The 57,671-nt window shown below is 56.3% G+C and carries 42 protein-coding genes and 2 pseudogenes (1 of these 44 running past the window's edge); 17 read left to right on the top strand and 27 right to left on the bottom strand.

The annotated features are described in order from the left end of the window. From DA915_RS27250 to DA915_RS27195, 12 genes and pseudogenes are all read right to left on the bottom strand, one after another. Positions 1-228, bottom strand: a pseudogene (locus tag DA915_RS27250) (conjugal transfer protein TrbE) (it extends 2,243 nt beyond the left edge of the window). 11 nt (positions 229-239) lie between these two features. After that, on the bottom strand, positions 240-539 hold the full coding sequence (locus tag DA915_RS27245) for a conjugal transfer protein TrbD (RefSeq protein WP_107677871.1): 300 nt from the start codon (positions 537-539) through the stop codon (positions 240-242). Further along, positions 532-939, bottom strand: coding sequence for a conjugal transfer pilin TrbC (trbC, locus tag DA915_RS27240; protein ID WP_107677870.1), 408 nt, complete (start codon positions 937-939; stop codon positions 532-534). Before trbC ends, DA915_RS27245 begins: the two co-directional genes overlap by 8 nt. Next, complete coding sequence (gene trbB / locus DA915_RS27235) at positions 929-1,900, bottom strand: P-type conjugative transfer ATPase TrbB (protein ID WP_107677869.1); 972 nt, start codon at positions 1,898-1,900, stop codon at positions 929-931. The genes trbC and trbB overlap by 11 nt, the downstream gene beginning before the upstream one ends. Then, positions 1,897-2,535: an acyl-homoserine-lactone synthase TraI gene (gene traI, locus DA915_RS27230; protein WP_107677868.1), complete on the bottom strand. Its 639-nt coding sequence runs from the start codon at positions 2,533-2,535 to the stop codon at positions 1,897-1,899. Before traI ends, trbB begins: the two co-directional genes overlap by 4 nt. Positions 2,536-2,693: 158 nt before the next feature. Next, on the bottom strand, positions 2,694-3,617 hold the full coding sequence (ctlX, locus tag DA915_RS27225; protein WP_107677867.1) for a citrulline utilization hydrolase CtlX: 924 nt from the start codon (positions 3,615-3,617) through the stop codon (positions 2,694-2,696). A 4-nt stretch (positions 3,618-3,621) separates the two neighbouring features. Then, positions 3,622-4,917, bottom strand: coding sequence for a peptidase T (gene pepT, locus DA915_RS27220; protein ID WP_107677866.1), 1,296 nt, complete (start codon positions 4,915-4,917; stop codon positions 3,622-3,624). 114 nt (positions 4,918-5,031) lie between these two features. Continuing rightward, positions 5,032-6,264, bottom strand: a complete 1,233-nt coding sequence (locus DA915_RS27215) for a CapA family protein (RefSeq protein WP_107677865.1) — start codon at positions 6,262-6,264, stop codon at positions 5,032-5,034. Between the two features lie 111 nt (positions 6,265-6,375). Beyond that, entirely contained in the window at positions 6,376-8,091 is a 1,716-nt protein-coding gene (locus DA915_RS27210) for an ABC transporter ATP-binding protein (RefSeq protein ID WP_107677864.1), read from the bottom strand. Further along, positions 8,088-8,987 carry an ABC transporter permease gene (locus DA915_RS27205; protein ID WP_107677863.1) on the bottom strand — a complete coding sequence of 300 codons (900 nt, stop codon included), beginning with the start codon at positions 8,985-8,987 and terminating at the stop codon, positions 8,088-8,090. Before DA915_RS27205 ends, DA915_RS27210 begins: the two co-directional genes overlap by 4 nt. Positions 8,988-9,000: 13 nt before the next feature. Further along, the gene (locus DA915_RS27200; RefSeq protein ID WP_107677862.1) at positions 9,001-9,978 is read right to left on the bottom strand and encodes an ABC transporter permease; all 978 of its coding nucleotides are present in this window, start codon (positions 9,976-9,978) and stop codon (positions 9,001-9,003) included. A 4-nt stretch (positions 9,979-9,982) separates the two neighbouring features. Further along, the gene (locus DA915_RS27195; RefSeq protein WP_371412729.1) at positions 9,983-11,587 is read right to left on the bottom strand and encodes an ABC transporter substrate-binding protein; all 1,605 of its coding nucleotides are present in this window, start codon (positions 11,585-11,587) and stop codon (positions 9,983-9,985) included. Between the two features lie 496 nt (positions 11,588-12,083). Here DA915_RS27195 and DA915_RS27190 point away from each other — a divergent pair, with 496 nt between their 5' ends. Both DA915_RS27190 and DA915_RS27185 read left to right on the top strand, forming a co-directional pair. Then, entirely contained in the window at positions 12,084-12,281 is a 198-nt protein-coding gene (locus DA915_RS27190; protein ID WP_107677861.1) for a helix-turn-helix transcriptional regulator, read from the top strand. A 381-nt stretch (positions 12,282-12,662) separates the two neighbouring features. Next, the gene (locus DA915_RS27185) at positions 12,663-13,280 is read left to right on the top strand and encodes a hypothetical protein (protein ID WP_107677860.1); all 618 of its coding nucleotides are present in this window, start codon (positions 12,663-12,665) and stop codon (positions 13,278-13,280) included. Between the two features lie 310 nt (positions 13,281-13,590). On the opposite strand, the gene DA915_RS27180 is transcribed toward DA915_RS27185, so the two are convergent. The 4 genes from DA915_RS27180 to DA915_RS27160 all read right to left on the bottom strand — a co-directional run bounded on the left by DA915_RS27180 (position 13,591) and on the right by DA915_RS27160 (position 17,362). Then, positions 13,591-14,100 carry a GNAT family N-acetyltransferase gene (locus tag DA915_RS27180; RefSeq protein ID WP_107677859.1) on the bottom strand — a complete coding sequence of 170 codons (510 nt, stop codon included), beginning with the start codon at positions 14,098-14,100 and terminating at the stop codon, positions 13,591-13,593. A gap of 24 nt (positions 14,101-14,124) precedes the next feature. After that, entirely contained in the window at positions 14,125-15,519 is a 1,395-nt protein-coding gene (locus DA915_RS27175; protein WP_244600796.1) for a hypothetical protein, read from the bottom strand. Positions 15,520-15,541: 22 nt separating this feature from the next. Next, entirely contained in the window at positions 15,542-16,597 is a 1,056-nt protein-coding gene (locus tag DA915_RS27170; protein ID WP_107677858.1) for a class I SAM-dependent methyltransferase, read from the bottom strand. Between the two features lie 216 nt (positions 16,598-16,813). Further along, complete coding sequence (locus DA915_RS27160) at positions 16,814-17,362, bottom strand: acyl-homoserine-lactone synthase (RefSeq protein ID WP_107677857.1); 549 nt, start codon at positions 17,360-17,362, stop codon at positions 16,814-16,816. Between the two features lie 376 nt (positions 17,363-17,738). On the opposite strand from DA915_RS27160, the gene repA reads away from it, so the two are divergent. From repA to DA915_RS27120, 7 genes are all read left to right on the top strand, one after another. Continuing rightward, positions 17,739-18,929, top strand: a complete 1,191-nt coding sequence (repA, locus tag DA915_RS27155) for a plasmid partitioning protein RepA (RefSeq protein WP_107677856.1) — start codon at positions 17,739-17,741, stop codon at positions 18,927-18,929. Between the two features lie 84 nt (positions 18,930-19,013). Beyond that, complete coding sequence (gene repB / locus DA915_RS27150; RefSeq protein WP_107677855.1) at positions 19,014-20,009, top strand: plasmid partitioning protein RepB; 996 nt, start codon at positions 19,014-19,016, stop codon at positions 20,007-20,009. 156 nt (positions 20,010-20,165) lie between these two features. Beyond that, positions 20,166-21,410, top strand: a complete 1,245-nt coding sequence (gene repC / locus DA915_RS27145; RefSeq protein ID WP_107677854.1) for a plasmid replication protein RepC — start codon at positions 20,166-20,168, stop codon at positions 21,408-21,410. Positions 21,411-21,761: 351 nt separating this feature from the next. Next, complete coding sequence (locus DA915_RS29415; protein WP_256387739.1) at positions 21,762-21,890, top strand: hypothetical protein; 129 nt, start codon at positions 21,762-21,764, stop codon at positions 21,888-21,890. Between the two features lie 388 nt (positions 21,891-22,278). Beyond that, positions 22,279-22,527: a hypothetical protein gene (locus DA915_RS28755; RefSeq protein WP_153064603.1), complete on the top strand. Its 249-nt coding sequence runs from the start codon at positions 22,279-22,281 to the stop codon at positions 22,525-22,527. Between the two features lie 351 nt (positions 22,528-22,878). Continuing rightward, positions 22,879-23,826 (top strand): NADP-dependent oxidoreductase, encoded by a 948-nt coding sequence (locus tag DA915_RS27125; RefSeq protein ID WP_244600797.1) that lies wholly within the window; start codon positions 22,879-22,881, stop codon positions 23,824-23,826. A gap of 218 nt (positions 23,827-24,044) precedes the next feature. Beyond that, positions 24,045-24,638: a recombinase family protein gene (locus DA915_RS27120; RefSeq protein WP_107677851.1), complete on the top strand. Its 594-nt coding sequence runs from the start codon at positions 24,045-24,047 to the stop codon at positions 24,636-24,638. Between the two features lie 750 nt (positions 24,639-25,388). On the opposite strand, the gene DA915_RS27115 is transcribed toward DA915_RS27120, so the two are convergent. From DA915_RS27115 to DA915_RS27090, 6 genes are all read right to left on the bottom strand, one after another. After that, positions 25,389-26,426: a hypothetical protein gene (locus tag DA915_RS27115; protein WP_107677850.1), complete on the bottom strand. Its 1,038-nt coding sequence runs from the start codon at positions 26,424-26,426 to the stop codon at positions 25,389-25,391. A 50-nt stretch (positions 26,427-26,476) separates the two neighbouring features. Beyond that, positions 26,477-27,625 (bottom strand): site-specific integrase, encoded by a 1,149-nt coding sequence (locus tag DA915_RS27110; RefSeq protein ID WP_192886674.1) that lies wholly within the window; start codon positions 27,623-27,625, stop codon positions 26,477-26,479. Between the two features lie 569 nt (positions 27,626-28,194). Continuing rightward, complete coding sequence (locus tag DA915_RS27105; RefSeq protein ID WP_107677849.1) at positions 28,195-28,944, bottom strand: hypothetical protein; 750 nt, start codon at positions 28,942-28,944, stop codon at positions 28,195-28,197. Positions 28,945-29,256: 312 nt separating this feature from the next. Next, the gene (locus tag DA915_RS27100) at positions 29,257-30,039 is read right to left on the bottom strand and encodes a PP2C family serine/threonine-protein phosphatase (RefSeq protein WP_107677848.1); all 783 of its coding nucleotides are present in this window, start codon (positions 30,037-30,039) and stop codon (positions 29,257-29,259) included. After that, a complete protein-coding gene (locus DA915_RS27095) occupies positions 30,029-31,501 on the bottom strand; it encodes a hypothetical protein (RefSeq protein WP_107677847.1) in 1,473 nt (490 codons plus the stop codon). The genes DA915_RS27100 and DA915_RS27095 overlap by 11 nt, the downstream gene beginning before the upstream one ends. Beyond that, entirely contained in the window at positions 31,498-34,950 is a 3,453-nt protein-coding gene (locus tag DA915_RS27090; RefSeq protein WP_107677846.1) for a serine/threonine-protein kinase, read from the bottom strand. Before DA915_RS27090 ends, DA915_RS27095 begins: the two co-directional genes overlap by 4 nt. Positions 34,951-35,274: 324 nt before the next feature. Here DA915_RS27090 and DA915_RS29355 point away from each other — a divergent pair. Beyond that, a pseudogene (locus tag DA915_RS29355) lies at positions 35,275-35,518 on the top strand (IS630 family transposase); the annotation flags it as partial. A gap of 141 nt (positions 35,519-35,659) precedes the next feature. On the opposite strand, the gene DA915_RS27085 reads toward DA915_RS29355, so the two are convergent. Further along, complete coding sequence (locus DA915_RS27085) at positions 35,660-39,721, bottom strand: NACHT domain-containing NTPase (RefSeq protein WP_153064602.1); 4,062 nt, start codon at positions 39,719-39,721, stop codon at positions 35,660-35,662. A gap of 40 nt (positions 39,722-39,761) precedes the next feature. Here DA915_RS27085 and DA915_RS27080 point away from each other — a divergent pair, with 40 nt between their 5' ends. Genes DA915_RS27080 through DA915_RS27070 form a run of 3 tightly spaced genes read left to right on the top strand, consistent with a single transcriptional unit; the run spans position 39,762 to position 42,314 of the window. Further along, positions 39,762-40,142 carry a DUF2513 domain-containing protein gene (locus DA915_RS27080; protein ID WP_107677844.1) on the top strand — a complete coding sequence of 127 codons (381 nt, stop codon included), beginning with the start codon at positions 39,762-39,764 and terminating at the stop codon, positions 40,140-40,142. A gap of 46 nt (positions 40,143-40,188) precedes the next feature. Then, positions 40,189-41,427, top strand: coding sequence for a hypothetical protein (locus DA915_RS27075; RefSeq protein WP_107677843.1), 1,239 nt, complete (start codon positions 40,189-40,191; stop codon positions 41,425-41,427). A 2-nt stretch (positions 41,428-41,429) separates the two neighbouring features. Then, positions 41,430-42,314, top strand: coding sequence for a hypothetical protein (locus DA915_RS27070; RefSeq protein WP_107677842.1), 885 nt, complete (start codon positions 41,430-41,432; stop codon positions 42,312-42,314). A 98-nt stretch (positions 42,315-42,412) separates the two neighbouring features. On the opposite strand, the gene DA915_RS27065 is transcribed toward DA915_RS27070, so the two are convergent. Then, positions 42,413-42,982 (bottom strand): hypothetical protein, encoded by a 570-nt coding sequence (locus DA915_RS27065; RefSeq protein WP_107677841.1) that lies wholly within the window; start codon positions 42,980-42,982, stop codon positions 42,413-42,415. A gap of 572 nt (positions 42,983-43,554) precedes the next feature. On the opposite strand from DA915_RS27065, the gene DA915_RS27060 reads away from it, so the two are divergent. After that, positions 43,555-44,775, top strand: a complete 1,221-nt coding sequence (locus DA915_RS27060) for a hypothetical protein (RefSeq protein ID WP_153064601.1) — start codon at positions 43,555-43,557, stop codon at positions 44,773-44,775. A 28-nt stretch (positions 44,776-44,803) separates the two neighbouring features. Here the strand turns inward: DA915_RS27060 and DA915_RS27055 are convergent, their stop codons facing one another. Then, positions 44,804-48,244 carry an AAA domain-containing protein gene (locus tag DA915_RS27055; protein ID WP_244600795.1) on the bottom strand — a complete coding sequence of 1,147 codons (3,441 nt, stop codon included), beginning with the start codon at positions 48,242-48,244 and terminating at the stop codon, positions 44,804-44,806. A gap of 423 nt (positions 48,245-48,667) precedes the next feature. Here DA915_RS27055 and DA915_RS27050 point away from each other — a divergent pair, with 423 nt between their 5' ends. From DA915_RS27050 to DA915_RS27040, 3 genes are read left to right on the top strand one after another with little or no spacing between them, the layout of a single operon-like run. Next, the gene (locus DA915_RS27050; RefSeq protein ID WP_153064600.1) at positions 48,668-52,255 is read left to right on the top strand and encodes an ankyrin repeat domain-containing protein; all 3,588 of its coding nucleotides are present in this window, start codon (positions 48,668-48,670) and stop codon (positions 52,253-52,255) included. Beyond that, a complete protein-coding gene (locus DA915_RS27045; protein ID WP_107677838.1) occupies positions 52,252-53,688 on the top strand; it encodes a hypothetical protein in 1,437 nt (478 codons plus the stop codon). The genes DA915_RS27050 and DA915_RS27045 overlap by 4 nt, the downstream gene beginning before the upstream one ends. Positions 53,689-53,700: 12 nt before the next feature. Then, entirely contained in the window at positions 53,701-55,341 is a 1,641-nt protein-coding gene (locus DA915_RS27040; RefSeq protein ID WP_107677837.1) for a pre-toxin TG domain-containing protein, read from the top strand. A 285-nt stretch (positions 55,342-55,626) separates the two neighbouring features. On the opposite strand, the gene DA915_RS27035 is transcribed toward DA915_RS27040, so the two are convergent. After that, complete coding sequence (locus tag DA915_RS27035; RefSeq protein ID WP_107677836.1) at positions 55,627-57,096, bottom strand: HlyD family type I secretion periplasmic adaptor subunit; 1,470 nt, start codon at positions 57,094-57,096, stop codon at positions 55,627-55,629. Further along, on the bottom strand, positions 57,093-57,671 hold a 579-nt coding region (locus DA915_RS27030), incomplete at its 5' end, for an ABC transporter ATP-binding protein (protein ID WP_153064599.1). The genes DA915_RS27030 and DA915_RS27035, both read right to left, overlap by 4 nt.

Raw genomic sequence — 57,671 nt, 5'->3', positions numbered from 1 at the left:
CTGGATCATCCAGCCGGACCCGAGGCGCGACAGGATGGCATTGATCTGCCGCGACACCTCGTTTCGCTCGGCGTCGGTCGAACTTTCACTGTCCGGTCCGGCAAAATACCAGCCGGCCATCAGCGAGCCGTCCTTCAGGAGAATGACACCCTTATCGACCAGCCCGGCATAGGGAACGAGATCGGCAAAGGACGGCCCGGAATGGCGGAAGGATTTGAGGGTAACCATGTCGTAGTCCCTCAGTACCTGCGCCACGGCGAGGACGTCGCGCGGTAGAAGGTCTTGTAGGAGATATGTCGGATATAGACCCGGCGCATCAGCGGATCGGCCTTGGCCATCATGCGAAGGGCCGCGACCGTGAACAGCCAGACCGCGACGCCGAACAGCGCTGCGTACCAGGTCAGGACCACGAAGATCAGGATGACGGCGGCAAGCGCAGTTAGCAGGACAAGCTCGCGATCGGCGCCCATCAACAGGTTAGGACGTGACAGTGCCCGATGCACCCGCGACCGGATGAGGTTGGAGCCAGCTTCAGCCACGACCCTCCTCCCCTGCCATGGACAGCATCGTCACTGGCACAGAGACGAACGGAGCAACAATCGCCTCGCCATGCTCGCCAATCGAGGCGCCGGTTGCGCCGAACAAAGCGACGATCTGGGTGGCACCGAGCAGAACGCCGCCGACCAGGGCGACATAGCAAAGGCGCCGGGCAAAATCGTTTAGTTCACCGCCGAAGATCAGCATGGCGCCGGCGATCGCGACTGCGGCAAGCGCGATGAACCCGGCGACAGGTCCAGTGATCGACTGCTGGATCTGCTGCAGTGGCGATTCCCACGGAAGCCCGCCTCCGCCTGAGCCCGCGAATGCGGGCTCCGAAATGCTGACGGAGACAGCAGCAAATGTAATCGCTGCGAGAATGGGATTGGTCTTACGCCACATGGCTGTCCTCGTCGATCTGGGCATAATGTTCGGTCTGGTAGTGGTTGTTGCGGTATCCCTCGATGTGGATTACCTCGCGGACCCGCCTCCCCTTCCCCGTCCGCTCGATGGAGACGACGAGATCAACAGCCTCACCGATCACTTCCTGCATGGGTTGCTGGCTCGCTTCTGCCGTCAGTTGCTCAAGCCGACGCAGCGCTGACATAGCGGTGTTGGAGTGGATCGTGGTTACCCCGCCAGGATGGCCGGTATTCCAGGCCTTCAGGAGGGTGAGAGCTGCACCGTCGCGGACTTCGCCAACGATGATGCGGTCGGGCCGCAGTCGCATGGTGCTTTTCAGCAGGCGAGCCATATCGATCGTATCGCTGGTATGCAGGCAGACGGCGTTTTCGGCCGCGCACTGGATTTCGGCAGTATCCTCAAGGATCACCATGCGATCGTCGGGTGCGGCCGAGACGATCTCGGCGATGATTGCGTTCGCGAGAGTGGTCTTGCCGGAGCCAGTACCCCCGGAAATGACGATGTTCATACGGGCGTCGATCGCGCTGCGGATGGCTGATGCCTGTGCCTCGGTCATCACTTTCGAGGTCACATAGTCGTCGAGCGGGATGAGACGCGAGGCGCGGCGACGGATCGTGAAGGCAGGCCCTGAGACGATTGGTGGAAGCAGTCCTTCAAATCGATGGCCACCGATCGGTAGTTCGCCGGAGATGATCGGGCGTTCGCCGTCGGCCTCCGACTGTAGCGCGTGTGCGACGCTGCCGATGACCACTTCCGCCGCCGCAGGCGTCATGACCCCCGCCTCCGCGACACCGTGACCCAGACGCTCGATGAACAGTCGGCCGTCTGGGTTGAGCATGATCTCGACGACGGTGGAATCGTTGAGCGCGACGCACAATTGATCGCCAAGCGCGTCCTGGATTTTACGGACGAGCCGTCCGTGGGAGCGAAGCTGGGTCACGCTGCGCTCATCTCGCAGTGGTCATCACTGGACGACAAAGCGGACCGATAGTTCGATGGGCGAACCCGCTCGAAGCTCTTCTGATCCGCAGTGAGTGCGCCGGCTATAGCGACCGTATTGCCGATAGCCACGGGGTCACCCAACCGCGCCATCGGCCAGCCTGCCCGGTACAGAATACGCTCGAAACGCAGATCTGTGGCGGTGACGATCTCGTCATAGTCATTTGCCATCGACCATTCGATTATCCCGGCGAACATGGTGAGTGTCGCAAGGTGAAGCTGGCCCCCTCCCTTGCCCGCGGCCAAAGTTGTATCGACGCAAAACCTCGAACTTTCGACCATGCGGGACGATGCCAGCAGTAAACCGTTTTTGAGAAGCTGTGGGAAAGTTCTCTCCAGCATGGTCGGCCCCTGTGCAGCCAGAAGCCGCGCGCACCCGATCACGCGTCCACTGTCGGTTACCGCGAGGACGTAGGTGGGGTCGAATTGATCGTACTCGTCAAATTCGCCCGATTTGGTGACTGTGACATCCCATCCAAGGCGACCTCGGAAGACTGTCTCGCGAAGCCGATGCATCTGCGCCAGTTCATCTTTGTGAAAGGCGTATTGATCAGGGGGAACGGTCAGGATCCGCATTTCTTTCTCCGCTTGATTTCACCTTGCGAAGAAAGAGCATCTCGAAAGCGACGTGGCTATCTGCAGATCTGCAGTGGTCAGTGTCAGCAATGCCGCTTTCACTTTCCTTCCTGTGCGTCAAACGCATCGGGCAACGAGGTAGCTTTGGCTTGCAACCCCTAACTTGTGCGGGAAAACAGGTGAATGCCGGCCAGCGTGCAGCGCACGGAACCTCCGGCCATCTCGATTGATGGTATATCGAGGGGAACAATTCTCGCACGCTCTTCGATCGTCTCTCGCTGGGAGGTGTCCAGCGATGCCAGAGCAGTTGTGGACATGGCCAGAATCCGGTCGTTACGCCCTTCGAGTTCCAGGGCGTTTCCCGCAAACCTTTCAATCTGGTCATCACGTAGTTCAATGATCGCCCTGCCCGAACCGTTCAAACGAGCCAGAATCTCTTTCCGTCGCGAGATGTCGCGTATCATGCCGGCGCCGATCAAGGCGAAATCGGTTCCAATGCACATCAGTACATTGGTATGATAGACGGCCACCCCTTTCGCGTCGTACGCGTCGAAGACCATGGGCTCGAAGCCGAACTGCGTGGCAAAGCGTTCGAGCGCGACGGGATTTGTCCGGTCCGAACGAACCGCATACGCGACCTTATCAATGTGGTCGAGAACCATGGCGCCCGTGCCCTCGAGAAACAGTCCGTCGGGTTCCAGTCCAGAATAGTCGATGACCTGTTGCACGCGGTATTCGGATTTCAGCATTTCGATAATATCGAAACGCCGCTCCTGTCTGCGGTTGCTTGCCCGCATTGGATAGATGGCGACATGCCCGCCAGCATGTGTTGAGAACCAGTTGTTGGGAAAGACTGAATCCGGTGTGGTGGTACCCTTATCTTCAAACATGTGGACGACTACGCCGTGATGGCGGAGGGTTTCGGCAGCACTCGTGATTTCGGCATAAGCCTTTTCCGCGATGTCCGGCTGATCAATGCCCGTTGTCTGAAAGCTGTTGTCGCCCGCTGTCTGCTTGTTCACTGTGAAATTATGAGGCCGGATCATGACGACAGCGGCTGGTGCTTGCGCGGAATATGGCATGAGTTCAATCCGCTCCCTGTAAGTTGCCGGGTTCGCGTTGGAGGCCGAAATCCCTCTGCCCTGCCAGCTTGCAGATGGTCAGCGCTGTCTTGTAGGATTTCAAAAATGCCGGGATAGGAAGGAATTCGAAGCGCGAATGGAAGTTATGAGCGCCCGTGAAGAAATTCGGCGTCGGGATGCCGCGAGCGGACAGTGCTGCTCCGTCCGTCCCGCCCCGCATGGGGACAATTTTCCTTTCTATCCCAAGCTCATCAAGGGCGTTGAATAAAAGGTTAGCTGCACGCGGATCGGCAGCAAGATGATCGCCGATATTATCATATGTGTCGGAAACGGAGCTTCGAACCAATCCGGTGGGATATTGCGCGGCAACAAGTGTTGCCACTTCGCCAATTCGCTTCTTGCGCTCTTCAAAGGCGCCCCGGTCGAAGTCGCGGATCATCACTTTCAGCCGCGCCTCGCTGTCGCTGGCGCTGAGATCCTTGAACCAGAAATACCCTTCCCTGCCCGCGGTGTGTTCAGGCGTATCCTTCCGATCGAAATGCGAAATGAAATCAAACGCCATCAAAAGGGGATTTACGAGGACGCAATTGGCTGACATCGGATGAGCGCTGACGCCCGTGAAAATAATCTCGCCAGATGCCGCGTTGAAGTTTTCCACCACCACCTCGCCCTGCTCGCAGCAATCGATCGTGTAGGCGAAATCGCAGGCAAAACGGGCGAGATCGAGTGCCTTTGCTCCCCGCAAGCCGATTTCCTCGTCCGGCACGAAGGCAACCACAATATCACCGAAAGGAGCATCGTCCTTGAATCGCGCGAGCAGGGTCATGATCACCGTGATCGCCGCCTTGTTGTCGGCGCCAAGCACGCTTGTACCGTCACCGAAGATGATGTCTTCGCCCCTCCAGGGTTGTATTTCCGGATGATCAGCTACCCGCAGCCAGATGTTTTGATCCTCATTAAGGCATAAATCGCCTCCGTCGAAACGCTTGATCTGCGGGTTGATGCGCGGCGATAGCCCGACATCGACCGTGTCGAGATGTGCGATGAAGCCAATGCGCGGCGCATCCGGATTTGAGCCGCGCCTTACCGCCGTCACGATTGCATTATCGTCAACAAGCACGTCTTCTAGACCGAGCTCCTGAAGTTCCTGTGCCAGCAGTAAGGCGAGTTCCAGTTGTCCCGACGTTGAGGGCAGTTCGGCTGCTTCTGCATTGCTTTGGCTTTCGATGCCGACATACCGGAAAAACCGCTCGAGAAGCTCGTCCCGTATCCTGGCTTCGGCGCCTGCCGTGGTGTCCATATTCTGTTCTCCGCTCGTAATCTCTGAAAGGCCGCAGTTTGAAGATCTCATTCCGCCACTCCACGAGGGCCGGCAAGGCATCTCGCGCGGTAGCGTGTCTCAGGTGATAATGGCTCAGAGCCGTAAAATGCCAACGTCGTCCCGGACTTCGATCATCGTTCCAAGCGCGGCAGACTGTGCCTGAAACCGTGTGAGGATGCGGTCCGCTCTCTCCTTGGTCGCAAGATGGGGGGCAAGACGTTCCTCCAGCCGCGAATGGCTCAGACCCTCCTCGCCGCCGATGACAACCGGATGGAAATCGATCCCTGTGAGGCGACTGTCAGTGTCGAAGTTGCAAACGCCGATCACACTCTCCCAAACCTCCGGTGCATGCCAGGTCGATTTTGACGGAACGTGGAATATGAAGTTTCCCAGACTGTAGAAGATCGGTCGCCCATTATAAATCTCCAGTGGCTGAAGGACAGGCGCGCCGTGGCTCAGGAACATAGCGGCGCCCGCGTCGATGCAACTGCGGGCGACGGAGCCAACCCAGTCGGGGACCGTGTACCAGTCGGACGCCCAGTGATGATGATGCAGATACGCTACGACCAGGTACCCCTCATTCGCAGCTGATGCGATTTCCCGGAGGTTTCGCTCCATGTCGGATTGGTCGATACGCACATTCCGACCAAAACGTCCCGCCCGCTTGAAAATTGTCCGACCAAGCGCCAGTTCGTCAACAGGATCGACGAAGGGCGGATCATTCGGTTGACTGTCATTTGAAAGGTCAATCGCCGTATATCCGACCTTGTCCCGGATCGCGCTGAGCTCTTCAAAGGCATGATCGTCGACTTCAATGAGCTGCGAAAGTTTGAGCCGGTTGATGCCGGGGCGCGCGGGCCGATGTTCATCACCGTCAGTTGCATACATGAGATCAGGCCCAGGTCCGCCATCCATCGCAACCATCGCCACACGCGTTTTGGCGATCACTCCCCTCCCTGCCTGGGCCGCCTGCCGGTGATCCCGTCCGATCCCTGCATGCAGCATCCGGCGCCGCTCCACTTCGTCCAGGGTTGCCAGAACCCCGGGCGGTCCCAGGTCGAATGCATGGTTGTTGGAGAGCGCCAGAGCGCGAAAACCCGTCTCTACCAGAGCATCAAGCACGATCGGCTGGCTGCATCCGAAAAAGGAACCCTTCAGCGGCCAGCCGCCATGATCTCCCAGAATTGTGCTCTCGAAATTTGTAAAGGAAAGATCTGCTTTTCGAAGGAGGTTCCGGACGGCCTTGAATTCCGCGGCATCGATATTCCGGATGTCGTGCTTGATGAGAGACTGGCCAGTGACGGCCACATTAAATCGTCCTGTCATATGTTTTTGCCTGTGCTGACCGCCGAAGGGCGGCATGTTGATGGACAAGCGCGACAAGGGCGCTTGCTGAGCCTAGCGTCTGGAGACCTGCGGGATGTTCCGCTGAGGTCCTCAGGTCGTGAACTTTTCTGGGCGGGCGTCGATCAGACTTCGCGTGTAAGGATTGCGCGATGTCGAGAACACTTCGTCGCAAGGGCCGCTGTCCTCGATTTTGCCGTCCCTCAAAATGAACACGGACCGGCAGAGCTGTTGTACAACCGCCAGATCATGCGAGATAAACAGCATCGAAAGGTTCTGGCTCTTGACGGTTTCTGTGAGCAATTCGATGATCTGGGCCTGTACGGAGACATCAAGTGCCGAGGTCGGTTCGTCGGCGACGATGATGTGCGGACGTGCGAGAAGCGCCCTTGCGATGCAGACGCGCTGTTTTTGCCCACCGGAGAGTTGGTGCGGATACCGCGCAAGCAGGCCCGACGGAAGCCCGAGCCGTTCCATCATCGCGTCGAGCGAGTGCTTTCCGTTGTCGTCTTTTGCGCTCGCCCCAAAACGGAGGCTTTCGCGCAGGGTTTCCCCTAAGCGCATTGTCGGGTTCAACGAGACGGCCGGATCCTGAAAAATCATCTGCACCTGCCCGAGCAGACCGCTGCGGTGTCCCGGTCGCGTCACGTCGTAAGGGCGGCCTTCAAGCATCATGGTTCCCGCCGATGCCGTTTCCAGCCCCGCAACGATCCGGCCGAACGTCGTTTTTCCGCTGCCACTTTCCCCGATTATGCCGGTGATCTCACCACGTCGCAGCGTGAGGCTGATATCGCTCAAGGCATGGCGGGAGGACCCGCGCGCTTTCCCGATCAACGAAGACAGCCCGCTTGCGAAGAAGGTCTTTCCAATGCCTTCGACGACAAGAGATGGTTTGGAGGGTTCTTCTGGAACGGGGTCCATGTTGTCCCGCCGTTCTCCCTGGAAGCTTGTCGCGTCACTCTGCCGGGTGTTCAGACGTAACCGGGGAACCGCCGCCAGAAGATCGCGTGTGTAGTCCTCGGCGGGATTGTTGATCAAAGCGGTGGTGTCGTTTTCCTCGACAACCTTTCCCTTCCGCATCACCAGGACCCGATCAGTCACTTCAGCGACGACGCCCATGTCATGGGTGACAAGGACGACTGAAACGCCCGTCTCATCGACGAGGGTGCGCAACAGTGCCAGGATTTGTTTCTGGACAGTCGCATCCAGCGCAGAGGTTGGTTCGTCAGCAATGATGACGTCAGGTGATCCGGCCAGCGCCATGGCAATCACCGCCCGCTGTCGCTGTCCACCGGAAAACTGGTGCGGGAAGTGACCGTAGCGGCGCTCGGGACCGGGAATTCCAACCCGCCCGAGGAGCTCGAGCGAACGCGCTCGCGCGTCACCAACGGACAAGTTCCCGTTATGGGCCCGGACCGTCTCCGCAATCTGGGCGCCAACACTCATGAGTGGGTCGAGGGAGGCGGTGTGATCCTGGAACACTGCCGAAATCCGCCGGCGCCTTCCCAACGCGTTTGGTTTCTCGAAAGGAGCGACAGGGGATCCTTCAATGGCGATCACTCCTGATGCCTGCTCGATGTCCGGCGGAAGCAGGCCCAGTATGGCGTTTCCAACCGTTGATTTTCCGGCACCCGACTCCCCGATAATTCCCAGAATCTCACCGCGTGCAAGTGTAAAGCTGACGTCACTCAGGATTGTCGAGTACCCGGTGGACGACCAATGGCGGAGGCAAAGATTGGTGATTTCCAGAAGAGGCACGGCTTTGTTGTTCGTCGCAGGTTTCGTGGATGCTGTCGCCAGGCTGTTCATCGTGGCTTGCTCCTGGGGTCGAGGCGCAGGCGAATGCCCTCGCCGGTAAAGTTGATCGCGGCGATCAGGCAGAACAGGGCGAGGCCCGGAAACAGGCTGATCCAATGCTGGCCGGTCAAGAGATACTGAAATCCGTTTGCGACCATCGATCCAAGCGACGGTTTGTCGAGTGGAACGCCAAGGCCGAGGAACGATAATGTAGCCTCAAGTGCCACAGCATGGCCCACTTCAATCGGGATCAGACTGATGGCCGGGGCAATGCTGTTTGGCAGCAGGTGTCGGAATAGTACCCTTCGGGCAGGCAGCCGCATCAGGCGTGCTGCGTCCATGTATGGCTTTCGCGTTTCACTAAGGGCGACGCCTCTCACCAGTCGAGCATAGCTGGCCCATTGTGCGATCACGAGCGCAAGAATGATCCGGTCAACCCCCGGTCCAAGCGTGACGATCGCAATCAGCGCAACGAGGATTGTCGGAAGGCTGAGCTGCAGGTCGACCAGGCGCATGATCACGGCGTCAACCCAGCGTCCGAAATAGGCGGCGCTGACTCCGGCAGTCAGGCCAATCAGGGCAGCGAGGCCGGAGCTGGTAAGCGATACAATGAGACTGATGCGTAAACCATGGAGAATGGTGCTGAAGATATCCCGCCCGAGCCCATCCGTGCCGAGGAGGTACATATAACCTCCACTGCCCACGGTGCCCGGAGGCGATGACGCCTCCCACCCGAAAATCTGGAGAGGATCATAGGGGTTTTGCGATGCAATCAGAGGTGCCGCGAGAGCGGCCGCAATGAGGGTACAAAGGACAATCGTCGAAAGGCTGGCCGACGTATTCGAAAACGATCGTCGTTCCGACGTCCCAGGCCTCGTCCTGAGCGCCCGAAGAATAAGCGGTTTCATGATATTCCCCTTCTTATGACGACAGCCGCACGCGTGGGTCGATGATTGCGTAATAGAGATCGACGAGTGCGTTCAGCACCACAAAACTTACGGCGGTAAAAGTCAGGCTCGCCATCACGACAGGCCGGTCGAGCAATTGGATGGAATCGATAAGGAGCTTGCCGATCCCCGGCCAGGCAAAGATCGATTCAACCACCACGGCGAATGCGAGCATTCCGCCGAATTGCAGGCCAATCACGGTGACAAGTGGCACGCTGATGTTCGGCAATGTGTGAGCAAACAGGATCCGCCTCGGAGAGAGGCCTCGTGCCCTGCAAAACCGCGTGAACTCCTGCTGTTCGACCTCGATCGTGCCTGATCTCGTCAGTCGGGCAATCAGTGCGATGTTCGGAATGGCAAGCGCCAGCATCGGGAGGATCATGTGCCACAATCCGTCTACGGTCAGAAAACTCCATTCACTTCCGGCGAAAATTGCCGTTGCACCCCTTCCGCCCGACGGGAACCAGCCCGTCAGAACCGCACCCGTCAGGATCAGCATCATGCTAAGCCAGAACGAGGGGATGCTGAGAGCAAACACGCTGCCGTTGAGGACTGTGCGGTCGAGCGCCGTTCCTTTTCTCCGACCTGCGACGAGGCCGAGTCCAACCCCAGTGATCACCGACAGAAGCATCGCCGCGCATGCCAGTTCCAGCGTTGCCGGCAGTTTGCTCAGGACAAGGTCAAATGCCGGTTGATGGTAGATATAGGATGTCCCGAAATTGCCGTTGACGACGTTTTTCAGGAACAATCCATATTGTTGCCAGATCGGCAGATCGAGCCCCAGCGCCACAGTCGCACGCCTGATATCCTCTGGCGTGGCAGTTTCAATGTTGACGACATTGAAGACCGGGTTGCCGATGCTGTGGATACCGATGAAGCCGATCAGCGACATGACAAGGAGCAGCAGCAAGGCCTGCCCGAGCCTCGCAGAAACGGTGGAAATCAGACCCATGAACTTACTCCGTCGCCGCGATCGCCTGCATGGCCGTCGTCCAGCCGCGCGGGTGCATCACATACGATCCAACTTTCGGGCCGTAACCCACGATATGATGGAAGTGATAGAGAGGGATGATCGGCTGGTCTTTCAGCGCGAGCTCGGTCGCTTCTGCAAGGGCAGCGTTCCGTTCTTCGCCCTCTTCAATGCCTTCAGCCTCTGCGAGAAGCGCATCAAAGGACGGATCGCGATAATGCCCGAAGTTCAGCGCACCCGTGCCGCCGTCCTTGTCCGGAGACGCAAGCAGGGCTCTAAGGATGACGTCCACAGCTTCGCCAGACGTCCCACCGTACCAGGCGGCATATTCGCCAGCGGCGCGCTTGGTGTTGAATACCGAGAAAGGCGATGCCTGGGGCTGGACAGAGACGCCGACGCGCGCCCAACTCTGCGCAATGGCCTGAAGGCTGTCGCTATCGCCGGGGTAGCGACCGGCAGGTCCGGCAAGAACAACATTGAAACCGTCCGAATATCCCGCCTTCGCAAGCATTGCCCTGGCCACATCATAATCGGGGGCTTGTGCCTTCAGATTGGGAGAGGTGCCCGGCAATCCTTCCGGGAAAACCTGTGACGCTGCGGTTCCGTATCCAGCGAGGATCTTTTCGGCAATGACCCTGCGATCGGTGGCAAGCGCCAGGGCCTGTCTCACCCTTACGTCGCGAAACGGGTTGGAGATCGACGCACCGGATTTATCGGTAACGCCCGAAACCTTCTCTTTCTCGACGTCGAATTGCAGAAAATTGATGCGAGCCGCACTGATGCTGGCGATGTTTGCGCCGCGCTGTGTCAGCGAATTCACGTCTCGTGCCGGGATTGAGTCGGCGACATCGACGTCACCGGAAGACAAAGCCGCGACACGCGCCGCTGGACTTTCCATCACCCTGAAGGTCACCATTGGCCATGCAGGCCGGCCACCCCAGTAGTCATCGTTTCGCTTCAGTCGCAGTGTCTCGCCGGAGCTCCAGCTTTCGAACCGGTAGGGGCCGGTCCCAACCGACGTGCGTCCAGAGTTGAGTTCATCCGTTGTCTGAAACCCCTCCCCCGCTTTGTGCATGATGAAGACCGAAGACATCAGCAGAGGAAAATTTGGGACAGGCCCATCTGTTTCGACGGCGACCGTCAATGGATCCGCCGCCGTGACGGACTTGATACCCGTCACGTAGGAACGGTAACCTCCGCTCGGTGACTTCAGGAAGTTGCGGATGCGATCGATGGAATAAACAACATCCTCGGCCGTGAACGGCGATCCGTCGTGAAATCTGACACCGTCACGCAGCCTGAACTCCCAAAGTGTTTCGGAAATCATCGACCATGAAACCGCTAGCCCGGGCTTGAGGGCTAGTTTTTCATCCTGATAAACTAGGCGCTCGTAGATATTCGACAGCAGCGAGGTGTTCTCGTTTAGGTTTGCATAATGCGGGTCAAGCGTCATCAACTTGTAAGATGTCGCAATGCGCAAGTCTGATTGGACCTGAGCGTTGGCCGGAATTGCAGGTACGACGAGGATGGTGAGTGATAAAATGGCCGCCGTCATTGCCATGGGTCGAAATGCGTTGGCGAATTTGATCATGGAGTTCCCTTTTTTGTCGTTGGAATTTGGACAGCCGGAGTTCTTGCTGCGGCGAGGCCGAAGCGTGGTTCAGCAGTCGAAGCTTGAATCGGAAATTCGACGGGCCTTCGAGCCCATCGGCTAAGTGTAACTATTTTCGAATTTTACAGGAGGACGGCGGCCTTCCCCTTTTGATCCCCTGCCCTAGTTGGTTGGACAACTGCATCCATCAGGCATGACGACTTGTTGGCTAGGCCAGAAATGGACATCGAACAACGCAGAGGACCTGAGCTGAAATCTGCTCTCGCGAAATTAGGCATAGTTCTGCTATTGTCGGAATCAGCCATGATCCGAGCTCCCTAACAGCTTGATTGTGGTCAGGTCGGGTATGGTGTTGACGCACCTGCCCGATCGATGAACTCCAGTTTTCCCTACAGAATGATAGAAGTCAATCAGAAAGTTTGCCTTGGCTACAGAACCTCTAATAACTAAGGAACAATGCCGTGGGGCACGGGCGATGCTGGGCTGGAGTCAGGGAGAACTGGCAAAAGCCGCGAGCGTTTCAAGGCAGACAGTCGCAGATTTCGAGAGAGGCGCTCACCTTCCGATTAGCAACAACATTGCGAGTCTCGTGAAGGCCTTCGAGCAAGAGGGGATTGAATTCATAAAAGAAAACGGCGGCGGGGTAGGTGTTAGGTTCAAGAAGGCACGTTAATGAAACGAGCCCTTAGGGGTCGAATCGACCAAGGCGATAGATGGCCTCACTCTCAGCCAAGCCCGCTTTCCTGGAAGGCGACCGCCGCCCTTATGACTGGATTGGAGGGGACCTTGCTAGTTCCGTTTCCATCCTTAGCGGTCGTTCGGATGCCGCGTGATGAGGTCTATGACGCTATTCTGCGTTATGACGACAAGGCAAATCGTCGCTGATATTACAACAGCCGCTTGAGTCTATTCTAGCCAGAAGGTTCGTCGCATCAAACCGGATAGCCGTGCTGGCTAAGCGGGGCGTTTCCGCTAATCGTGAGGTGGTTCGGATCTGCGGTCGCCGAACAGTTCACCTCGTTGAACGAAAAGAGATAGGCACTATCTAGGAGTGATGCGAAAAATCGACAAGAGCGATATCGAACTGATCAGGACGTGGATGTTGTCGCCTGCGATGACGCTGGGATCGTCCGTTCGAGCGAAAGGCATTTTGCAGGAAATGCAGGCGCGACTGCCTGCGACGTTGAAGAAATCCATCGGCCTGGAAAGCAACGAGATCACCCTTGCGATGCCCGCTCGCAACAAAAATGCGTTCGATGCCGCCGTAAGAACCGTGACAGGCGTGTTGATAGAAGCCGAGGCTCTTCCGGTAATTCCGCGTGAGATACAGGACATCCTCGCTATCAAGACGAGCGAGCGACATCGCTGGCTCGCCGACGGGCGTCTCAAAAGCGCCGGGACGAGAACAGTGCGGCTGAACGGACGTGCCCGGCGGATCACCTTCCATATCTTCGACCCGAAGGTAGTCGAGGACCTTCTCGATCGGGGGGCCGTAGAAGAATGGCGGATTGAGGACGCCGAAGCGAAGGCGGAGAAGCGACAGAAGGCGGCCTACCAAAGGCGCTTGGCTCAATCGCTCAAAAAGAACAAGAAGGCGGGTCACAAGATCGACGAAGGTGCGGCCGAGCTTCGTGGATGGGGTGAATTCGACCGAGATGGGTTTCTTCGGTAAGCAAATCCGACCAAGGTCGCCGACAACACGATATTGTCTCAAGCGATTTCGCGGGGGCCGCATTTGGACGCACCCTCAGCGGTGACTGAATCCTCTGCTCTTTGATTTCTCTTGACGTGCCCCCAATAAATTAGGCCATTTAGAACTGGAATTTTCCACTTATGATCCCTGGTGGGAAGAAGAGGAGAATTCGATGAAGGCCTCGAAGTTTTCGGAAGCGCAGATCGCATCCGTGTTGAAGCAGGCAGAGGATGGCACGCCGATCGGCGAGGCGTTATCCAAACAATCTGGCCCGTTCCGGGCAACGACGTCAAGCCGCGTTCAATTGTTTGACCATCAGGATTTCCTTGAAGTGAACGTCCTTCTCACGGTATCCCTGAGGGACGGTTCCGATGTCCGTAAACCCCGCGCTCCTATAAAACCTTATGGCTCCAGCACGGTCCTCCCTAACCCCCAGCTCGATCTGTCTTATTCCGTGTTGCTCGGCATATCGTACGACTTCGCACAGAAGCAGATCTGAAAGACCGGCCCCCCGATATCCCTTGTTCACGTAAACCATTTCAAGCTTTGCGCGATGCCTCATCCTTGCCGGTTCCAGTTGCTTTAGCGCCATCAAACCGATCGGTTGGCTTTCGACAAAAGCAACGAAAATCGGAATTGTCATCCTCTTACGCCATTCTGTATCCGGGAAGCTCGCCCAATCTTCATAAACGCTCGCGAAGGCGTTCGGCTCCATTTTTAGTGCTTCCAGCCGGATCCGGCGGAACACATCCGCCTCCCCATCTGAAATTTTCCGGATCTGCCATCTCGCTCTTTCCATCGAGCGTCCTCCCTTGATTAGTTTCTATGCCCACGCCCACTCGGGCGATGCGGCCTTGACCCGTTGACTTGCAAGATGACCGCAGATCTCCCGCCAGATCGGATCGCCGGTGAAGAAGGCAAGATCGCCTGCGGCCATTTGCAGTGGCAGCTCACCATATGCCGCAGCAACAGCCAGCCAATGTCCGGGGTCTTCAGTTTCCTGAAACGGAAAGGCGTTTGCTGGCCGTAGAACGCGATGGCCCCACATGCCGCCGCGCCGGTCTTCACGCATGGCAGCCAGAAGCGCACGGTCGTGGTTAGCGTCAAGTGCGGCAGCAACGACGTATCGCATCAGCGGATGGTAAATAGTCTGTCGACTACCTCCAAGTAGCCTGACACCCGGCAGGATCGAAGTGACCAATGCGATCATCAGCAAATTCGGAACCAGCTCGCGCTGGCGTAACGATCTTGCGACATGCTCAGGGGTAAAGGGGACGCGGAAGGTTGAGGGAGTTGAAGCCGTCAGCACGCCGCGATCGAGGTGAAGCGGAATGATCCGGCCGTCCATCAGTCCCCAGAAAAAGTCAGTTGTTCGCCTGATCCAGCCTGCCCAAGGACCCTCGTTTAGCGCATCGATGGTCGCAAGCATTTTCTCCGCAGCTTGATCATCGCCCGCGAAACGCCTCGAAAGCCATGAATCCGGGTCGTCGAAGTGATCGGCTACAAGGTCTCCCACGTCCGCATCGTTGAACTGGAGCAATCGCAGTGACAAGGGGAATGACTTCTTCCAAAGTGCCTCATTAGCGGCGATGATCGCGTCGGCCGCCGTCGGGAACTCGGCCTCGGGCAGCTCGTTTCTTAGCCATGCGGCGTTACGATTTGTGGCCGATACGGATTGGCGCGAACGATCGAAATGATAGGGACCATTGCGGCCACAAAGGCTGGTAGACCCCATGCGCCGTTTCGATAAACCAAAGACATTGACGAGTTCACCACCAACATCCAGCCAACCAGGCCCCTTTCCTGGTCTCTCCGTAAATTTGACGGTCGAGCAGCCGAAGTAGAGGTGCCACCGGCGCTTGTGTGAACTTAAACCCAACGCGCTGAACAGATGCGTGTAAAATGCTTCCGGATCCACAATCAGGAAACAGTGTGGTCCGGTTTGCAGCACCGGTATCTCTGACATTTGCCGGGCAGCGTCTAGCGCCTGGTCTTCATCAGCGCCGGCACGAATTGCCACATTGCGGATCAGCAACTGCAAACGCCCCATCGCATCGTTACGAGCGGCGCATTGTCCTCTGTGGACGTTATCATAGACCGCATGGGCATAGTCCAGGAGCGGGCGCTGCCAGAACCTTTCGAGTTCGGGCATCAGAAGTGTGAGTGCCTGCCTGACCTGCGAAGCGGAAATTCGAGATGCTACAAAGCTGTCACTCATACGTCCGACCTCCCCGCAATAATCATGCCCCAGCCTCCTTTGGCTTTGCCGGTTGAGGGGCGCGCCATTGCCAGATTTTCGGGAGCGGCTCGTTGTTGTCGTCAACAATGGTCTTTGGTACCGGCTCATTGCAGAAGTCAGTGGGTAGTGCCGGCTTTAATAGTGAACCAACGAAATCGATCATGGAGCGACGGGAATTTGACGAGACGATCGTATAAAAATTACCGCTATTCCAGGTCATGATGCTGTAGCGGAAGGACAGGCCAAGAGCCGCGATGGTCGTCGCCATATCGACCTGGAAATCCACCATCGTGTTGAGGATTTCTCGCTTCTTTTCGGTGATCTGACCTGGTGAAAAGAATCGCTGTTTGAACACCTCATCTTTGTGGCGTTCACGCTCTGCATATTCCAGCGGATCTGAATGCCGCAGCTTCTGCACCTGCACGAGTACTCCGCTCTGCTTGAGTGAGCGGGCAACAAACCGTATCTGGTTATCCCTGTCGCTCCCGTACATCTGGAACGTCGTGTCCTCGATAAGAACATCAAACCCGTGGCGAAACGGCTCGAGGTCCCGGTCAGTGGCGATGCGCTCAGCATCGAGCTCGAAGAATGGACCTTCGAAGAAGTGGGCGTACTCACTGCCGCGTTTTTCATAGAAGCACACTCGGTTGGCAATGGTCGGACTGCAGTTCAGCGTGTTGATGCGCCCGTCGCCGAGCTTCGCAAGCGAACGCGAAAGACTGCCGGCGCCAGCTCCCAGTGTGTATAAGGTTGCCGGCCGGCTCTCTTCGGCCCAAACCCTCAAACAGAAACGGAATGCAGCAGCGGCAATGCGGCACTCCTCCTCAAGACGATAAGGAATACTCGCGAAATAGTGTTGCTCGAATTTGCCCCATAGGCGCCGGTGCGTGTCTGCAAAGCTTAGACAATCTAGATCGAATTGTAATAGATCGGCCGACGCGGCCGGCGCACCATATTCAGGCGCACCCGATAGCCCGCTTGCCGTTTTCTCGAAGAAGTCGGCAAACTCATTCAGCCTCGGTGCACGCCGCCACGCGTTTAAGATTTTGTCGTCCATCTTGCCAGTCCTCGCCTGCGCCGAATTGCGACGCGCTTTAGTTTGGTCAAACGTGGTCAGACTGCGGCAGAACGTGTGACGCCGGCGGCGTCCACGCTATAGCCGAGCCGCTCGATAAACAGCCAGCCGTCGGGATGCGCATGATCTCGAGGCAAAGTTGGTCGCGAAGCGCGTCCTGAAGTTTTAGGACAAGTCGCGTGGGAGATCTGAGCTGGGTCATGCCGCGCTCCTCACCTGTGCCCGCCATTGTCGATCTCGGCTGGCTCTCTTCGCCGCGCTGTCGGACGAACCGGTACAGTTCAAGAAGCGTTCGAAGGGCCGCTCGTTGGCCGTGAGGATCTGATCGCAGCCATCCGCCATCGACCATTCGATGATGCTAGCGAACACGGTGAGTGTTGCGACATGAAACCGGGGCCCTCCCCTGCCTGGGCGTAAACTCGTATCGATGCAGACCTGAGAGCTCTCGATCATCCATTCCGTCGCGTTGAACGAGCCCTCTGCTGAATGCTGCGGACCAGTCGGCTTCAGTATGGTCGGGCGGACTGCGGAGAGATGCGGCGCACAGCCGAAATCGCGTTTGTCGTTGGTCACCGCGCGGACATAAGCGCTGTCCAATTGGTCGCAATGGTTAAACTCGATCGGCTCGCTGGTCGTCACGTTGCGTTCGGGGCAGTCTTGAAAACCTGTTGCGCGAAACCGATGCATGTGTGCGAGTTCATTTGAGTGATCGGCGTATCGATCACGTGCGACCGTAGAGATTCGCATTTCTTTCTCCACTCGTTTCGAACCTAGGGAAACTAATCATCTAAAAAACGATGTGGCGATCTGCAGATCTGCAGTCTGTGATTCTATCGCTGGCGTGACGTCACAGTGTCGATCTGAGGAGACGGAGCTTGTTGCGCGCAGGTGTTGCAACTGCAGATCTGCAGTTTCCACTGTCTATACGTAGTCGATGGAATCAGCCTAACTCTCGGAAAGATATCGTAGATTTTTTCGAAGGCCCTGATTCCCGCCAATTCCGTTAAGGTGTTGTTAACCTTAAATGTCTTGCGGCGACACGGGAATCGGGAGATAGTTTCGCAAATGATGGCTTTCGGGCCATTTTTTCGAAAGTTAAGATCTCCGGGAAATAGTTCGCAAAATGAACAATGAGCTGCAAAACAGATTTGATATCGAGATCGCCCAACAGGGGTCGAAGATCTCGAGCGCATTGCATATGTTGCGCAGCCAGCAATACCCACCTGACGCTCGCAAGGGATTACGCAAGTTCCAGCTTGCGGAAGTTGCGGATTTCATGGGGGTGACCCAGACTCACCTTAGACAACTCCACTCAGACGGAAAAGGGCCGGAGATCGAATCAGTCAGTGGGCGTCGCTATTACACCGCCGACCAGATGCTCGAGCTTCGGGATTATCTCGAGGCAAACAAGAAGTCTGACAAGCGGTATTACGTTCCTCGGCGCCGGGAAGGCGAACCGATGCAGGTTGTCTCGGTCGTGAACTTCAAAGGCGGAAGCGGCAAAACCACAACTGCGGCGCACCTTGCGCAGTATCTTGCACTCACTGGCCATCGTGTGCTGGCGGTTGACCTCGACCCGCAAGCGTCTCTAACTTCCCTTTTTGGAATCCAGCCCGAGCTTGACGATACAGCCTCTCTTTATGAAGCGCTGCGTTTCGACGACGAGCGCAAGTCAATCGCCGATGTTATCCAGCCAACTAACATCCCTGGACTGGATGTTGTCCCAGCCAATCTGGTGTTGCAGGAATACGAATACGACGTGCCGCTGGCAATCTCTTCCAAGAAGGGAGAAGACGGCCGGCTTTTCTATATGCGGATCGCAAGTGCCCTCAAGCAGGTCGACGACAGGTACGATGTTGTTGTCATAGATTGCCCTCCCCAACTGGGCTATCTGACCATTACGGCGCTTATGGCGTCCACGGGAATCCTCATCACCATCCATCCCCAGATGCTGGATATCATGTCGATGAGCCAATTTCTTATGATGCTCGGCGGGATCATGGGACCGGTCGCCGAAGCAGGCGCGGAGATGCGCGTGCAGTGGTTCCGGTACCTCATCACCCGCTTTGAGCCGACGGATATACCTCAGGCTCAAATGGTTGGATTTATGCAGTCCATGTTCGCACAGCAGATGCTGAGGAACCACGTTTTGAAATCCACTGCCATCTCTGATGCGTCGATTAAAAAGCAGACATTGTACGAGGTCGAGCGGGGCGAATTTGTTCGTTCGACTTACGACAGAGCGATCGAGAGTTTGAATTCGGCCAACGCGGAAATTGTCGAACTTATACACGGCGCGTGGGGGCGAAAATGAGACACTTGTCAGCCGTTTTTTTCGAACGTTTGCTATGCGTAATCAGCCACTTGTTGAATCTGAGAGCAGTCCAGGAGGACAAACATGTCCCGTGAAAATCCATTTGCCAAGCTGGATATGGCGGCCATATCGGCCAGCCAGATACCGACAAAGCCTGGATACGGAATGACCGGTGCGGCAAAGACTGTTGTTCGCTCTATTGAAGACATGGCCGAGAGCACCAAAAAGCTCATGGAAGGCGAAGTGATTGTGGATCTTGATCCACAGTCGGTCGACGTGTCGTTCGTGTCGGACCGCCTTTCTGACGATGGAGAAGAGTTTCAGGAACTGCTTCATGCGATCAGGATGTCAGGTCAGACGACACCTATTTTGGTTCGTCCGAGTTCGACAGACGCCAAGCGATATATGGTGGTTTTCGGCCATCGTCGCCTAAGGGTAGCTCGTGAGCTTGGTGTTCCGGTCAAGGCAATCGTAAAGCAACTCGACGACACCACCTCAGCCATCGTTCAGGGCCAGGAAAATGCGGCCCGCTCTAACCTCTCCTTCATTGAGCGTGCTTACTTCGCTCAGAATCTTATCGATTCAGGGATGACCAAGGAAACGGTTCGTTCCTCGCTCGCCATTGATGAAGCTATGCTGTCCAAGATGCTTTCGGTGATCGAGTCGGTGCCCGCCCCGGTTATCCAGGCCCTTGGTGCGTCCAAGAAGATAGGACGTGATCGTTGGCTCAGCCTGCGTCAACTCGTCCTTGCCCCTGCCCTCTTCAAGGTCGCCGTCGAGCATGCAGGAACTAACGACTTTCTGCAGCTTCCTGAAAGTGAGCGCTTCGATGAGCTGCACGACTATCTGAAGCGATACAAGACGAAGTCGGCTGCGAAGAAGCCTAAAGCCGAAACCGCAGCCAACGACTGGGTCTCATTTGATCGGTCACTTAATTTCGCGATGAAAGCTAAAGCGAAGAAGGTGGCCATCGAGTTCTCGAGTGTCGAAGCCAAGCCCTTTAGCGAGTGGCTGTCTTCTCGCTTGGATCGCTTGTACGAAGAGTACAAGGGCTCCAACAATCAAACCAACGGAGACTGAACCGCAAAAGAAAAAGGCCCCCAAACGGCGAACCGTGGAAGCCTCTCTCGTCATCTCTAGCAGGATCGAGAATCGCATTTCCCGGAATCACAGTCAAGAGTCTTGGCGCCAGTTTGGTGAGCGGATTTCTTTTGCCTGAAGAAAGGTGAGAGAAAAATGCAGACGGGACATGTGACGACGCCTTTTGGGCGGCGGCCGATGTCGCTTGCCCTGGTACGAGGCCAGATGGCGATCGAAAATCCACAGCCGGACACGAGGATCGAAAAGTGGAAAGTCTTCAGAGACGTGTGTGAGGCACGGGAACGCCTGGGGATCCAAGACCGTGCACTTGCCGTTCTTGACGCCCTTCTGACGTTTTACCCTCACTTGGAACTCGATCCGGGTCAAGGGCTGGTCGTTTTCCCATCTAACGCCCAATTGTCCGTGCGTGCCCACGGAATCACCGAGTCGACACTGCGCCGGCAACTCGCTGCACTTGTCGATGCTGGCCTTATTCTGCGGCGCGACAGCCCGAACGGCAAACGCTATGCGCACCGCGGCCGGGATGGCGAGGTCGAACAGGCCTACGGGTTTGACCTGACACCGTTACTGGTTCGTGCCTCGGAGCTCGCTTTGATGGCGCAGGACGTTGCCGCCGAACTCGCCCGCTTCCGCCGCGCAAAGGAAGCCCTGACGATATGCCGTCGCGATGTGCGCAAGTTGATCTCGGCCGCCGTGGAAGAGGGTGCTGCCGGCAACTGGGAACGGGCGGAATCCGAATATGTCAGCATTCTCGCACGCCTCCCTCGCTGCCCGAACCGTTCCGAGGTGGAAATTGCGCTCGATGAAATGGAACTCCTACGGGAGGATGTGCTCAACACCCTGGAAGTGCAGCTAAAAACTGAAGAAATGCACGGCAATGACGTTCAAGATGACCGGCACATACAGAATTCAAATACCGAATCCATAAATGAACTTGAACCTAGCTCCGAAAAAGAGCAGGGCGGAAACTTGGTAGACAAAGCTCTGACGAGGAATGAAAAGAACGGGCGACAGAAGACGAAACATGATCCGATCAAGGCGTTTCCGCTCGGAATGGTCCTTCGTGCCTGCCCGCAGATAACTGATTACGGGCCCGGCGGGCGCGTTGAGCACTGGCGCGAGCTCATGAAGGCGGCTGTCGTTGTGCGCTCAATGCTCGGCGTCAGCCCCTCAGCCTACGAGGAGGCATGCAACGTCATGGGACCCGAAAATGCCGCAGTGGCGATGGCCTGCATTCTCGAGCGATCCAGTTTGATAACGTCCGCCGGAGGATATCTGCGGGATCTCACCAGGCGCTCTGAGCGCGGGGAGTTTTCACTCGGGCCAATGCTGATGGCTCTTATGAAGGCAAATGACCAGGGAATTCGAAGGACTGCGTGATGTTGGCACCACGTGGCGGCCGACAGCCGCTGGATATCTGCCCTCCGCCCTTTGGGATGAAGTGACTTGTCAGCCGTTTTTTTTCATGATTTTTGTTTTTTAAACAGCGACTTACTGGCGCTGAGCGGCCGTTCTGAGAGGACTTTCGGCGATGTAGAAAGCGAAGGAAAAGCACATTGACGTCGAGCAGTTCAGCGGCCACGTGCCCACCAGGCGCAGCTTGATCCTCTGTCGGGCGCCGGAGAACACCGAAATGCTGTTCAGGGCGAGGGCCCAGTGATCCAGCTGTGCAAAAATGGGCAAACGAGGCTGATATCCAGATGAGTCACCATCTCAGCTCACGACACGTGGATGACAGAACGATTGTTTTGTGCGGGTGGATACTGCCACACACTGAAGGACTACGTTGCGAAAGTCATGACCGGCCTCGGCGGCGACCGCTTTGCCTATCTCCAGATGGTACGGGGTGGATACCGCTAGTTGGACCATTTCGAAAACCATGAAGCTCACGGCAAACGTCCGACGACACGCTCACCAGATTGCGTCCTCAGCCGCACTCAAGATCTGTTTGTCGCCCCGGCAGGATCGAAAGCGAGCGAGAGGCCGAGGACGACGTCGCCCGGGGAATTACGGCGATCAAGGCTCGCTGGTGCTGTCGAACTCTCCACCGACGATATCGATGTCGTAGGCGACGGACGCGATGTTGCCGGTGAGCGTGTTTGTCTGCGTTGAAGCGGATGAAGTTGACGGGATCGGCCATGGTAGTATCTCCTTGGTTTGCGTTGCCGATGGTCACGATCGAGCGGCCGGTAGACAGTCAGCGCAAATGCGAGGCATTTGTCGCGGGGGCTGCACCCGCAGAAGCGTAGTGTCAGCGAAGCGCCGCTGGCAGGCTAAAATTTGTTTCGCGAGGAATGACCTCAGTCAGGGGAAATTCGTGCTGGGCGGCGCGGCTGGTTTCCATCATGACCTTGATCAATACGCCGATTTTGAGTGCGCCATCGATGTCAGGCGCGAAACTGTTCGCTCTCTGACGAACCGTCTGGGGAACGCCATGTTCAACCGGAACCATCTGGACGAGCAGACGACATGCCATCGTTTGGATTATCAGCTCTGAACTACGTCTTCGCGCCTCGGGAAGCCGGGAGCATCATCGCTACCGTGAGGGGGTAAATCGGGCGGGCAGGGGAGCGCGAGCGAGAGGGCCGAAGGGGGGCCTCTCGCCCCTTTGACAACCTCATTCGGGCCGACCGGCTTCAATCAGGCGCGGCTTGCCTCACGCCACCCTTCGTGTGGGAGCCATGACCATATCCACATGGATATTCGAGAACGGGCAGTTCAGTGCGCCGCGCTCGTCCTTTTCGATCAGTCCCAATTCGACCAATGCCGCAGCGTCTTCATGAACACGCTTGACGTCCCGGCCCAATCTACGCGAGAGTTCCCGCACACCGACCGTACCGCTTCCGACATGCCTGAACCGGGTGTGCACGACGACGACGTGCTGATCCAGGTCCACGCCGCCAGCGTGAACGTGCTGGACATCAAGATCAGAACCGGGGAGTTCAAGCGCGGCGTCCTTCCCTACCGCATGCCGCTCATCCTCGGCAACGACGTGGCCGGCACCGTCGTGCGGGTCGGCCGTCTCGTTCGAGACTTCAATGTGGGTGACGAGGTCTATGCCCGTCCCGACGACGACCGCATTGGCACGTTCGCAGAGCTGATCGCGGTCAAGGCCACGTCGGTGGCTCGCAAGCCCGCCAACATCGACATGGGCGAAGCGGCTTCGCTGCCGCTCGTGGCGCTGACAGCCTGGCAGGTCTTGGTCGAGACGGCCAAGCTGAAGAAGGGGCAGAAGGTGTTCATTCAAGCGGGCTCAGGTGGGGTTGGCAGCATCGCGATCCAGTTGGCCAAGCACCTTGGGGCCTGGGTCGCCACGAACACGAGCACGGCAAACGTCGATTGGGTCAAGGCCTTGGGCGCCGATGTGGTCATCGACTACAAGAAGCAGGACTTCGCCACTGAACTGCGTGACTACGACGTGGTGCTGAACAGCCTCGGCAGCGATGAACTGCACAAGTCGCTGCAGGTGCTCAAGCCCGGCGGGCACCTCATCTCGATCTCCGGGCCGCCCACGCCCGCCTTCGCTGCCGAGCGAGGATTCCCCTGGCCGGTGAAGCAGGTGCTGCGCCTGCTGAGCTTCGGCATTCGAAGGAAGGCCAAGGCGCGTGGCGTCAACTATGCGTTCGTCTTCATGCGCGCAGAAGGCAAGCAGCTGGGCCAGATCACGGTGCTGGTGGAGAAGGGGGCGATCCGTCCCGTCGTCGACCGATCGTTCACGCTGGACCAGACCGCAGAGGCTCTCGCCTATGTCGAGCAGGGGCGTGCCAAAGGCAAGGTCGTGGTGAAGGTCCGCTGAGAGCGGCCCTGAGCTGCCCGCGAACGGATGCGGGCATCAGTTCGCTGCGGCCTCAAAAGACTTTGAACAGGTTCTTACAACATGGGCTGCTGGCTCAAGCCTCTGTCCGGAAACGGTCGATTGCGTACAGGGGCAAAACACCCTGTCCACAAATTATCTTGACAGGGTTTCGAACAGAATGGATATTTCGGACAGCCTATTCGGACGAAATTGACGCCATGCCGCGCACCTTTGCCTATGTCCGCGTCTCGACAACCGGACAGACCACCGAAAACCAGATTCAGGAAATCGAGACCGCCGGCTTCCAGATCGAGCCGCGCCGGATCGTCACCGAGACGATTTCCGGCAGCACCGCCATCGCGCAGCGCCGCGGCTTTTCCCGGCTTATGGACCGTCTGGAAGCCGGCGACATTTTAATCGTCACCAAACTCGATCGGCTCGGCCGTGATGCGATCGACGTCAGCACCACCGTCAAGGCGCTCGGGGAAATGGGCGTGAAGGTCTATTGTCTCGCACTCGGTGGCGCAGACCTCACCAGTTCCTCTGGTATTATGACCATGCAGGTGCTCAATGCCGTAGCGCAGTTCGAGCGTGATTTGCTGATCGAACGGACGCAATCTGGCCTGAAACGTGCAAAGTCTGAAGGCAAGACCCTTGGCCGTCCCTCGACGCTCAACGATGAACAAAAGCAAGGCGTGCGTGACGATCTTGCAAAAGAGATGAGTGTTTCGGCCATCGCCAAGAAATTCAGGACTAGCCGCCAGACCATCATGCGCGTCCGCGATGAAGGTTCACAGTCCGTTCGAGCTTAGCGTACGATTTTCTGCAAATCTTGTTCCGACCCCAACTCCGCGCACCAGTAGAAAATTATCGATCAGTTTGGCGATTATCAATGGAGTAGCCCAAAGCTAAAGGCTGTTCGTGAATGCGTTCGAGAATTGGAGAGGTTTGTCGAGACCGAAGAAGGCTCGGAATATTTGGAGACTTTAGACCACCCGACAGATCCCGCAGACCTTGAGTTTTGGGAGTGCGTAGTGAAATGAGTTTGCTCGCGACAGGCACAGTTTGACGAAAAACTGTGCCTGGGAGCTTTAAACTATCGTGGCAGTTGTCCGATAATCCAGCCGTTGCCATTCTTGTTGCCGCAAGCTCGACACCTAAGACTGCTCGTTAGAGACCCGATGTAGGTTCCTAGACCACCGTTCATATAATGTTGCCTGATAGTGCCCTTAAGATCGTTTGGCGGGTGTTGAACGAAGCATGAATCCTTTTCGCTGACCTGCAAAATCATCTGTCGGCTATAGAAAAGTTGTGGTCAGATCGGATAGCAACGATCGTTCGACCAATTTTGACTTACGTCTCGTTGTCATATTTTAGAGAATGTTGAACGGATGCTGAAACATTGTCGCGAACACGCATGATGGTCTGGCGACGCGAATCGATTTGGCCTAACGAACGTCATTCTCGGTGACGTAACCAACAGCGTCTCCTTCTGGGAGTCGACCTGTATTGGGCGGTGGTATGCCAGGGCGATGCAAAATGGCAAACACACGGATTAATTTTTAATATCTCTGCACCTCGAAGCGGGAACCTGAGGCAATGGCTTTCCTAGCCTTGTCAGCGATCGCGTCGACGTAATCCTTGTCCCAAGACCAACCGATCAATACACCGTCCGCAAACTGCATTGCATCGCTGACCGAACGTTGACGAGGTTGATACCGTGCCAACTCAATAATTTGCCCGGTATGTGCGACGAAAAGGTCCAGTGTCCAGTCCGGCGAAATGTACTCTTCCGCAGCCGGCGCGATCGTCTGTCCAATTGGCGATTTTATCAGATACGTCTTCTCCTCGGGATTGAAGGCGCTGATATAGAGATCCTCTCCAACATATCTGAGAAAAAATGATCGACCCGAATTCTTGTACTCGCCAGTTTCCGGAAGAAACCACGCGCGAAACAGCAACCGGTCGACTTTCTTAAAGCCGTCCCTAGTGGGATACGCTACCTCGAAGCCACCGCCCCAAGAATTCTCAAAGCCCGTCCCCAACCCCAGCTGCATTGCCATAGAGCGTGCTGCGAAACGAAGCATTGAGGCACGGGCTAACTGACCGTCGGCGGTTTCCGATGACGGCACCAGATCGGGATTGTCTTTGAGGAATGCAAAGAAATCAGTTGCACCCGTCCCAAGCAGATAAATACGTTTGTCTTCCAGTTCGAATCCGCAGGTCCTGACGCAAAATGGAAAAATCTGATCCTCCCATGCCAACAATGCGATCATTTCTACGCCTTCACAGCAGGTGTCAAGAATCCGGAAGATTGGCTCAGGGTTGTTTAGGGAGCCTTCGGTGGGGAGTACAGCGTCGAGTTCTTTAATAATACGCATTGCCTCGGAATGCAGGCCTGCCCATGCCACTATAAGATAGGATCGAATGATGACAAGCTTCTGCTCCAAACCCGCACCATAGTCGCGGTCAAGACCTGGAACCACACCGGGATCCTTGAGCGTGGGAATGTCGATGCTTGAGGGCAGACGCCAGGAAAGGAGCAAATCACCTATAAAGGCGGGCATTCCGCCGACACTGATCCCTGCGACTAACGTCATCTTGGAGTCCTTTGATCGAATGAACCTTTTTTGTTTCTTTATATACCTCGTTAAAGCAACCGCGCAGCCCTGCCGCTTCGCCGTGTAGCGTTGTTATAGTAGCTGGAAGCCTGCTGCATCGACCGGTGTCTGGACTGCTCCATCGCCTCGAGAAGGGGAATTCCGCGATTGGCGGCCTCCGTCAAATATCCCGACCGTAACCCGTGCGCCGAAAACTCCCCACTGTCTAGCCCGGCCATCTGTGCCCGCTGCTTCAGGATCGCATTGACCGACTGCGGATCGAGCGCACGCCGCGAAACGGTGCCCCATCGCCCAATTCCCCGAAACAAGCTGCCCTTTTCGATCTTTGCGGCCGCCAGCCAGGCGTTCAGCGCCTCGACAGGTCGGCCTGTGAGATAGACGACATCGTCCTGCTCGCCTGTCGTCGTTTTGGTTCGACCAAGATGGATGGCAAGTGAGGGGAGGGGAGGACCGTCGTTCACCTCGATCGGTGGCTCGACTGTCAGCTGCTCGACGCGTAGCCTGGCGATCTCGCTGCGTCGACGGCCGCCGGAAGCAAAGGCGACCATCAGGATTGCTTTGTCGCGTAGATCGCGCAGGCTGTCTGACTCGCACGTCGCCAGCAGCTTTGCCAGAACGTCGCCAGTGACGGCCTTTGCGCTCTTGCGCGCACGGGTTCGCGGAACGGCGCGCACGGCCAGACGAATGGCTGACTTAAGAGCAGGGGAGGCGAAGGCACCCGTAAGGCCGCGCCACTTACTCAATGTCGACCAGCTGGCCAGCCGGCGCCGTACCGTGTCAGGCGCGTGCGGGCCGACGGATTTCAGGAAACCCTGACGCCTTAGATTTTTGTCGACATCATCGGGCATGCCGTGGTTGGGGTCACTTGCGCGCTTTTCCGGATCCCACAGATGATGGGCTACGAATTTGAGCAGCAACGCCTCGGGCGCCGGCCAGGGCAGGGACTGTCCGGTGGCAGCGAGACCCCAGGCCTCCAGGTAGGCAAGATCGGACGTCAGGGCCCTTAGCGTATTGTCGCCCATGCCCTGATTAACGAGATGCCGCAGCGTCTCGATGTCGTCATCGGTCAATAGCTCGGCAAGCTCGTCGCGGCGTTCGAGCGGCAAAACGGACGCGATGGTATCGAGTTCCTCGGCGCGCCGCTCGACGGACGTGTGTGATGTCTTCGGATTAAGCACGATAAGCTCCAGAATCGCGGGTCTCGGCGGCCGCTGGCACCGTAATTTGCCCCGATTTTCGTCGATTTACGCCGCGAAATCAACTACCATCGATAATTGGTACTTATCGATGGTTAGAAGCGCAACATAGTTAACTGCCCAGTAATGAAACTAAAGTTCATATTAGCTTTCTTTAAGCGGCCAGATAGGCATAAATTCAATGAGTTGCTACCTTGGCAAAGCGCTCACAGCGCCGACCGAGGGCCGGGTTCGCGGCGTATTCGGTGTGGTTTTCATTTCCGGATTTCGATGGAAGCCGTAAGCTGAAAATCTTGATCGCAGATTTAACCTGATGACTTGATATTGGCAGGGGAGTCCTGCCCACCATCATCCGCCATAGGAGGCTGGTTCAGAGCTGCCGGACGAAGGTGCGGATCGCATCGAGGAGAAGGTGTTTGTCGACCTCAGCCGTGGACGTCGAGGCGAACACAGCACCGCCCAAAAAATGTTTCCGGGTATCCACATTCCGGGAGGTCCGCCCGCCCGCCGGCAGCCATGGCCGCGGCTTCAGCACGGAGAAGGGCAATCTCCTATGATCTTGCGGGCCGAACGCCTGTGCTTGTGCACAGTTCCACGACGACGTGATCGACCGTGTCGGGGAAGGCGATGATTTCGTGCTCGCCTCTGCTCAACAAAAACGCCTTAACATGCTGTTTGTGCACCAGCCCGGCCGCGATGGACGCCGGCCGACGATTAAAGCGGGCAAACCGTTGCGCGAACCATTCTGCGACGCCCTTGTCCGTCGTCCATGACAGTCCGAGTGTCCTGCCGTCCTCCCTTTCCATCCCGTGCCACACCGGCACCATGTCGGGCAGGTCGTCGAAGGCTGCCTGTTCCCTGCCGTCGAGCGTCAGCGTAGTCGTGGCTTTATTCCAGGTGGTGGCCCAAAACTGCTCGTGCTCGTGTACGTTCTCGCTGTCGATCCAGATGGCTTTTATCAGTTGCCAGGTGGCCGGTTGGTCAAAAGAAAGGTCGCCAGCAGACAGGACGCGCTGCAACGCCTCGGCGCGATAGGGGCGCTCATGCAGGACGACATAGCGGGTCCAGTTTTGTTCATGCCAGGACTGCTCCGCTGCTTGCCTGCGATGCAGGTACATCATGTTGTCGACCTTGTGGTGACCGGGCAGCGTCATGACATTGATGAGAAGCGGGTGGTGCAGCATTTTTCCAGCTGGACCATCCCGCAGATGCGGCTGCAGATCAGGATGCAAGGTTTCCGGGCACTGAAGGAAATCCAGTGCGTCGGCCGCAGGCTTCGTCTCCCTTTGATTGTCGTGCATTGCAGATTGCCTTCCGCCTCGTTGCGCCTCGACTTTCTCGCGGGGCTGTTCCTGGAAGTGAGAATGACTTCCCAATTTTAGTCGAAGCGATGTGAGTTGAAAGACTGTTTGACTGATTTTAATCTGCTGGCTGCCCGGCGAGTAGGAGAGGGCCCCTCAAAGCCCAGTGTCAGGGTGAGACTGACGCGAAAAGCGTGCCGGGCGAGGTTGATATCACGGGAAACACGCATCGGCCGCCGAACTAAGCGTGTGCTCCTACCTTGTACCGATTTCCCGTGTTGCCGTTTACATCAAAGTAGAAGCTCCTGATCATCACCTGACCAATGTGTTCGTGGGCTTATGCCATGAGCACCGGACGACGATCGCGGAGATATTGTCTTCCCCGCCAGCGCGCAGAGAACCATCGACTAGCGTCATCGCATCGGCGGGGCCTGATCGGCCTATGCTTGCTATTTCTTCCGAAGACACAAAATCCGACACTCCGTCAGAACAAAGGATAATAGACCAGTCTCCTTCCGGCAAGCCTCTGCGATGAACGTGAGGAATGACTCGCGTTCTTGGTGAGATTCCTCCGAGGGCTTGGGTGATCGCCCCCGTTCGTTGTACCACGTTCGAGGGGTGTGGTGGGACATCGTCATAGGTGGTTTGTCGCAGGCCGCTTTCGTCGATCAGGTAGCCTCGGCTATCACCAACATTGATAAACGTCAGCGACTGCGCGGTTACGATCGCCATAACGATCGTCGTCCCCATTCCCAGAAGGGCGGGCGCTTCTAACATCTGCTGGTGAAGACCCCGGCTGATAGAATTGAGAAGTTCTGACACCGAGGCATCATCACTGAAATCTACTTCGGCGAGCTTGTCCGCAATCTGTGTCACTGCATAACGGCTCGCGACCTCACCGGCCTTATGCCCGCCCAAGCCGTCGGCGATTGCAAGGACAAGCGCGTCCGTTGTCACTGCTAATTCTGTCTTCATCTGGTCGAAATCGCCCCCTCCAACGCGGTGATCGACGAGAAAGCTGTCTTCGTTCCCATCGCGCGTAAAGCCTCTATGGGTCGCGGCGGAGATGGTCAGTTTTGCGATATCAAACGACAATCAGCGCTCCATTCTCCAGCTTTTGACGCACAAGCTCTATAATACCAACATCGCTCGTCACATAGGCTGCCCGGACTCGAAGATGTGGTCGTCGATCCGCTGGTTTTAGAATTGACCCCGCCGCAATGATTGCGAACCTCCGATCTTTCACGAGTATCGATAGCCCGTGGAGCTCTGATCCCCGCTCCGACAGAGTCAGCCGGCGGTTGAGGCTAGCAACCGACCATAGCTGGACGCCTGGTTCGAATTTCCCCTTTTCGCCGATTGGCATGGCGTCGATCGGGTGGTTGGCCCTGATTTCCACAGAGGCTCGCTCGGCCAATTTGCAGAGCTGGCCTACGATTTGGCGAGACATTCCCTCTTGTTTGATTGTGTCGATGCTGAAGATCAATTCACTCTCCGTATGCTCTAGCGCGTCTCGAAGCAGGATCGTCACCTCAGGTGGACTAACTGAGCGAAGCGGAAATGCGTCGAGTTGCGCTCTGGTGGCAGCGATCTGCCGATCAATATCCTCAACCGTCTGAAGGTGATGGGCCTTGAGCTTCTCGCGGCTCCGTCGCTTTCGTTCATGCATTTCGACCAGCTCGGCTCTCTCTTTCGCAAGCTCTTTGAGCTTCGACTGAATAACCTCCGCCTGCTCGTCTACTACCTTTGCCCAAGCGCTAGGCCCGAGAAATGTTCTGATACGACTGGTGTCCTCGGACCAACTTCCTTTGATGAAGCCAGCCTTTTTCAACCCACCGGTTCTGGAAAACTCAATTTCATGGCGCTCGCTCAACTTGTCATCCACGACAAGTCCCAGTTCGAGATCCCCGGACTGACGATTGCGGAACAAAAGACCTGTCGCGGGTCGGAACATCATCTGGGACCGCAAGGTACGACGCAGGCCCAGGATCTGCTTCTGGAACTCCTTACCCCCGATCCTTCGAACCGCCTGGCCAAGCGTATTAAGAGGGAGCGTTTGCACGATGGGAGGATCTAACGTTGCCGGAGGCAGGAGTATGGTTCCATCCATCCGCGCCTCTTTCGCGCTCTCAACCTGTGCATCCGTGAGCTTTACGGGGGATTGGAGAAGAAGATCATAGTCGAATACCAGGGTTTCGTCCTGGGGCCTGCTCAGGCCGCTCTCAAGCCGTTCCTTTCCGAGGTCGGTCAGACGATATCTCACTTTAGTAAGTGGATCGGTACTTTCGGATACCAGTTGCTCGATCATCAGTCGTGTGAGGTTCTCCTCTACGTGTCTCGCTGCCAAGCCCAAAATCGCTGCGATCTCGATTGCCGCCGCATCCTCGATCATGAGTGATTTCAAGATGAATTCTTGGATCGTGGGCAAGTTCTGCCGACGGAGCGTGATAGCCTCCACAGTGAGACGAAAGACGGGAAGCCCGCATTTCTGCACATCGACCAAGTCGAAGCCCGGACGGAGACCAAATTCACGAACTGCGCGCTGAGTGGACATCATTGTAGCGGCCCCAGATGACATTTACCTGGATGGGCCTCCACCCAGTCGATCACTTTCCGGAACGGATTTGGCGCTTTAGCGGTTTGGCAAAACAGATGATCGCCGACGATGATTAAGGCTGACTTGGCCCGCGACAGCGCCACATTCAGTCGTGGCTTTTCCCGAAGAAAACCGAATTGCTTCCGGGGATTTGATCGAACGACGGAATAAATGCAGACGTCGGCCTGCTTACCCTGGAAAGCATCGACTGTGTTGCAAACGATGCTGAGGTTTGGCCAATTTGTACTGTTCTTTTTCGTCATCAAATTCAGCCGGCCGACCTGGCGGGAATAGCCGGCAATGACGGCGACAGTAATCTTCGCACCGCTCTGTTCCATGGCCGCCTGAAGGTCACTAAGAATTCGCTTTATCCAGTCAGCTTCGAGTGCGTTGTCGAACGTGCTCGCGTGACGTTGCTCTTCGCGCCTCTTTTCTCCAGACGTCGTGTACCAGATCAGGGGTGCCGGCAGTTTTGCCGACAGATCCAGTCCGTGTGACTCGATCGGGCTCTTGAGTTTGCCGTCGTAAAAGCAGTGGCTAACAAGCTCGCCAATAGGCGCAATCATTCGATGTTGGACGCGCATCTCCGCTCGGTTCGCGGTCGGCAAAGCGGTCGACCCCTTGAGGAAGCGGTCCAAAATCGTTGGGCGAATGTCCACTTCCTCGTCAAACTGCTCAAGCAACTCCTCTCCGAAATCCTCGAAGAACGGCGGCAGTTGTTCTGGATCGCCCACAACGATCCATCGCTTGCTCTTCGACATTGGAATTAGAATTTCGGTAGCAGTCGCCTTGGATGCCTCGTCGACAATGCACAGATCGAACTGGACATCTTCGATACCCCGAACGCCAGCGACGCCGACACAGGTTCCTGCGATCACACGCGCATCATTCACCACGGCCGCATTGAAATCGCCAGTTTTCCCGACCTTTAGCAGCCACCCCTCCAAGAGTTTAAGGCGGTCCTTACACGACTCTATTACGGGAGACCCCTGGAGGTAGAGGCCTTGCCATTCTCTGAGCTCTTCGGGATTTTGTAGGTCTGCGATACCGGGTCCCATATCTACAGAGGATTGAAGTTGTTCGCGAATTGCTCGCTCTTCGGTGCGTAACGCTCTTCTTGTGTTTTTAAAGAGCGTGATCTCGTCACCCAGAACGATGGTTTTCTCTTCGAGTTCATGATCGATCTGGTCGCGACGATGACGACCTTCCAGAACCTCTTCAGCCGTATCTATCCGTCGCTCTGCGTCTTCAAGCAGAAGCTCCACGTCCTGCCGCCGCTCAATCGTTTGCACGAGCCTTTCGACGAGCATGCCAAGCCGGACCAGATCAGGGTTGACGCCTCGCACCACTGCCCATTCGGTCAGATTCTGTTCCGCCTTGGCCCTTACCTGCGCCGCCCAGGTATTAACCTTCTCTTCCAGAAGAAGGCGCTTGGAAAAATCGCTAATTCGCTCATCATCGGGCCGTCCAATGCGAACGATCTCCTCCCCATCACCAACTAATCCGGCGATCCTTTCAATGGCCTCATCGAGTGCCGTGTGGGTTTGGGAGGAGAGCAAAATTCGTTTACCGGGGTTCATGGCCAGCCATCGAACGACGATTTCGGAAATGAGATCCGTTTTGCCGGTGCCAGGGGGCCCCGCGATAGCAAGCACCTCGTTCGTGCCGAGCGCTTGTTTCAAGACAGCAAGTTTTTCTCCTTCGAGCTTCGACGCTGCGAGTTGCTTCTGATCAATAACACTCGGCGGTCTAGCTTGCGATGGGTCAAGAAGGATGGTTTTCAGGCGTTCATTAACTGCGCGACCGTACATGATCCCGTCAATGGCATTGTTTTGATTGGCCAATGACCGCTCCGCGGCCACAGTGTTCAAAAGCAGTTCACCGCGACGAGGGATGAGATCAGGGACACCGCGTTGAACCTCGAATACGACCTGATCCAGGATAACCTTTTGCACCGTTCCGAAAACATGGCGCCCTGCAACCCGAACGAGGCGCTCCTCTCCCACACTGTCTACAGATGCTGCGCTGTCGAGGGTGAAGGTGACCTTGTTTCCATCAATCTTCCGGCTAGTGAAATGCATGACTGCCGATCGTTCTATTTCGAAGCGGACCCGATCGCGCAAGTAGCCTTTCCATGCTTTGAAGATTCTTTCGTTCCTTGCGGCCTGCAGCCCCTCAATTCGGCGCCGATCATGATCTGAAACGCGCTGCCAAATCTCCTCCAAGATGCTGTTCGCTATCAGCGCGTCCTTTGCTGGTGTGAAGGAAAATTGAAGTGGCAGCCGTAGTGTGTGCTCGCGCTTTAAAGAGGCGGTGGAAACGTCCAGTTCGCGGCAATCGTAGATCTCGATCGTGTCCTTGTCGCGCCCGCCGATGCGCCCGCGAAAACGCCATGACGATCCGAATATGTCGATGCTGGCTTTGGACAGCTCTTGGTCTCCATATCGATGCAGAGCCAGCCCATGAACGTCGTTGAGCTCTTCGAGGATAAAGTTCCGGACGGCGCTACCATCGTCGAGAGCTGTTTCTTCAGCTAATAATTCTTCGGCCATCGGCGTTAAATCCAGAAAGCAGGCGTATTTGTAGCCGATATCCTCGGCCCGGCGCGCTTCCGCAGCCTCGATGTCGAGCCTTAGCTGCTTTGCATCCCGGGGCCGGCTTCGCCGATCCTCTGAAAGCGCCTTTTCAAGAATATCTCTAATACCATCGGGAACCGCGGCCTCGTGTAGGGCGACACCGAGATCGGCGTCCCCCTCGATTCTACGCCCAACGAGACAATAGACTGCGACGGCCGCGAAGCCGAAACAGTCACGTCCATAAGTATGAATGCCGTCATCAGCCTCTAGAGGAGAGAAACCGGGTGTCCGCGCGTCAACGAAGGTCTTTCCAGCGACGGGCATCCAGGGATCGCGTCCGAACACCTTCGATATCCCGTAATCCGTGATCTTAGGTTCCTCCTTGTCCGTCATCATGATGTTGCGGGGGTTTAGATCGCGATGGGCGATCTGATGCCGTGTCTGTGCAAACTCAAGCGCGTCTAGGACTGGTTTGCCAATGGTGGTGTAGAATTTGTTCCATGGAATGGCGCCTTTCCTGAGAACATAGGCTTCGATCGTCTCCTCAAGCCATTCAAGGGCAAGGTACCACCGACCCTCAGCATCTTGGTCGACTTGGACCAGAGAAACTATGTTTGGATGCTGAAGCTTCCCGAGTGCGTCTGCCTCGCGCTGAAAGGAAGTCTTTTGCCGCTCCGGATCACCTTGGAGAAGCATGCGCTTGATTGCTACGTTCGTCTGATTCTTGGCGTCAAATGACTTCTGAATCGAGCCCATCCCTCCTTCCCGCAATTCATCAATCAAGACAAAGCGATTGCTCAATATGGTGGGGGCGGCAACAGGTTCGGCGGTCACGGGCTCTTCCTAGGCGTGCAGATCGATTGTGGCGCAGAGATGCGACCATAAGTTTAGGGATTTGAAAAGAACTAATCGTGAAAAGTAAGCGTTAGCGCCTATACGCATCGAATGGGAATAGCTCTTGAGGCTATGCCAGTATTTATCCGTTTAGGATCTCGCGACGTCACGCGAAGCGGGTGAGCACTTACTGTGCCTCGTATCAATCATTGAGCTAGAGCAGATCCTGCGATCGATGAATCGATTGTGAAGTGACGGCGCAGTCCGAAGCTGATTCAACATCCACTTTGGAGAGGTGGGTGATGGCACGAGCGTTGAGCGATGGGATTGGGAGTTTCGACAGCAATCCGTTGGATTGCAAGAGCCAGAGAAGGCGAGCAGACGGCACGAGCACAAGGTTGGCGAATATCCTCAAGCTTGGATACACACGAGGCGTTCGTTATCGAAATGATCGAAGATCGCGAGGACGTGACGCTCGATGAAATGGTCGAGCAGCTTTGCGCGGAGCGGCAGATGCGCATAAGCCGTAGCGCTTAGTGCTTGGCTACGACGCAGCGGCTGGACATTTAAAAAAGTCCGCACATGCATTGGAGCATCGGCCGGATATGGGACCAGTCGGCGCCCTGCTACCCTGGTTCACCCCTGGAGAATGTGCCAACTACTTCAGAGCCGCAGGATATGACCCAAATTGAACAGGATCTGCTCTAGATCACGCGCGCGCTTTCATACTTCGTTTGAATCTGGGCTTGGTGATCGCCTCCGGACGCGAGACGTCCAAAACGATGACCGATATTTTCCCTTCCAACACCGAGGGGAGGTCAGACCGTAGCATCATCTCCAATTCCTCCGCGCTAGCCGGTGATTCTCTCCCGTCGCGTCTTGACGGCGTGCGATATTCAGCTCCAAACCAAAACACGAGATAGACACCATAGCCAAAGGCACCCTCATCCGCGGCGTAACCAGCAAGCTGTTCTTCGGCAGCAGTCCAAAGTTCGGCATTGTAGTGGCGCTTTGCCTCGATCGGCAGGTTTTTTCCAGCATGGGAGAGAAGCAGCACGTCTGCGCGTGTGTTCTCTCCGCGACGTGCTTCGGGCAAGGAGGCCACCACGCCGTATTGCTCAAGCCGGACCCTAAATAGCTCGAGAAGCCGGTCTCGGTCCTCGTTTTCAATTTGTGGCTTGTCGGCCGCGCCATTGTGGTCAGTATTCCAATAGCGTTTCCATGGCATTTCAGTGCCGGTTCTCAAGGTGCTCTTATATCGTTCGATCTCTTCGAGCACGACCGCCACAAGATCTGCCGGGCTTGCCGGCGGCCCCCCCGTGAGGGCCGCTTTCAGTTGAGCGACGGACGGCGAAATGAACTGGTTGTCGCGCATGAGACGTGCGTGTTCTGCCGCTGCATGCGTCAGCAGTGAACGCCAGCTCTGATCAGACGATGCGATGAGGGATTTCAGTTTTTTGCCTGCATCCGGATCACTGGATGCACTCAGATGGTCGATCGCCGCTCGGATGATGCGGCTTGGGCCATCGGGGCGTGCCCAATCCCGCTCTTCCGATGGATAGACCCCAGCCAAGGCGGAGATTCGAAGCCGGTCAAGCTGATCAGGCTGCGGGCAGATTTCATGCAATCGATTTACAAGGTCGCCATCTGGAGCCAATAACGCCGCGCGAATTTCTTCGGGCGTGTGGGACGCTTCGAACTTTTCCGGGTCGAGTATTAGGGCAACGGATTCCCACAGCTGCCTGCTTTGAGCATCCAACTCTCCGGCGAGAGCACTTTCGGTGAGATCGCCCATCTCGATCCTCGGTAAGATCCGCGCTGATGCTGTCAGGGCTTGCCGTAATGCCATCTGCGGTAGATTCGGGCGCGCCTGAAGGAGCCGCTTCAACAAGCCAGAAACGAAGTCCCGCTCTTGCGACGAAGCCAGATGATGGATCGCATCAAGGTCCTGGTCTCCGGCGTCAAGCGCCGAATTCCAATAGCGAAGAATCTGCTCCCTGCCTGAATCGGGATCGCGCGTAAGGCGCTTCACTCCCCAACTGGCAAGCGATGGCTGTTCTTCACCGCTGAAGTAGCTTTGCCGAAGAGCAACGATTGCGATGACCGGCGGACAGTTGCCGATTTCATCGTCCCTTCCAGCGAGGAGCGCCTGGTGAAGGCCTGCAGCGACGACATATTCCTGGACGTAGGATCCATTGGTCGCTTCAGCCTTACCGAGATCGGCGGCGTCGACTTTGATATCGGTATGGATCGCGAATTGGACGAATCCTTCTGCGATCACGGATGCGATCCGGGCGTTGGTGAAGTGCTCGATCTTGGCAAGTGGAACTTCTTTTTTGGAGATGACGGCGTTCCGATAGAGTTCGGACGCCCATTTCAGCGCACCAAACTCGCTCTCCCTGCCGGCAGCGATCGCATTGAGCGTCGGTTCAAGAGAAGCGACATTGTTGGCGCGGGCGGCGTCGGTTTCAGCGAGTTCCTTCGCCTTTCGCTTTTCCTCCTTTTCCTTCCAGCGCTTGTTCGGATCTGTGCGCAGGTCTGCGATGAAGTCCGAAAAGTTCTGTTCCTTTTCCAGCGCCGAGACGATGCGATCCTCCCATAGGGGCCACTGTGAATCACCGCGAACCGCATAGGCTGAAACTTCGTACAATCGCCGGCGTCGAGGGCCAACTGGGGTCTTGCTGGCGAGATCGAGGAGATTCTCAATGAGTTTGTCGTCGGGAACCCTCCGGGCAATTGTGATGTAGTGATTGGTCGCCATCCAAGGCCCTTCCTCGATGGGGCTGCTATCTAGGAGGACAGTGAAAAGCTCGAGTTCGCGCTTTCCCTTGTCGGCATCGATCCAGGCGGCTATCGCTTTGGCAAGCTCCTCCTCAAGCCGATCCCATTCATAGTCGCGTGTGTTCCTGATCCAAGACCAGAGTCGTTTCGCACCAATCTCTAAGTTCGCGTTTATCGCGTCGGCCAGAGACACTTGCATGAAGTGTCGAACTTCCAGCCTGATGCCTCGATCTTCAGTCCGCTTGCGGATGATTGGCTGGTCGAAGAGATCAGGGCGGGGCGCTCTCCTAAGCTTTAAAAGAAGCGAAAAGAGGTTACCGCTTTCCTCGCTCTCGCCGTCTGCGGCCGGCGGCAGGTCGTTGAGGTCTGAAAGCAGGTCAGAAATTTCCTGGTGGGATAGCTCACGCGTGGGGATGTCCGATAGGAGTTCCGCTCTCAAAGAAATCTGATCATAGCTTTTGGTTGTTCGCGATAGTTCCGCGATCAGCGCGCGCCTTGCCGCATCGGGATCCGGGCTTCCTTTGACCCATGCTTCAGCGGCTCTTTGACGTTGCCAAAGGGGGCGGGATGGAGAAAGTGCGATGTCATGCAGTTTGGTCAGCATTCCAGCCAACGGCGGCCCATCGGCGAGCGCCTGGAGGACGGTCAACTGCAAATGGCTTGTGACTTTGCTGTCCAGGATTGATAAGAAGTCGGGCACGAGATCATCGCCAGCCAGGCCACCAAATACCGTGATCGCATCCCGCGAGGAGAGGAAAAACGGGTCGTCCCGGTCAAGGTTGATGAGGATTGCCCTGCGGCCATTGGTGGTAAAGGCGGCCGCGTCGCCATAGGCCAGAACCGTTGCGGCGTCCTGTTCGATCAATCTCAATGCAGCCTTTTCGTCACACCTTTGCGAGAGATGCGCCGCAAACCAGGCGTAAAGACCCCGCAACTCGCTTGGTGCCTTTTGATCGTTACTGGTGATGAGCGCAGTTGCCCGGCTCAAAGGAAAAAGGATGCCTGTCGACTGCCCGGTCACTCGCTCCGCAAGAAAGCGGCCTGCCAGAAATTCTGTGATCGTTCTGTGCGACGGCTCGAAGCTCTGGCCCTCCCCGCGGAATATTGCCGTATCCAGAGAAAAACGCGCCAACTCGGGGTCAATCGGAAGCGATTGGACAATACAAAAGTCTTCCGCACACGATCCAACGGCAAGTGCGTTCGAGCGCCAAAGCGCGCGTGCGCCAGTCGCAAGCAGGTAGAATGATAGCTGCCCTGCTGCATCGATAATATCATCAACCGCCGGCCGCCGATCGGTGACGCGTTCAGGGTCATGCTCGTGAGCAAGCACATAAATGGCTCGGTCGAACAGCTCAAATCGCGTGCTCGGCCATACGCCGCCGGATGCGACAGCCGAGTGGAGCAGCTGCAAGCTCAAGGGGTTCTCAAGGAAGGCGCCGGCCCCGCGAGCGCGTGCGTCCGCAAGGAACCGCTCTGGATCAGTTTCTCCAAGGCCGGACAAGACAATTTCCGCCTCGGTATCGTCCAGCGGCAGAAGGTGCACAACTGTGATTGGCTGGTTTTTCGCGGCTCGCCGCATGGCGAGCAAATCAGCCGCCGCACGCCAATCCTCCGCACGACAAGTAAGCCGCCAACGCGCGACTCCGCTTTGAGTGATTGCATTGGCAAGTTGCAAGAGTTTGTCCTTGCCGTTTTCCCCAGCGCGATATTCGTCCAGCGCGTCAAGATACGCCGTTGAGGAGGTCGCAATCGGGATTCCGTTCATCGCTTCGCGGCAGGTCAGAAGCTCCCCAACTTCCTGACACGCCTCATATTCGAGTGCCGTGGATTTTCCAATTCCCGGCTCGCCGAGCAAGACGAGGTAAGGCATGCCACGCAACTCACTGAGGCGAAGTTCGACGGCTTCGCCCTCACGCACCACAGAAACGCGCCTGTCTAACGGTGTTTTGATCATGTATCTAAGGTAGTATTTGTTGCAGTTGTCGATCAACCGATTCGGCTCTTTTCTCAACAACATTTGGAGGACCGTTTTGAAACGCGATATGGACTTGGTTCGGGATCTTCTTTTGCAGATCGAGGAATTCGACCAGGGTTTCGGCGGCGATGTTGAAATCGAAACCGGGGATCACGAGCCACAAGTAGTTGCCGAGCATCTTCGATTACTTCTCGAGGCCAGGCTAATAGAGGGTGATGCAGTGCCCGATGATCAATACGAGTTTGATCATCTTGTGCCGACTCGACTGACTTGGTCCGGACATGACTTCCTCGAAAGTGTCAGGGATCCGGAAATCTGGAGAAAGACGAAGGAGGGTGCACTATCCGCAAAAGGCTTTATGCTCGATCTTCTGCAAGACCTCGCCAAGGGCTTTCTCAAAAAACAGATTGAAGAGCGGACTGGGATCGCACTCTAAAGCGATCCTCGATCATTACCGCAATCCACGCAGGGGACGACAAAGGATGAAGGTGTTCTGGTCTTGGCAAGCCGACACGCCTGGCGACAGCGGGCGGCACTTCGTCCGCAAGGCGCTTGACGCGGCAGTCGAAAAATTGAAGCAAGGCAACGAGATCGCAGAAGCTGATCGCGAGGCCCTCCATCTCGATCACGATCGGAAAGGCTTGAGCGGCAGTCCCGATCTTGCCCCCGCGATCCTTGCCAAAATCAGAGCTTCGCAGGTCTTCATAGCTGATGTGACGTCGATCGGAATCGTCGACGCAGGTGGGGGCAAAAAAAAGGTTATCAATTCGAACGTAGCGATAGAGCTTGGATTTGCAGCGGGAACCATAGGGGACGACAAGATTCTCATGGTGCAGAACACTTTCTATGGCGGCCGCGAGGATTTGCCGTTCGATTTGCGAGGAAAGGCTGGCCCGCTGCAGTTCAGCCTTGCACCCGACGCTGATGCGAACGAGAAGGTGCGTGTGTCAAAAGCCCTTGCTACCGCGATCACCCAGGCGCTCGTGAGCTATCTGGCTATCGGTCCAGTTTCCAAGCAGCCTGTTGTAAAACCCAAGCACCGATTGAGCATGCATCCCAGTGATTTCGAGGGTGCGACTAATCTGGCTAAGCTAGATCCGAATGGGCCAAATATGCGGATAGTGAGGTTTAGTTCAGATCGGGCAGTCTATCTGCGTTTCCTCCCGGCTGAGCCTTTGCCGAGCCCGCTCACCTCGGCGGGAATGCTTGAGGTTGTTCGAATGCAGCGCTTGGCCTTGCTGGACCCCGATTGGGCTCCCGCGCAGTCCGCGCGCAACCCGACCGGTGCGTCGTATTTTCGGATTCCAGCAGATGAAAGGAAGCGGGCCGTCGCCGCGACACAGCTGATGCCAACGGGTGAAATGTGGGCTCTCTCGAGCCAGTTTTTCGACCGTAAAGCGACGTTCATTGATGTGACCGGTCTAAGGGAGCCCCTCGTTCGCGCTCTTAGGAGCTTTCATGCGGTCTATCTGAACGACCTCGGAGGCTCCGGTAACGTGAAAATCGAGATCGGCGCATTCGGATTGACCGGACTTCGGTGTCATTGGTCGCCGGAAAAGTTTGACGGTCCGTTCTATCACTTTGCTGTCAATCACGAAGCGACGCTCGCTTGGACAGATGTCGATCGCGAGCGCGAGGCAATCGTTGATGCCATTATCTACAAGATTGTAGAGGAGGCGGGTGTACGAGTCACCGTGCCCTACCAAAACAGCATTGGCTGAAGATGCACAAACCCAGCTTTCTCGACCCTCTAGGATCACGTCTGCCAGCGCTGGAACAGAATCTGCTGAAGTTGCGGTCGGCTCAGATGGTGCTGGTGCTTTTCTATGCCGAGCAGCTCAAAGCAAAGGTGCTGTCGCTCATTCAGGGGACTGATAGATTTCTGGCTCTGACAGGGCGGCCAGAACGCGTTCCGAAAGGAACAAAGAACCCGGTCGGAAAGTGTCTGGACGCGCTCCAGGCTGACGGCGCACTGTCGGTTGAAGAGAGCGCTGAAATCAGGAGCCTTATCGACTACCGCAACACTGTAGGCCACGATATCCATGAGCTTGTCGCCGACATCACGATGGAACGTTCCGTCCGTCGATCTTTGGCATTCATGCCTGAACGTTTCGCCCGTTACGATTATGAGGCAGTCGAACGGCTGCAGCATTTTCTGAAATTGCTGGGAGAGCGGCAGAGAACACACCATTTCATCGGCACTCTGAGCTTTGACAGGCTTCAGTTCCATAGCGCCGAGCAAGTTTTCCTCAGAGAGATCAAACTGCTCCACCGGAAGATTGCTGAGCAATGGAAGGCGAGACAGCAACAGATCGATATTTTGAACGCGGAGATACGGTCCGTCGTCATCGAAAATAGAGATACGGATCCACGTCATCCGGCAAACCAGTATGACGATGGTCGGCTGACCAGACGAGGACAAGAAGTGTGTTATCGTTTGTTCGATCAAGGGCTTTCGCCGATGGCTGTTGCGCACCTAATGGGGTTAAAATTGACGACCGCCCGCATCCGACAACGCCGTTGGCTGGATGTCGGTGGTAACAAGCGCCCCCCGGTGAAGTTCTCGACGCTACCGGAGCGAAAATATTATCGGCGCGAAGACAACTGAATCTCTTGTGGAACTCGGTTGTTCGTCAGTGATGGCCAACTCGCAAAGCAGTAGTCGAGCATTTGTTAATAATGCTGCGCGGATAAATACCGCCTGGATTATTTGCGTAGCTTTTTTGCACGAAATTCGCGACTTTGTCTTGCCAGATTCTGTTCCAGCTTTTCGAGCTTGGTAGATGCAGCTTCCGGTATTTTGCTGCGTGGCCAACCATTTGCGGCATGCTCGGCCTGCCTGCAGAAATGCTTGGTGACGAGCATAGTGCGGCCATCGTCCTGGCGAAAATCAAACCCACGCTCAAGCATGTAGTTAGCAGCATCGTCTGCATTCATGCGTGACGTTTCGTAGCAGGATTCATTCCAGTTGTGGTTGCCTTCATGTTCCACGCGGCGTGGATCTAAAACTGGGTATCCGTAATATTCATCAGGGTATCGATATTTAGTGTCGTCCTCGGTAATTCCAAATGTGTTTTTCGAGAGTTCGTCAAGGTAACTGGCCAGATCTGCGGATAGTTCACCATGCGCCGACCGGTAGAGCAAAAATTTATTCTCGGCTTCAATGAAGCCAGGCAAATCAATCACCTTGATCGGTTCGCGGGGTCTGAACTCAATGACGGCCGGTATCGGTGACTGCCTAGGCGTGTTCGCCTTCTGGGTGTCTCTGGCGCTCATTCTTCAGCCTCGTTCGAATCTCTCTCTGAATCGAAGAGTACGACGTTGTGAAACGAATAGAAACGGAGATAGACTCCCCGGACAATATTGTGGCTACTTCAAAGCTTCTTCAGACCTCGCGGGTAATTAAATGTCACAGCACCGTGCTTGCGAGCGCCTGTGAACTTATCTTGCTAGCGACCGGGGGGAAGGTATTGGCTGAGTGAGATTGGCGGGCAGTTCGAAGGTACGATCATACCGCCCGCCGTGCTTGAGTCCCATCAGCAATCCGGGTCGTCCGCCAGTACTCCATCTTCAACAAGAAGAAGCGACACCCTTCACAGGCCGCTGTCTTCGACAACTGGTTGTCTAGAATTCCGTGTTTATCCAGAGAGTAATAATTTCCGAAACGAATTCCTGTACGTCTCTCTGGTTCGACAAAAGAACTTGAGAACTTTCAAACGATGGACTACCTCTTAGGTGGGGACGCAGCAACGTCCTGTCGATTCGACGAAGGCTTCCTGCCATTGCTAACCCATTTGGACTGTATCCACTTCCGTCGGGATCTGTCCTTTCAACATTTGGAGGAAGCCATGCATTTGCACGCCTATCGCCTGCTCAACGATTCCCTCGCCAAGAAGAAGGCAAAAAAGCTTATTGAGATCGCGGGACTCATGGGCTTCACGATAAAATTGTCTCGGGCGCAAGAGCTTGTTGCCCGATTGATGGGCTACGACAACTGGTCCGAGCTCGTGCACATTACGAGGACTAGCCCAGAGCGTGGCGTTCCGGATCAGATGTTGCCACCTAAATCGGTTACATTGCGCAAACAATTTCAGACTGCGCTTCTTGTTGAAGAATTTGCCGTCGATGAATGGGGAGCTGATACCTTAATCAGGGCCTTGGCACCGACTGGCGAAGCTGCTGGCAGTGCAGCCCAGACTGTCGAAAGACTCGGACTGCGTTTGACCGAAGAAGACGATGCGTGGCTTGAGAAGTCGATGGTACTGGTGCGCGCGTTCGACGCTGCCGCGAGGCCGTTGTATTCGTTGGGGACATCGCGAGACGAAGGGCTGACGCATGTGCGAATAGAGAACCTTGTGATGGGCCGCCAACAGTTCCACGGTCGCCGAGTGACAGTTCCGGAAGATATCATAGAATGGGTTGCACGCGGTTTTCCGGAGAATGCACCCTTGGCTGGAGAGGCTTTGGAGCAAGCTGTTCAATACGCAAATGCGGCTCACAGCGCATTTTTTTTGCTGGACACACGGATACGCGCCTTGGGGCCTGCGCCGATGATAGCTCCGATCGACTGGACGTTTATCATGCTGTTTCGGACACGTGTGGTAGCGGGAGCAAACAGTCATTTTACAGCTCTTAGTCCCGAACCTGCGCTTCATATCGGATTTGATTTGCCTAATTTCTTTGTAAATCCGGAAAATGAATGGAACGCCTCCCGTGCCCTGTCACTCCAGCTCGCACTTCGACGTGAATTTCTTGATTCTGGTTGGACAGGGCAAGGAACTGAGTGGGAAGTGACCTTCAGAGATGGAAACTCGTCGAAGGAAGACATCAAGGTGCGGGCTACGTCGGCGGGCGCGGCATGTGCTTGGGCCGCGGCGGCTCGTGGTGCCCTCCGGATTGCCAAGCAGCAGATACCAGGTTCTTTCTCTTTGATTTCGATCGTTGGAGAAAATGGCCATGAAGATCGAGAAACGGCACTTGCTGCGGCGAAAAACGAAACCGTGATACGTCGCGGAAAGCTGATTGATGCGGCTAAGCTGAGAATTCGAGGTCAACGTAAGGTGGCGTGAATATTGGCGATTTCTGGCTGGCGGCCAGCTATGAAACTGGGTTTACCCTATTTTTGAGGCTGCTTTCCAAAGTCGCTATTTCGCTTGCCAGATGGGGTCCGCGATAAACGATGGAGGTTTCATGACGAGCATAGTCGCCCGATCGATGGGCGCTGCACCAGTTGAAGGATCCGACCGCAAGGAGTGCATCATCGACCCAAAGCAGTTTGCTGTGCAATTGTTCTACGGGACGAAGGGCAATTCCGAAACCGGAGAGAAGATTGTCTGCCTCTTCGAATAAATCTGCGTTGCTGGCTTTCCCCCGGGTAAGAACCGGATCCGCATAGACGCTCATCTGAACGCCGCGCGCTTGAGCCGCGCGGATAGCGGGGATCAGGCCGACTTGCTCCATCGTTGCGATTTTGATCCATGGCGACACAATCGCGACGCGCTGTTTTGCCTCTGACAGCGCGCGAAGCATAAAAGCGTCATGCTCAGCGGAGTCCCGCAGCATCTCAACCGCAAACGAACCCTTGGAAAGATCGACGCGAGCTTGTTGCTCAAACACGATCTCGTTTTCGGGACGCTCAAACAGAAAGCGGGCGAGAAGTGAGCGGGGCGTAGCTGGTGCCGCGGCCGCAAACACATCCATGTCGCCAAAAACGAGGAACGCGTCCTTGGCGCGTGACACGGCGACATTCAACATACTGGGAGACTGGTCGATAAATCCGCCGTCCGCATGTTTCGTATAGACCGGGGAAAAAATAACGATCTGCCGCTCGGCGCCCTGAAGGGCATGGACGGTTCCGACTGTGATTCCGGTTTCCTTGCTTACGTCGATCCCAAACTCCCGGCAGGCGGCACGGACTTCAGAAACCTGCCGGCCGAAGGGCGTTACCACGCCAATAATGTCACCTAACGGCTTTTTGTAGCGTTTCTCCAGACTTTCGGCATTGGCTCTTATCCATGCGCCAATCATGCGTGCTTCGAGCAGGTTGTAGCGGCTGCCGCCGGCTGCCTCAGCAATGCCATCGACATGCAGATAGCCCATCGGAGGAATATCCATATCGGCGGATGGACCACGTTTTGGCTGAAGCGTTCCCTGGTAACAAAGCTCATTGCAAAACCGAATAATGTCGTCGTAGCAACGGCGATGTTCGAACAGATAAAGTCCGCGTTCGAGGTTTTCGTAGGGATGGAAACGGCAGGATGATTGAGCCAGGCGCATCACGCTGCCGGTTCTTGACGTTATGCCAACGGCTTCGAGGTTCTCCAGCGCTTCTCCCGCGCGCCCATGGGGTATCAGTCCTGCCTCGGCCAGATTGCCTGCGTCGACAGTGGCGGTCAGCGATGTGATCGGTTCGATCTGCTGCGTATCTCCAATGATCAACGCCCTCTTGGCCAAGGAGAACGACGGACCGGCAATTTCGGGCAGTACCTGTCCCGCCTCATCGACAATCAGAAGATCGATGTAGTTGTAGAGATATTCAGTCTGGTAGCTGCGTCCAACCTTGTCACGACAAGTCATCTTGCCGGGCAGGGTGGCAAATGTCGAAACCGCGCAGGGTGTGATCATCATGCGCATCCGCCAAAGGGCCTCAACCATATCGCGGTCGCTTTCACCTCTTTTATCCTTGCGGACCTTCTCCAGCGCGGGAAGGATCTTTTCCAATTCAAGAAGCCAGCGTCCCTCCCAGTAATGCGTCGCCAGTAGAAACATCAAAAAGCGGATGGTCACATCGGCGTGGCGGTCGAAGTCCAGAATATCAGGATCTGCTTTCTTGCCGCCGATACCACTATATATTGCCTGGAACGCACTGATGTGGTCCCGCAAATTCTTTAGCTCACGTTGCGACTGGTGACAGGTTTCAGCAGCTTGACGCGCCGCGTTCTGCTTATTGGTGACGAAGGTTTTGAGATTTGCTTCGATGCGTTCAAGCCGTGTCTCGTCGAGCAAAGTCCCGTCAACGCCCAATTCGCGCAAGAAAACTCTGGCGCGGATAACGCGCTTTTGCGCAACAAAAGGAAGGAAGCTGAGCGCGGAGGTGAGCCATGGTTCTTTGGCCAGCCAAATATCCCAGAGCTTTAACAATTCGCTTGCCGCCGCCGCAATCGTTTCGCTCTCTACCTTCGCTGCCAATAGCCGCTGAATGGCATTTTCGGGATCGACACCTAGCGTTTGGCGGATCTTGGCGCGTGCATTTACAAGATTGCGCCAGGTTTCATCAGCGTCGAAGAGCTTCCGGCTATAATGCTCGATGGTTGCGCGTAGCTGCTTGACCACTGTTTCAACAGTCGGTTGTTTCAAGTGCGGAAATGCGAGTTTTGCGGCGTTTAGATAAGCAATCCTTGCTTTTGCGAGGAATGGAGCCGTTTCTCTCTGCCTGAAAAATGTATCGGTCTGGTACTTTTGCGTTGCCTCATTTTCTTTTGAGAAGGATGCAAGAAAAAAGCCAAAACTGAAGAACTCCGGCAGCCATCGCCCTGCAAAAACTCCGTCTCCTTTCGCAAAATCTTTCGCGAATGCATCAATGATGTTGGTGACAGCCTGATTGTTGGTTGATGCAGCGATGATGAGCGGCGGATTACCACCGGCAAGTGCTGCCTTTATCCACTCTCCTGCAATTGCCGACAGCAACATGGTCGTCTTTCCGGTTCCGGGAGGTCCGTTCACCGCAAGGATTTCACCAGTTCCGGCTTTAGCAAGATGCGCCAGTACTTCTCTTTGCTGGTCGGTGACCGGGAAGGTTTGATTGGAGTGACCCTGCCGATCGCGAAGAAAAAATGGCAGGCTGATGGTGGGCTCAATCTCCCGGATTTTAGTCCTTGCAAAATTGGCGAGCAAAGGTGCGTCCGGCCGTTCTTTGATCAGAGTATCGCTTAGCGTGAGAATCTGGCGAACGGTCTGTGAGGTATTGGTTGCCAGGCAGATCAGACCGGAGCCGATAGTGGTGTATTCTTTATCACCGTGGGGCCAGTCTGCTCCAACCTCTTCCATCATCTTTTTCCAGTAGACCTGGTATGCGGACCACATGGCGGGGTCCGCAGGATTGGCCTCAAATGGCTTCATGGTAAGAAAGCGATCGAAGTCGCGCATGTTTCCGATGGAAAATCCACCACCAAGAAGAGGATCAAGGACATCGCGGGCGATCCGGGTGTGGCCGGGTACGAGGCGGCCTTCACGATCGACCAATGCGTCAGTCAGAATAGGGGCAACCTCAGCTGGCAATCCGTCGTTTTTGCCTGCCCCACGATCAAGCATCCTGCGAACGTGCAGTGGCCTGTACAGCACTTCGACCTGCTTGAGGGTGTCCGGTTTATCTTTGAAAAGTGCGTCGATCGTTTCCTGAGACAGTCGTCCGGTTCGTGCTTCCTCGGACGAGACCGTCTGAAACTCTTTGCTTGCCTTCGTTGTCAGGCAAGCATCCCGTGATGCACTGTCGGCCACTGCGGCGCGCCAGTATTTCAGAACGGACAGATTGGCTTTCATATTGTTGCCTCAAGCAGATGCACTTTGTTCTCGCTGGAGCCCAGCCGCGTAGTCGTAGTGCGCACCTTTGCAATTTACGCGTTAACACTTTGTGTTATGCTCGCCAAAAGCTGGCTGACCAAGCGGAAAACGGCTTCCCCTCATCAAGAACGCAAGAGAATGTTCTTTCAGAGTGACGGATGGATTGCTGAACGCTATCCATCCGGTTGTTCAGGCGGACTGCGAGATTTCCTAAAAGCGGCCGCTCGGCTGATGCGGGCTGAATGTCCAGCTTGGGGTGCAAACCTGCCTTGGTGACTGGAAAAGACGCTAGACCATGGTACACTGTTCCGGGATGTTTCCATCGGTGGATGCTGGCCGTTGGGAGACCTGTCAGGGCGTGGTGGAGCTACGGGGGCGAGGTGCATGCTGCGTCGAGGGGAGATGACGGCATTCAACAGTCATGCCGACGGCATTGGACGTCGAGCGATGCGCCGCTGCCAACTGTTATGGTTTCTCTGTACAATGGCAGTTTTCGGCTTGATTGCTGGCGCAGCCCGGACGGCAGATGACCCTACGTTGCAATTGATGCATGCAGTCGCGAGCGGCAAGACTGAGGAGATCGCGACTCTAGTGAGCAAGGGCGCGAACCCCAACGCAGGCATCAATACCGAGACCGGTACGATTGCCATCGTCAGCGGCAATGATCTGGATGTGAGAAGTGCGTTGTCGCTCTCCACGCTTTGCGGTTGCCCGACGGTCACAAAGGCTCTCCTGGAAGTGGGCGCAGCGCCAAATCCGGAAGATCTTTTCTTCGCAATTTACTTCAACCAGGTGGAAGTAGCCCGAACCATGCTTGCGCGCATGGATCATCAACAGGGTGAGCGGTTGCCACTCATCGCCATACTGCCGATGCGCATGCCAGCAGAAATCTCAGCATCGGTACGCGGGTGGCTCGTTCGGCAGATTTTGACTGGTGATAAATCGGTTCCAGACGCTCTGGCCGATTGGTCCATGGCACTGGCCACCACGTACGCGCCAAATGACAGAGACCCGATCTTCGATCTTTTGTCAGAACTCCTGGCGGCGGGGTATGATCTTGAAGCTCCTTCGATCGGTCATCCCGCCGGAACTGCACGTGAGTTCTCTTCGCGAAATGGCGATATCCTGTTGGCTCGGGTCCTCGCGACCAAAGGTGCGGGCCTTCCATCTGGATGGACCGAGAAGAGGGAAAAGGAGATCCAGTTGGTAGGAGCCGCCCGCGCCGGCAATCTTGCTGGATTGGATATGCTTCTCGGTGAAGGCGTCATGCCTAATGCCGAAGACACCGATGGTAAACATGCGCTGGTCGCGGCATGCTCTTCGAGATATTTCGACATCGCCCAGCGTCTTCTGGATGCCGGCGCCGATCCAGACCTTTTCGCCCAAAAGGAAGAAAGCCCGATGGTCTGCGCGGCAAGAGCAGCGCAGTCGAGCCTAGTCGCCTCCCTGCTGGCCAAGGGCGCGGCACCTGATCGCCTTGACGGTCAGGGCCAGTTTTCCCTTCGCGCCGCCGCACATGAAGGTGCCACCAAGGTGGTGGAATTGCTGCTGAGTCGCGGCGCCAGCCCGCAATTCACGGATACGGACGGGAATACCGCGCTCCATGGCATGATCGCGAGCAGCCAGGGTGCTTGGGGCTCTATGCGCGACCGCCCCATCCACCCTTCGCACCTTGAAACTGTGCGCACGCTCACGGCGGCCGGGCTTGCGCTCGATAGCGTCAACCATCGGGGTGAAACCATTCTTGCCAGCAACTTCGGTCGAGGCGGCGACCGTGAACTCGTGATTGCACTGCTGGACAATGGTGCAAAAGCGACCGACGATGACGTTACACAGGCTATCCGGCAAGAAAACGCAAACTTGTTGCGCATGCTGCTGCCTTCGACCCGCCCACGGCTTCTTTCCTCAAACCTACTGCTCGAGGCTGCACGGGCCTACGACCGAGTTCCCGATCTTTCAATCGCTCTTTTGGAGCAGAATATCGAGTTACCGGAGGGCGAGTTCGAACAAAACTCGCTGCTGCAGAACTTGGCGGGGGGGTCGTCCGAGATCGGGCTTGGTCTGGCTCTGGCACGTGGTCTATCTCTGGCCGCTGATCCAAACAACGAAGCGCTCCAGACGGCCATCCTCAGGGGTAGACCCAAGAACGTCGCACTGCTCGCAAGTAAAGGCCCCAATTTGTCGGGTCAGGATCGTTCGGGTCAAACGGTGCTGCATCGCGTCATCGCCACTGACCTCAAGGGTTCGGAATCCCTTTTAGGGGAGCAACAGCAAGCTTCCATCACAGCCTTGATAGACGCGGGCTTCGTAATCGGAACTAGAGACAGGAGTGGACGCACGGTGGTCGAACGGGCAAACGCAAAACCCGCCACCGCAACAGCGCTCAACACAGCGATTGCGAAAGCGGGCAGCACCGCCCAAGGCATCCATCGTGCCGTCCGCGACAGAGATTTGGTTAAATTGCGCCGCCTCTCGACCGATCCGGTTCAGCGTGAAAGCCTTGATAATCTGTCACGCACACCGCTTGGATTGGCCCTGCAACTTCACGACTGGACCGCAGCACGCATCCTTCTGCGGGCGGGCGCTACCATTTCAGTAACCCCGCGCATTTCATGGCAAAGATCAGATCTCGACTATGCTGGAGAACCGGCGATCGCCAGCGCTTTCGCGGTTCGCCTTCTTACCGGCACCATCATCGACATTCCAGCCGACAGAAGCCATTCGGCGCTGCTCGCCGCTCGCTCCGCCTACGCGGACAAGCAGTCACCTGCTATCGACGATTTCGTCTGGAACCTTAATTGCACGGCGTCACGAACGACCTGTGGCAACGGCATTCCCATGCAAGGCAATACGTCCCGGTTGAGCGATCTGATCGAATCCGTAAGGTCCGACAAAGCACTGGAGACCGAGTTCGGGCTCGTCCAGCGCAATTTGGGGTCGATTCATCCCTCCACTGATATTGATCTGGGGAGCCTCGGGGGACCATCTCATCTCGATTTCGGCGAGATCACCTTTCTGATTACCGGAAAGACAAGCATCAACGGCTGCACGTTCTCCTTCGATGCGCCAGCATGCTCACCGGGGGTTAAGATCCGCAATCCAAATGAACCTACAGGGCTCAGCATGGCCACGGACATGGGCTTTGAGCAGTTGCCGACAGCAACGTTGCGCTATGTACAGGCACAAGGCGCGAGTGGCGTGGTCGGCCCGGGTGAAGAAATTGTTCTGGATCGCAGCATTGGCCCGATCACCGTCGAAATGGAGCAGGTGAGAGCTCGTGTTTTTTCTCTATGGATCGAGATCACGCGCTTTGCCGGTGAGGACGTGACGCCTCTTTCAGTTGAGCCCTCGACGCGCAATCGCATGGATCATTACGCACGGATCCTGCGTTTGCTTCAACAACGCAAGGACCAGCCTGCGAACGACGCCGAACGTGCGACAAACAAGACTATTGCCACCACTATCTCCGCGCTGTCGAACGAAGCCTACCTATCAAACTATCCGGCAGTTGTTCTGGAACTGCTCAGACAGCAAGCACGCGTGGTCGCAAATCTCGATCTTCAGGTCAGACAGATCCAGAACGCGGTCATGGCACAGGCCACCTACACGCCTCAGCAAATCGACGTACTGATTGTGCAGATTGACCGAGTGCTAGCCAATCCCAACACGGGCGACAGGCCGAGCCTGCTTGCAATCAGAGCTGAACTCGTCGCGTTGCGAGCCAGCGCTGAAGCAAGCGGTGTCGCGGTGAACGCCCTGCGTAACACCTTATTCACCGACGCTGACCTGCTCATCGAACTCTACCAGGCGCTCGTCCTGGAATACCGGCAATATGTACCCTCGTCCGACCTCGCCTCTGCTCTGTCGAACGAGGAGCGTACCGCAATCCTCCAACGTGTGGACGGTCGCGATGTCGTCATCGTAGACGGTACAGACGGCACTGGAAAAATTACTCGCCAAGCCTTTGGTCTTCCGGATCCAACACGATGAACAAATTCTGGTCCACGCTGTCGTTTGCCATGATAATCGCCTGGGCGAGTTTCGCGCGAGCCGAGGGGTGCTCGCCGGATTTCGGCGACAAGGCTCTGAACTGGGTGAAAAATGACGTCGAACGTCAGTCACGCGAGCTTTCCAGGACGGATTACATTGGACGGACTTTCAACTATCGGATTGTCGGCTATGAGCGGCTTCATACGCGTCTGGCCGAAATGGAAGCCGATCTTGATACGATAGCGCAGCAGATTCTGGCGCTTGATACGTCAAAGCGTGCCGATGTGGCTCTGGCAGTTGAACGCGAACAGCTTTCCGAACGCCTTCTTACAAAACTGTACCAACTTGCGGCCTGGCTTCAGTCAGTCGAGCAGCAAAACGCATCGCTCCTTGCACCGACCAGTCTTGAGAGCTTTCGCCGCGATGGCCTTGCTGCGGTCGGCCGCGAAACGTTAATCGCGTCCGTCCGCGAATTGGGAGAGTCCAGCGCCAAGAGCCTTGGGGGCCGTTACGGTGTCTACATCGAGGTGACATTCGACAACGACGGCAATCCGCAAAGCGGGCACGCGAATACCACCGCTGGCATGACATCCACCGTTGGCGTCGCTCTCATAAAGACTGGCGACCCCTATGCCATTGCGGCCGGTGCTGTACTCATTATAGGCGGTGCCGTGGTCGATGAAACATGCCGGAGAAAATGGGACGAGCAGCGCGACAGGCTTCGCGATGCCGCACAGCTTCTGCCTTCAAAGCTGATAACCGAACCGGAGCAATGGGCAGCTTTCCAGACCGCGGAGAAAGACTCAATCGCGCTGTTCACAGACAACGGCAAAAACGTTGGCAAAGCTATCGAAGCGCTTGCCTCGCGATGGAAGACGCTGTTCGAGGCGAATGCAGCAAGGGCTGGTGCCGCCGAGGCCGTGCTGACCAGCGCCAAGATCGAAAGCATCCGGACTGACCTTGAAGCCGGGCTCGATCCTGCAGAAATCCGCGGGCAGGTCGCGATCGCCGAAGCCGCCGCCGGTATCGGAAATATCAATGCGGCGATCGCGCGCGGTCGTGTATCGGTGCTCACAAGTTGCCTCGACACCGAAGGAATAAAGGCCGAAGAGGACCAGCGCGACATAGTCCGCTTTTCGCGCGCGCAGTTCGAGGCATTTCGCGCCCAGGCGGCGTTCGTTCCATTACACGCGCTACTCGACAACAGCGATCTCTTGGCCACGACCGCCGCAGCCGAAATTACAGCAGAAGGCCCAACTGGAGCGGGGCGCACTTGCGGAGTGGCCAGCGCTCGCGCAGCGGTAAACACTGCCAAAATTCTAGCGGCTTCAAAGGTTCCTGAAATTCCTCGAGAGTTCGAAGAGATGACGCAGAAGATCTCGTCCATGGCCCTTCGCCAAACGGGTTCGAAGACAAAGCGAACCGACTGGTGAAGAGACGCCGCGATGTTCGCGGCGTCTCCTGGCGTGAGTTACTGCGTTCTTGCACGTCAAGGCTCTGTCTACGCCTGTGGAGGAGGAGGCGCACGTTACGGAGGCGGATTCAACGATAGCGGCGATCCCCGCAGGGACATCCATGGGGGCGCCAACGATGCCGGTTTCGCACAAGACAGCAGACGCCTCTCGACCGAGGTTGATGCAGCAAGCGCAAACATTGATCGCCGTATCCGAGACGCAAGCAAACGTGTAACCGACGCTCGCACCGCGCTGCCGGTGTGGTTGGCGTCGAATTCAGGTGCTCTCAATCGGACCGTTGCAGAAACGCTAAAGGATCAACAAAACGACGGCATCGTGGAACTGGAGTTTCGCGCCAAAGCTGGGCCCCTTCTAGCACGGGTCGATCAGCATCTCAGAGATTTTGCAACAAGTGCTACGGATCTGGCCGCGGTTGCCGATCTCGTGCGTGCTGTCGGTGGTGCAGACATGAGCTTGCCACAGCTACCCCGGAGCGAATTGCCACCCTTGCTGCCCGAGATCATCGGAATCACCGCTGTGGAGACTGCATTCGGTGCCGGTTCCAGCGACATTGAGCGTGAGGCGATGCGGGAAGGCTGGAAAGCGGAGCAGGAACTCAGTGGCGACACGAGAGCGTTGGAACTGTCTCGCGCTCTGGTGTCCGAAGCAGTACGGGCCGGACAAGCGGCGGGAGGCGCAAGCATTCCGATCACCCGTGAACTGCTTCGCGACTCCGCTTCCTTGCGATTTGCAGCGACCGGTCGGCTTGCGCGCGCTGAGATTTCTGTTGTCAAACCTGATGGCACGATTGCACGCGAGCCCCTCAGTAACATCCAGAATCTCCCGGAAAATGCATTACTCAACGTCGCGCGCAACTTCCGGCTGGATCAAGACTATTATCGTACGACAGCGACCGCCTTGCGTAATACACTCGACGCTGGTGCCCCTTATGCCGGGCGCCGGGGAGCCATCCTCGACGTAGCAGACGGTCTTCTTGGTCGTTCGCAAGAAAGTTTTATAGCCGGCGACCTCCCACAGGCGCAAGCCTGGCTTGAGATGGCGCTCGGAACCCTCGACATCGCGACACGTTTTATTCCTGGTGTGGATTGGGGACGGGACGTCTACGAACTGGTAACCGGCCGGGACCTTTTCACCGGGGAAACGTTGAGCACCTTCGACCGTGTGTCAGCACTGATCGGGGTGGTCAGCGCCGGCGTCGGCAACAATGGCCTCCAGGTTTTCCGAGTAATCGAGAAGCTTCCGAACATCCCGACAGACAAATGGGATGAAATCTACGAGTTTGCCCGGACAGCAGATGCGGACACGCTGGACACGTTACGGGTCAGCGAGCATGCCCTGGAGCGGATGGGATCGCGTCATATCAGCACCGACGATATCCGAAAATCGCTCGACAATCACAAACCATTCTGGAACCGCGAGCGGGGCACCTATGTGGCGGTCGGCAATGAACTCAAAGCGGAGGGCCGAGTGGGTGTCGCTGTGAACATTGAAACGGGCGTCGTCACCACAGTCATGCATATGCCCAAGACGAATGCGGAAATTATCGGCGAGACCATCTCGGAAGGCCGCTACAAGGGTGAGAAGCGTTATAAGGACATCCGTCTAGACTGAAAAATCCTTGAAACGCCGGAAAAAACTTGGTTGCCGTCCGTATTGAGGTCGGAAGCTGCACTCTCCAGATTTGCCGACAATGGCCGCTATCGCAATTTGGATCTGATAAGCGGACAGTATGCTCTCAGCCCCAAATCAGTCAGACCATCAAGCCAAGTTCTTGGAGAGCTTAGGGATCTCACTCTGAGGGAACTCTTGAATAACAGTGTCGTTGGTTCAGATCCGCTCAAGAGCACTAAACTTGATAGTGAAACGCTCTTAGCTTTAGCGTCACAGCAGTCGAGGCTATCGCTCTTGCACTGCCTCAGACGCCACCCGCGCGACTGGCGACCAGAAATAGTCAATGATCCGCCGGGTTCCGGTTTTTATTTCGACTGACACCGCCATGCCAGGTGAAAGCGGGCGCATGACCCCATCGACGTTTATCTCTGTCGTATCGAGAGCAATCGTTGCCGGGTAAACAAGGTTTTGCAACCGCTGCACATTCCCGCCCGGCACAACGCTCCTGAACTGCGGGGCGGCCTGTTCCTCCATCGCCTGTGCGTCGGGATTGGGGATGGCGTCCCGTGCCACGGTCTTCACCGTCCCCGTGAGAACGCCATAACGGGTGAACGGGAATGTTTCGACCTTGATGACCGCCGGCTGGCCTGACTTGACGAAGCCGACATCCTGGTTTGCGAAAAACACCTCGATTTCAAGAGGCAGATTGGCAGGAATGATGCGCATGATTTCGGTCTCCGCCGACACGACCTGTCCGGTCGTGGTGATCGAGGAAGCCTGGATGACGCCGTCGGATGGAGCATAAATCGCGGTGGCAGCGAGCCGTTTTTCGGCCTTCACCAGCTCCTGTTGTGCTTCGTCCATCTGCCGGGCGAGATCACCTGACTTCTGGATATTGTCGGCAACGAATGTCGACAAAACCTTGTTCTTTTCGGTCTTTGCAACGGCGAGACTTGCCTGAGCTTCGAGCAACTGTCCTGCGTAGGTCGACAAGGTTGCCTCTTCTTCCCGCAAAGCCTGTGTGGCATCGAGGACATCTGATTTCCTGCCGGCGGCGCGCTCGAGAAGGCCAGATCGCATCGAGACACGCTCCGTCAGCGTGGTGATCAGGTTGGCCTGCGCGCGTGACATGGATTCCAGTCGGTCAATCGATGCCGACTGCAATTGCGTCTGGGCGGCGAGGTTTCTCATCGTCTCCTTGAGTTGTAGGAGGTTCGCCCTCAGGATCGCCGTTTCGCGCAAGCGAATGGTTACTTGCGTATTCGCCGCAAAATCAGGGGCTATATCGACGGCAATATCGGGACCTGCGTTCCAGTCGTGGTTTTCGACGGTCTCAAGTTCCGTCATCCGTCGAACGTGCTCAGCCTGCAAGGCCTCGATCGTCGTCCGCAGGCGAGCGTCTTCCGCCTTGAGTTCGATGTCATCGAGTTTCACAAGAAGATCGCCTGCCTTGACCTCCGTGCCGTTGGCAAAAGGTGCCGAAACCACGCGACCAGAGATCGTCGACTGAACGACCTTGACCCGACCCGAGGGCTGAACTTTTCCCTGTGCGGTCGCAACCACATCGATCCTGCCAATAAAGCTCCAGATCAATGTGGAGGCCGCGACGATACAAACGAACCAGATAAGCGCATAACGGATCGGGGATGCGGGCTTTTCGATAATTTCAAGGGCGGCAGGGAGAAAGTCGCTATAATCGGCGCTGACCTTTGTGTTTGTTGCCCCGGTTGGTACAGGTCGCGTCTTTCCTCTCATTTGCTCGACCCCATCTGCAAATCCCATAGATGCTTGTAGAGGCCGCCATCGCGGGCCAGCAGATCTTCGTGGCTGCCTTCTTCGACGATCCTGCCATCAGCCATGCCGATGATGCGATTACAGCTCCGGATGGTCGCAAGGCGGTGGGCGATGATCAACACTGTGCGGCCCTGAACAATGTGACGCATGTTTGCGAGGATCAGTCTCTCACTCTCATAGTCGAGAGCGCTGGTTGCTTCGTCAAGAATGAGAATGGGCGGATTGACGGACAACGCCCGGGCAATTGCCAGCCGTTGCCGCTGGCCGCCGGAGAGGTTTGCACCGCGCTCTTCAATGACGGTGTCGTATCCCTTCGGAAGCTTGGCAACGAATTCATCTGCGCCTGACAGTCGGGCGAGATTGATGACGGCCGCGCGAGACATGGCAGGATTGGCGATACTGATGTTTTCGTGGATCGTGCGGTTGAACAGCATGTTTTCCTGAAGCACGACGCCGATATTGGAGCGCAGCCAGGCCGGGTTGACATGGGCGATGTCCTGACCGTCGACCATGACCTGGCCGCTGGAGGGCAGATA

This window comes from Agrobacterium sp. LAD9 (assembly GCF_003031125.1).
GTDB classification, from domain to species: Bacteria; Pseudomonadota; Alphaproteobacteria; order Rhizobiales; family Rhizobiaceae; genus Agrobacterium; species Agrobacterium radiobacter.
This window is presented reverse-complemented; position numbering and strand designations above follow the sequence as displayed.

Coding starts and splice junctions, on each gene's coding strand:
- trbC (WP_107677870.1), bottom strand. CDS start 939: ATGTGGCGTAAGACCAATCCCATTCTCGCAGCGATTACATTTGCTGCT.
- traI (WP_107677868.1), bottom strand. CDS start 2,535: ATGCGGATCCTGACCGTTCCCCCTGATCAATACGCCTTTCACAAAGAT.
- ctlX (WP_107677867.1), bottom strand. CDS start 3,617: ATGCCATATTCCGCGCAAGCACCAGCCGCTGTCGTCATGATCCGGCCT.
- pepT (WP_107677866.1), bottom strand. CDS start 4,917: ATGGACACCACGGCAGGCGCCGAAGCCAGGATACGGGACGAGCTTCTC.
- DA915_RS27215 (WP_107677865.1), bottom strand. CDS start 6,264: ATGACAGGACGATTTAATGTGGCCGTCACTGGCCAGTCTCTCATCAAG.
- DA915_RS27210 (WP_107677864.1), bottom strand. CDS start 8,091: ATGAACAGCCTGGCGACAGCATCCACGAAACCTGCGACGAACAACAAA.
- DA915_RS27205 (WP_107677863.1), bottom strand. CDS start 8,987: ATGAAACCGCTTATTCTTCGGGCGCTCAGGACGAGGCCTGGGACGTCG.
- DA915_RS27200 (WP_107677862.1), bottom strand. CDS start 9,978: ATGGGTCTGATTTCCACCGTTTCTGCGAGGCTCGGGCAGGCCTTGCTG.
- DA915_RS27195 (WP_371412729.1), bottom strand. CDS start 11,587: ATGATCAAATTCGCCAACGCATTTCGACCCATGGCAATGACGGCGGCC.
- DA915_RS27190 (WP_107677861.1), top strand. CDS start 12,084: ATGCTGGGCTGGAGTCAGGGAGAACTGGCAAAAGCCGCGAGCGTTTCA.
- DA915_RS27185 (WP_107677860.1), top strand. CDS start 12,663: ATGCGAAAAATCGACAAGAGCGATATCGAACTGATCAGGACGTGGATG.
- DA915_RS27180 (WP_107677859.1), bottom strand. CDS start 14,100: ATGGAAAGAGCGAGATGGCAGATCCGGAAAATTTCAGATGGGGAGGCG.
- DA915_RS27175 (WP_244600796.1), bottom strand. CDS start 15,519: ATGAGTGACAGCTTTGTAGCATCTCGAATTTCCGCTTCGCAGGTCAGG.
- DA915_RS27170 (WP_107677858.1), bottom strand. CDS start 16,597: ATGGACGACAAAATCTTAAACGCGTGGCGGCGTGCACCGAGGCTGAAT.
- DA915_RS27160 (WP_107677857.1), bottom strand. CDS start 17,362: ATGCGAATCTCTACGGTCGCACGTGATCGATACGCCGATCACTCAAAT.
- repA (WP_107677856.1), top strand. CDS start 17,739: ATGAACAATGAGCTGCAAAACAGATTTGATATCGAGATCGCCCAACAG.
- repB (WP_107677855.1), top strand. CDS start 19,014: ATGTCCCGTGAAAATCCATTTGCCAAGCTGGATATGGCGGCCATATCG.
- repC (WP_107677854.1), top strand. CDS start 20,166: ATGCAGACGGGACATGTGACGACGCCTTTTGGGCGGCGGCCGATGTCG.
- DA915_RS29415 (WP_256387739.1), top strand. CDS start 21,762: ATGACAGAACGATTGTTTTGTGCGGGTGGATACTGCCACACACTGAAG.
- DA915_RS27125 (WP_244600797.1), top strand. CDS start 22,879: ATGCCTGAACCGGGTGTGCACGACGACGACGTGCTGATCCAGGTCCAC.
- DA915_RS27120 (WP_107677851.1), top strand. CDS start 24,045: ATGCCGCGCACCTTTGCCTATGTCCGCGTCTCGACAACCGGACAGACC.
- DA915_RS27115 (WP_107677850.1), bottom strand. CDS start 26,426: ATGACGTTAGTCGCAGGGATCAGTGTCGGCGGAATGCCCGCCTTTATA.
- DA915_RS27105 (WP_107677849.1), bottom strand. CDS start 28,944: ATGCACGACAATCAAAGGGAGACGAAGCCTGCGGCCGACGCACTGGAT.
- DA915_RS27095 (WP_107677847.1), bottom strand. CDS start 31,501: ATGATGTCCACTCAGCGCGCAGTTCGTGAATTTGGTCTCCGTCCGGGC.
- DA915_RS27075 (WP_107677843.1), top strand. CDS start 40,189: ATGAAGGTGTTCTGGTCTTGGCAAGCCGACACGCCTGGCGACAGCGGG.
- DA915_RS27070 (WP_107677842.1), top strand. CDS start 41,430: ATGCACAAACCCAGCTTTCTCGACCCTCTAGGATCACGTCTGCCAGCG.
- DA915_RS27065 (WP_107677841.1), bottom strand. CDS start 42,982: ATGAGCGCCAGAGACACCCAGAAGGCGAACACGCCTAGGCAGTCACCG.
- DA915_RS27060 (WP_153064601.1), top strand. CDS start 43,555: ATGCATTTGCACGCCTATCGCCTGCTCAACGATTCCCTCGCCAAGAAG.
- DA915_RS27055 (WP_244600795.1), bottom strand. CDS start 48,244: ATGAAAGCCAATCTGTCCGTTCTGAAATACTGGCGCGCCGCAGTGGCC.
- DA915_RS27050 (WP_153064600.1), top strand. CDS start 48,668: ATGACGGCATTCAACAGTCATGCCGACGGCATTGGACGTCGAGCGATG.
- DA915_RS27045 (WP_107677838.1), top strand. CDS start 52,252: ATGAACAAATTCTGGTCCACGCTGTCGTTTGCCATGATAATCGCCTGG.
- DA915_RS27040 (WP_107677837.1), top strand. CDS start 53,701: ATGTTCGCGGCGTCTCCTGGCGTGAGTTACTGCGTTCTTGCACGTCAA.
- DA915_RS27035 (WP_107677836.1), bottom strand. CDS start 57,096: ATGAGAGGAAAGACGCGACCTGTACCAACCGGGGCAACAAACACAAAG.